The organism is Pantoea sp. OVA07A, from assembly GCF_019969975.1.
GTDB lineage: Bacteria > Pseudomonadota > Gammaproteobacteria > Enterobacterales > Enterobacteriaceae > Pantoea > Pantoea agglomerans.
The window spans coordinates 1-57265 of the sequence record NZ_JAHXYM010000003.1 but is presented as its reverse complement, the minus strand read 5'-3'; the positions used below and the strand labels follow the sequence as shown (position 1 = coordinate 57265).

Here is a 57265-nt window from a genome sequence, read left to right as displayed (position 1 = left end):
CTAATTACCTCATGACGGGACTGGCTGTCGTCCTGCATCGCTTCAATGGGCAAAATTTGTTTGAAGAGCAATCTATTCCATCAGGTACTCACCCTAAACCTTTTGTAAGACTGGAACTTATGATTCCTGTCATTTTCGAGATGTTATCGGAGCCTGATAGCGATGATAGGAAAAAACTCGTTATTGCAAGTGGTCGCGCCGCAAATACAGTGTCGCTTTATTGGATTCGTGCCCATACTGAGTTTGGAGGAATCCCAGATAACTACTTTATTCAGGGCATGCTATCTCGGCCCGGCGTGATTCCTTACATGAAGCACATTGTCAGAAAATGGGACGAGATAATGCCCCAAATTATCTCACTAAAAAGATTCGGAGAAAGTTGGCAAGAACTAAAATTCAGTCAAAATTTTAGGGAAACATTAAAAAATAGTTAACGCATTATTGTCTATTAAACCCACTTAAAGTAGCATGAACACTTTCACAGACTCCTAAAAAAATAAACCGGCGTAACAGCCGGTTTTTTTAAATCCCACATCAAAAGTGAAGGGTTATTTAATTACTAATTCAGGGGTATCATCTTTTCAATTTAAAATAAATTAAATAGCAAAGCCCTTCCCCTGAACTAATCGTGTTGGATCTGAGACGACCTAGATAGAGTATGAAAATTTCAATAGGCTGTATTGGCTTTAACCTTCACCATCCAAATTCTTTAACGTGCTTATATTACACTAAAGGGAGACCGAGATTGAATCATCAAGAAATGACCACAACCCGAAATTCTAGCAAGTTGCGCACCACGATTCTTAATGTAGTCAAGGTAAATAAAAATTGCATTATTCTGCCAATAATGAACATCTTTGCAGTAGGGAGCTTGAGGGATTTCGCCATCAGATCGCCATGTACGGAATCATCCTACATATTTGAAATTGTGCCATATAGCACCAGCACGGACATTGTAGGTAAGGATTACAGAGTTGAATGCTCAACTATTGGCTAGACCGGTAATTGGCCTACACCTTATTGGTTAATAATGAATTGTGTTGGTAATGTCCGCTTCTCGCTCAAAGCAGCCAGTTGATGCGCTAACATCACGTTTTCAATCAGTCACCGTTTACTGCGCTGGCGAACGTGTGCGGAACTTCCGCGATGTCTGTTCCTCTGGGCTTCCTTTCCTCCCATAGACTGCCGATTGGCATGCAGTTCTGTGCAGGATTTAATCAGGAGAATTTATTGCTGGCACTGGCGGGTCAGCTTGAAAGCGCTTATCCGTGGCAGACAAGAAAACCAGCGGTGTGGGCTGGTCGCTAAAGACCCTTTCAGAAGCATCGCCTGATGATTTTTCCAGAACGTGTAAGCGACGACTTCCTCTCTGCTATTTTTTGTCTCGAAAATAGTGGGGAGAGGAGACCGGTTCATAAAGTCACCTGGAAAACTTTAGCTCACTGCTCACGGTTGACATGACTCTCCGTAACAGGCATACCACTTTGTCAGTTTTGCCGTTAGTGAACAGGTGAACAACCGGGAACTTCCGCTATCGAACGATCTGATATTGTGAGTATCTGCGCTCGTCGTCAGAAGCGGAATAATATCGATATCGGTGGTTTAGACTGTTGAAGTAACAACTCAGGGCTGAAAGAGCAGGAGATTAATATGCAATCAGTTCACCTCATGGGTGACGGATACGAACCTCATGTGACACAGGAGGAAGGTAAACTGACCTACTCATTGCCTGTCGATTCTGGTTTTATCAGCTATGAATTTGCCTTTGAGATTAGCCGGCACGATCTGGATATTCTGCTTTCCGATGATTACAGACGTGCCGTGCTCGAAATTACTGCGCATACCTTGCTCCAGCGTTCGACGCTAAAAGGGTATGACCGCTTTATCCAGAAAGACTTCGATAAACTGGTCACAAATACCCTTCACTCCACACCCGATTTCCTGCAAACATTCATTTCTCAGATAAGCCATGAACATCACATTGTTATAGAGCATTACGTGAAAGAAATCATGGACCGGCGTTCTGCCTCACAATGAATACAATGAGTACTAAAGAACACATTTAAACTTTATGAAGTGAAAGCGACTGTCCCTTCAGGTGGGATATAAAGTGCAAAACAGTGTCCTGCGATAGCTCTACACCTGAACATTCAGATAAAAGGGAGGTTTTACAGAGTGAGTTGTGAGTTCTGTCAGGATCTATGTGTTAAATACGTTATACGGGAACCTCGTCAGTTGAGCCTGGCAATACGTATTGCACATAACGCAGTTAAAGAAGAGATCATTTCCGAAGTTTCAACCATCAATAACTGGAATCAGTACACCTTTTCTGAATGTGCTGAACAGATGATTTGGGGCGATATCGTTGATTACCATTTTGCATGTAATCATTGCGGAACCTCGTTCGTGCTGGGAGCTGAAACCTATCATGGCAGTGGGGGTTACTGGTCTCCCGAAAGTGAAAAACCAACAGAAATAATAAACTGAGGCAATGAATTGCCTTAAGCGGAGTTCCGCGAAGTCACTCAGGCCAGTTCATCACAGACGTTTGAGGGAATTCAGTAGCCTGTCTCGCACATAGATGTTGGTCATCAGCAACAGACTTCTTTTTGAGCCTGAAACAGAAAATCTTTCTGCTGTGGCGCGCGGTTTCAGAATATTAGGCGGGTTAATCAGGCGTTCAGGAAATGTATCCTTGCGGGAACAGGCGGCAAAGCGTTAAACGTAAGATCCATTACCTTCAAATCCGGAAGGTTATACCAGCAATCATATGCATCGACTAAGGCTCTTCTGACTCAAAAAACTGATACGACCCATCACGTCGGGCTTTGGCCTGGTACATCGCTTTATCCGCGTTTTCGAATAATATTTTGGCCGATGCCGTCCCAAAGCGGGCAAGGCTGATACCGATAGCCGCGCCAATGCGCACGTCCATATTATCAATGGCGAATGGCGCGTGCAGACTTTCAATAATACGCAGGGCAATGGCAGCGGCTGTATCGCGATTTCTGCACTTTGCCGCCACAACAAATTCATCTCCGCCCAGTCGCGCCAGTGAGTCGCCCGGACGCATACAGCGTTGCAGCCGTTCACTGACCTGCTGCAGCAAGGCATCCCCTGTCGCGTGGCCCATCAAATCGTTCACCGCCTTAAAGCCATTCAGATCGATAAACATCACCGTCGTATAGGCCTCATCATCCACCTTCGCCAGCATGCGCCCGACCTGGTCGTTGATCCAGGTACGATTATGCAGCCCGGTCAGCGTATCCAGCGTTGCCAGCTTCTCCAGATTGCGCATCCTCTCTTTGTCTCGCGTAATGTCGCGCGACACCAGAACTGCACCGATATTTTTGCCGGTAGAGGGATTGATGACGCCACAGGCTTTGGTGCCCAGAATGATGTAGTGGCCGTCACGATGCAGCTTGCGCACCTCAACGACGTCCGGCAGCACTCCCCCGTTGAAGATGCAGGCCAGAGCTTCAGAGGCGGGGCCGCGGTCATCGGGATGCAGGAAATCCACCACCAGCTGACCGACAACTTCTTCGGCTGTCCAGCCAATCATTTCGCTATAAGAGGGCGAGATTGAAACGTACCGGCCATCCGCGTCGCAATGGGCAATCAGATCGGTGCTGTTTTCAATTAACAGACGATACTCTGCCGCCGTGCGCAGCGCATCTTCCAGCGCTTTACGCTGTCCGGTCACATCAAGAATGAAGCCGTTATACTGCAGACGGGACGTGCCAGGCTGGCGATCCGGCAGGCCAGATACAATAACCCGACGCGTCTTGCCATCCAGACAGTTGATCGGCACTTCAATATGAAAAGGCGTCAGGAAATCAAGCGCGGCGGTAAGTTGCAGCGCGATCTTTGCATCGTCGTCGGCCTGTGCCAGTCTCAGCCATGAACTCAGCGTCACACCCTTCAGTTCAGGCATCAGACCAGCAGGGCTTTCCTGACTGGCGACGCAGATACCCTGGGCGTCTGTAGACCAGACAGCGGTAAAAGAGGGTTTGATCATTGTGTTCATGGCGGCCGACTCCGACGTAGCTGACGATATTAAACAGGCTCAATACTCGTCGCTACAGACCTGATTATAACCGTTAATGTCCGCCTGTAGCTGAAGGAGGATCCGGAGACAGGTTCACCATTGCGAGAATACCCGCCATTGACGGCGGCTGACGCTGCGCTTGTCCGTCTGCAGCTGCTGAGGTGCCGCCCTGCCCGCACAAAAGTGAGCGAACCCGGGATTCAGTGTCAGAAGTATGAGCCAGTGTTTATCGGCCGATCGGCCCAGAATCTTTAATGATGCCACCTCTGCCAAAAGCGCTGGGGTATGATTATGTTGATTAATAGCAACCGGATAATCAGGCGTAAAATCACCTTACTGTTTTAGTCGTCTCAATACCTTTTTGCAGCCCGCAGCAAACGCAGGCTGCAATGATCAACTGACCAGACCTGGATCAGTCTGCCGTATGTGTGTGATAGATCTTGCTGACCACGGTCCAGCGATCGTTCACTTTCAGCAGGTTAAAAAAATCAGTGAAACGGAAACCAGAAATGTCGTCAGTGTCGATGCGGGCACTGGCGGCAGTCCCAACAATATCTACGCGCACGATAGCCGCTTTTGCTTCGGGTGAAGGACGGAATGCGGTGTCGATGGTGTCAAACAATCCCTGAATTGGACCGCCGCTGAGGTTGCCGTCACTGTCGAGACCAAAAATGGTCGCCCTGTCGCTGAAAGCGGGCTTCATGAGCTCACTTTTCGCCTGCTTTCCTCCCTCGTTATACTGATTCAGCACTGCCACGATGGCGTTATAGTCCTGCACATAGGTCGTGTTATTCATCTGTTTTCTCTCCGTTCTGATTAACAAGGTATCCCTTCAGACACCCCGCTTTTGGGTGATATTTTCTGACACAGACACGTACCGACTCAGCGCGACATCAGCCTGCCGGGGAAGAGCAGGCGGGATAAAAGGCGAGCCACTGTGTCGATTTAATTCTGTAGTGAGCACTACGTAATAGTATTATTGTATAGTGATCACTATGTAATGTGTCAAGAGAATGATTGAGGCCGTCTATGAAAATACCTGACCAGCCTGCTGCCACTGAAAAGCCGAAAGGCCGGCCACGAAGCTTTGACCGTGATAAAGCGTTGCTGAAGGCGCTGGATCTGTTCTGGCGCAAAGGTTTTGAGCCAGCATCGGTTGCCGAACTTTGCGCCGCCATGGAAATCAACCCACCCAGCCTCTATTCCGCCTTTGGCAATAAAGCAAAACTTTTTCTGGAGGCCGTGAACTACTACGAAACGAAGTACTGGCAAGCCACCTGGTTGCGGCTTGAGGAGAGGCAGGATATTGGTGAAGCGATTGACGGTTTCTTTAGCGAAGCAGCCGATATTCTGCTCTCCCCTTCAGCGCCCTGCGGCTGCATGGTGGTGCTGGCAGCCATCAATGTTTCAGCAGAATCGACGGATGTTGTCAGGGCGGTTAGCGTTCTCAGACAGGAAGGGAAAGATCTGTTTAAAAAAAGGCTGGTCAGAGCGGTTCAGGAGAAGCAACTGCCCGCAGATACCAACACCGTCGCGCTGGCTACCGTTCTGAATACGCTGCTGGAAGGCATGTCGATAGAGGCGAAAGACGGTACGACGCTTCAGAGCCTGAAATTGATCGGCCAGCACGCCACCCGACTGCTTCACCCGCTCACAATCAGAAACTGAAAGCATGAAAAAGGTTAAAAGTTACTAGACGACCGGTCAGTTTTTCACTAGAGTGTGCACATTATGAAAAGAAACGTGACAGATATGCGGCAGCACATCATTGATGTGGCCAGGGCGATCATTACTCATAAGGGCTACAGCGCCGTCGGGATTTCCGAGATTGTAAAAGCGGCGGATATCCCAAAAGGCTCGTTCTATTACTACTTTCCGTCGAAGGAAGCGTTTGCAGAGGCGCTGCTGGAGCACTACTTCAGCCACTATTTGCTGGAAGTAGAGCATCAGCTAGGCGGAACAGGAACGGCGAGAGAGCGACTGCTGCGCTATTTTACCTTCTGGAAAACGACCCAGGGCGCAGACCTGCCTGAAAGTAAATGTCTCGTGGTCAAGCTGGGGGCGGAAGTCTGCGACCAGTACGATAACATGCGGCATGTGCTGGCAACGGGCACCCATGAAATTGTGCTCAAAATTGCTGCCTGCCTCCGGCTCGGTCAGGAAGATGGCTCCCTGCCCGCCGTAACGGATGCCACTGAACTGGCAGAAGAACTCTATCAGCTCTGGCTGGGGGCTTCCCTGATGGCGAAAATCCACGATCCTGACAAAGCGTTCAGTCAGGCAATGAACGCAACAACACGGCTACTTGGGTAGCCGGTTTTTTTTATCCATTTACTAGACGACCGGTCAACTATTAAGAGGTTTATATGACTGACAACAGTACCCGTACCGATTTATTCTCACCTGTTTCGATGGGCAGCCTTCAGCTGTCAAACCGCATTGTCATGGCACCGGTCACGCGTAGCCGTTACGGTGAAGAGGGTGTGCCTGATGAACTCCATGCTACCTACTATGCACAGCGTGCCGGGGCTGGCCTGATTATTTCTGAAGCCACCAACATCTCTCCGCAGGGACGCGGCTATGCCGCTACGCCGGGGATATGGAGCGAAGAGCAGGTGGCTGGATGGAAAAAAGTCACTGATGCGGTTCACGCTAAAGGCGGCAAAATCGTCTGCCAGTTATGGCACGTGGGCCGTTTTTCAAGCGTGGAACTGCAGCCTGAGGGCCAGCGTCCGGTTGCACCTTCTGCTATTAAAGCTGATGGACAGACTTACACCGTAAACGGTTTTGTGCCGGTATCGACGCCGCGGGCGCTGGAAACAGAAGAAATCCCCGGCATTATTGAGCAATATAAACGTGCAGCTGAAAATGCCCTGCGTGCCGGTTTTGACGGCGTTGAGGTGCACTCCGCCAACAGTTACCTGCTCGATCAGTTCCTGCGTGATTCCACCAATCACCGTACTGACGCCTACGGTGGCTCTATTGAAAACCGCGCCCGCCTGACGCTGGAAGTGACAGAAGCCATCATCAACATCTGGGGCAATGACAAAGTCGGTATCCGCCTCTCTCCGGTCACACCTGATGCCGGTAACACGCCGCCAGACAGCAATGTTATGGCGATGTACGGCTACCTCATTCAGCAACTTAACAGGTTCAACCTGGCTTATCTGCACTTCGTTGAAGGCGCGACGGCCACCTCTCGTGATGTGCCTGCCGATGTGGACATGGACGCGCTGAGCGCCCAGTTCAACGGTCCGTTTATTGGCAATAACAACTATGACCTTGAGATGGCCATCAGCCGCCGCAACGCCGGAATTATTGATGCGGTTGCCTTTGGACGCCTGTTCATCTCCAACCCGGATCTGGTTAAGCGTCTGCGTTACGGTGCCGCGCTGACCATCGCGCCGAAAGAAGCCTATTACGGCGGTGGTGCAGAGGGTTATACCGACTGGCCGGAAGCCAGCTGCTGATAACGGTTTATGGCGGGTGACTACCCGCCCCTTTCACCAGAAGGAGAATTAAAAATGAATTACCTGCAACAGAAAACAGCCATTATTACGGGTGCATCCTCCGGGATTGGTGCGGCTACCGCGCGGGAACTTGCGCGTCATGGCGTGAATATTGTGGCGGCAGCACTGGACCAGGATGGCCTCGATACGCTGGTACGTCAGATTGAAGCTGAAGGGGGACGCGCTGTCGGCCTGGTAACCGATGTTACGCGTCTGGAAGAAACCCAGGCGCTGGTGAAGTTCGCCAGTGACACCTTCGGCTCCATAGACATACTGATTAACAATGCGGGCCTGATGCTTTTCTCAAGCTGGAGTGACGTTGCATGGGAAGAGTGGAACAAAATGGTCGACGTCAATATCAAAGGCTATCTGAACGCCATTGCCTCTGTGTTACCCGTTATGCTGAAGAAAAATGAGGGACAGATCCTGAATATGGCATCGGTTGCAGGTCATCAGGTGGATGCGGGTGCAGGGGTTTACAGTGCAACAAAATTCTTCGTCCATGCCATGACAGAATCGATGCGCAAAGACTTAGGAGTTAATAACGGGATACGCGTCAATACCATCAGCCCTGGCGTAATCAATACCGGCTGGGCCGATAAAGTCGGCGATCCTCAGGGCCGTAAAGTGGCTCAGGAACTCAATAAATTAGCCATCAGCCCACAGGATGTGGCTAATGCGGTGGTGTATGCACTTAATCAGCCGCAGAACGTTACCGTCAACGACCTGATCGTTTCTCCCACCAGACAAAACTGGTGATATCCGGATAACAGCGTCGGGGTTGCCATGCCATCCACCCTGTCCTGATGCTGATTATCAGGGCAATACTGCCCCGGCATGGCTCGCACGCCCTGATGCTACTTTCCTTCAATTTTCGCCTGATTAAGCCGCCGGGCTATCACTCTTTGCATCGTCTGAAAATTAAGAAGAAAACAAAGTAACTCAGAATTAATTCTTATAGGTTAACAGGAAAAAAAGCCCAAACACTGCACTCCGACAGAGCAAATATTACATTAAATCAAAGGGTAAATGCCGGCTTAGTGAGTGACAAGCTGTGATCAAAATTCCTGTCATAGTTTTCTTTAGCTTAACCTTTTCTTAAGATTAATCTTATAACATCGTCTCTGTATTAGCCCATGTTGGGCTGTTCCGGAGTATCACCCTATGCAAAATAACAACACAGCTTCTCACGCTCTCAGTAAAGTTCCGGCCGTTACCGCGGCTTTCTGGTTAACCAAAATCGCTGCGACTACCCTGGGTGAAACCGGCGGCGATGCGGTGACCATGTCGATGAATTTCGGTTACCTGACCGGGACATTGATTTTCGCCATCATCTTTCTGGTCGCGGTGGTGGTGCAGATAAATCGCCACAGTTTCAACAAATGGATTTACTGGTTCACCGTGGTGGCCACAACCACCGTTGGCACGACGATGGCAGACTTTGCCGATCGCTCACTGGGCATAGGATATTTAGGGGGCACCGTGCTGCTGAGCACCCTGCTTATCCTCTCGCTTTTCCTGTGGAAAATCACCTGTGGTACGGTTGCGGTCAGTTCAGTGAGCAACGGCGTCACAGAGAGTTTTTACTGGGTCACTATTATGTTTTCACAAACCCTGGGCACGGCCTTAGGTGACTGGACGGCAGACACTGAAGGGCTGGGCTACGATGGCGGGATCCTGCTGTTTGTTGGCGCGCTGGCAATCATCTGGGCGGCCAGTCGCTTCACATCACTTTCGCGTACGGGGCTCTTCTGGGCGGCCTTTATCCTGACCCGACCACTGGGTGCCGTGGTCGGCGACTTTCTGGACAAACCCCTTGCCTCAGGCGGACTCGCGCTAAGCCGCTACGGTGCCTCACTGACGCTGGCGCTAATCATCATCGCTCTTCTGGTGATACTGCCCCAGCGTCCGGCAATGAAGACCGCCACGGCGAGTTAAAAACATCACTGGCAGATTTACAGATAACGCATCGACTTAAACGTAATCAAGGCCGCCAGCGATGGCGGCTTTTTTTTATTATCTGATGCGTAACAGGCTACATCAGACAGAGCGCTCAAAGGAGACGATTTGACCATCGGGTGCAGCAGCGAGTACCGGCAGACTCTCTGCAGGCTCCTGCATTTTCACCCGAAACGCCGTGTTGCTGGTATCAAGGAAAACGGTTCTCAGATGACGGTTACAGATGAACCATATTTCATCGCGGTCATTTGAAAGAATGTAGTAAGCATCTGATGTTTCAGAGGGGTTAAAACAGCCCAGCGCGCGATAAGCCGTCTGCGGGGTAAAACCGCTGGAAAGCGGCAGTGGCCTGGGGCCATGCGCTAACTCTTCAATCCTGAGGTAAAGCCCCTGTTCAAGCCACAACATAATGTCACTCCCTGAAGGTAGAGAAACCGGGCTGAACGTGTCGGCTGCATTACCGCGAAGCAGAATGCCCGTTCACTGACCGATTTAGTGATCGGATAATTTTTCCGACGTGCAGAATCGTTATCCTGATCTGAGCATAGCAGCGGCGCGTTCTTATGCTTTTTTTATCTGCTTACGGGGTTCTGCTACTCAAGGCGACTGGCGAGCAGCCGCAGCTGCTCAGCAATCTGCTTCAAATCACGTTGCTGCTGACCGGCGATACCCGTCGAGCTGCGTACCACCAGTTTTGCCGGAAGGATTGAAGAGGAACGCTGCTCATCCTGCTCACTAGCTAACAGCAGACGCGCGACCGCCTCTTTGCCCTGTAAATCAAGATCGAGCGACACCGTGGTCAGCGCCGGATGGAAGAAGGCACTTTCATAGGTGTCATCGTAGCCAATCACCGAAATCTGCCCCGGCACCGCTACCCCGCGCTGATGCAGCGCGCTCAGCACACCCAGTGCCATCTGATCATTTCCCACCAGCAGCGCGCTGAACTCCGGCGCTTCACGCAGCAGTTGCAGCACGCCGTTGTAACCACTTTGCGCATCCCAGTTACCGTGGCTGACGCTGACCGGCTTCAGACGATAGCTCTCCAGCGTATCCAGCCAGCTCTTTAACCGCAGATTGGCAGAAACGGACTCCTCTGGCCCGGCCAGCAGAGCAAATTCCCGATGCCCCTGCTCATAGAGATATTTGACACTGGCACGGGTGCCGTCAGCCGGGTTAAACGAAACGTTAAACACCGCGCTGTAGGGATCAACATCAAGAAACAGGCACAGGATATCGTCGTTCTCCTGCACGATCTGCTCCGCATCACTGCTCTCCAGCGGAACGTTGATAATCACCTTATCCACGCGCTGCGACTTCAGCTCATTGATACAGTTCTGCAGACTTTGATTGACGTTCTCATCAATCATGGCGATCAGCACCTGATAGTCAGCGGCATTGGCATATCGTTTAACCGCAGCGGCCACCTGCGAAGGAGCATGCAACGCCAGCGATGTGGTCACCAGACCCAGCGTTGTGCTCTGCTTACCCACCAGCTGTTGCGCCAGTCTGTTTGGCACGTAGCGCAGGGTTTCAATAGAGTTCTCCACCTTGCGCCGCGTTGATTCTGAGACGTTTGCCGACTTATTCAAAACCCGCGAAACCGTCTGATAAGAGACGCCAGCATGGCGGGCGACATCCTCTAAGGTGGCATTTTTTGATTTCATAATTCGCATCCCTGATTACCGATGGCGGAATGGTATCACAGCAGCCGAATAAGCCAGGTTACCGCAGTCACATTGCGCAGATAAAAAGTAAAAGTCATACCTTCACATCACGAGATTTGGTGATCTGATTCACTAATCGTTACAAATACCGCCACTTTATTTGCACTGCATCACACATTATCGCGATTTTGTTTGTCACTCATCTGACAAAAAGCGTTAACTGCCGCTGTCATGTGAACGTATTACAAATAAAATTGAGGATAACATGGAAACAAGGTTACGTACTGCTGCTGTGGCGCTTGCTGCGGCCCTGACCTCCCCGACGCTCTATGCTGCTATCGACAACATTGATTTCCATGGCTATCTGCGTGGTGGCGTTGGCGTATCGCAGGATGGCGGTATTGAAGAGTATCAAAAGAACAAGATTGGCCGTCTCGGCAATGAAGCCGACACCTACGGCGAGGTTGAGCTGGGCAGCGAAGTCTACAAAAAGGATGACGTCAGTTTTTACGTCGACACCATGGTCAGCATGTTCTCCGACGGTTCTAACGATAACGAAACCACCTTCGGTGACGATGCGCAGTTTGGTTTGCGTCAGCTTAATCTGCAGATTAAAGGGCTGGTGCCGGGTGACAAGAATGCGGTGATCTGGGGCGGTAAACGTTACTACCAGCGTCACGATTTGCACATCATTGATACCAAATACTGGAATATCTCCGGCTCCGGTGCGGGTATCGAAAATTACACTCTGGGCCCGGGCGCGCTCTCCTTTGCCTGGATCCGTGGCGATGCCAATGACGTCGATTACAGGGTGGATGGCGATAACGACGTCAACATTAACTACCTCGATCTTCGGTATGCTGGCTGGAAACCGTGGAGCGGCGCCTGGACCGAGTTTGGTATTGATTACGCCATGCCGAACACGACTAAAAAGCAGGAAGAGTATGGTGGCCTGTATGATGCGGAAAACGGCGTTATGCTCACCAGTGAAATCAGTCAGGATATGTGGGGCGGCTATCAGAAACTGGTATTCCAGTATGCCAATAAAGGCCTGGCACAAAACATGATTTCACAGGGCGGCGGCTGGTATGACATGTGGAACGATACCCGCGATGCCACCGGCTACCGCGTAATCAATACCGGCCTGCTGCCAATCACCGACAAGTTCTCCCTGAATCAGGTCTTTACCTGGGGTTCAGCGGATGACGTCACCGCGCAGACCAGCAAAAGCACCCTGCTGTCGCTGGTGGGTCGTGGTCAGTATCAGTTCACACAGTATGTCCGCGGCATCGGCGAAGTGGGTAGTTTCTGGCAGAAAGATGAGAACAAAGTGGGCAGTGACTATAAACAGGCGGGTCAGAAATATACGCTGGCGCTGGGTCTCGCAGCCGGTCCCGAATTTATGTCACGCCCGGAACTGCGTCTGTTTGCCTCTTACCTGAATGACTCAGAAGACGGACACAGTTTCCAGGACAACACCAGTAACAACACCTGGAACTTCGGCGTACAGGTCGAAGCCTGGTGGTAACCAAGCAGTCTCCTCATTGTGATCATTGTTAAGCTCTTATGCAGGGGCTTATTTGGATAATCGGCGACGGTTATCCATTTTTTTTACTCCGGCTGAAGCGGCTTGAAGAATCGGGCTTCCAGCAACTGACGCAGCTGGTCGGATTGCGTACCAAAGATGGCATGAACTTCCTGCCCCAGAATCACCACGCCAATCGCCCCCGCCTTCTGTAATCCTGCCGTATCCACCGCCCTCAGCGATGTCACCTTCACCCGCAGCCGGGTTAAACAGGCGTCCACCTGCTGAATGTTTTCACGCCCGCCGAAGCACTCTACAAGACGCTCCAGCAGCGCACTGTCTATCTCAACCTCTTCCGCCGTCAGCGGCTGCCGACTGAAATATTGCTTAAACGATTTCAGACTCACCATGTTGTTCTCCTCCAGATAATAAAAAGGCGGGCTGCTGCCCGCCACTCACGACTGATAAACGAAAACGAGGGGGAATGGCTTCAGGGCACTCACAGAAAATACACTCTTCCTGCCCTCAAACCCTATTCCTCTGCCACAAAGTCCGCAATTAAAGCCACGGCAGAACTTCCCACACACAACTCTCATGCTCAAAGCTCAGCCTTCCAACAAATTTAACCAAACCGGCATTATCCACAGTTCCCGCACCCTCCTGCCACAGACAATGCCCAAACTCAAAGCGATGGGGGCATATGCCTGGAGCAAAGCATCACGGGCCAGGGATGGCCCGTGCTGAGCTGGCAGGGATGCCATCTTTTGCGTCTTTGCGGAAGGCATATGCCCCCTGAGCCAGTGCTCAGACTGCCAGCAAACTTAATCAAGCTGCTCCATATCAACAGTTCCGGCACCCTCCTGCCACAAACAACGCCCAGACTCTAAGCGATGTGGGCATTTGCACCCTGAGCTAACCCTCACCCTGCCATCGAGCGGCATTCAACTAACTTTAAAGGCTTGTGCCTTCAGTTAGCGGCACACTCAGAACGCGACATCCCCACGGCGCCAGCAGCAGCGATCCCCCCACAACCGAGCCATCGATCAAATCGCTGAGCCCAGCAGGCAACGACAGCTGCTGCACCTGACAGGTAAAATTCTGCACAAAAAGAAACGCCTGTTCGCCATCAGTGCGCCGCTGAACAACCACGCCCGGTGGCAGATCAATCGCCAGCGCGCGTGGCAACGCCAGCTGCTTAATCAACGCACCATAAAAATCCCGCTGGAAAGACAGATCATTACGCGATGCGATATACCAGGCTTTGCCCTGACCTACGCGATTCACCGTCACCGCCGGGGTACCGGCATAAAAATCGCTCTCATAGCTGGCCAGCGCCGTTGCGCCTTCCAGATGAATATGCTCGCAAAGCTCTCGCGCCTGATAAGGCCCGCTCAGACCCAGCTCATTGCCGCGCACCCCGCGTACGCCATTGAATTCCTCATCAGTCAGACTATCGATCTCTTCTGACCAGATGCCAAGCAACGGCCGCAACGGCCCCGGGAAGCCACCGGGATAACACAGATCGCTCTCATTCACGATGCCGCTCCAGTAGCTGGCAACGAAATGCCCGCCCCGCTCAAGATGCTGCTCCACCCGCGCCGCAAAACCCTCCCGCACCATATACAGCATCGGCGCAATCACCAGATCGTAACCACTGAGATCGCAGTCGCCGTTAATCACATCCACCGCCACGCCCTGCTCCCAGAAAGCACGATAGTGCTCGTTCACTGTGCGCTCATAATGCAGTCCGAGATTGCGCGGCCCCTGCGCATTATCCATCGCCCAGCGACTCTCCCAGTCGAAAATAATCGCCACCCGCGCCTCAACCCGGCTGCCCATCACCGGCGTCATCGCGGCCAGCATCCGGCCCAGCTCACTCACTTCACGACCGGTGCGCGTATCAAGATGACCCACATGATCGACTACTGCGCCATGAAACTTCTCGACCGAACCCCGGCTCTTGCGCCACTGAAAATATTGCACCGCGTCCGCACCATGGGCCACCGCCTGCAGTGACGACAGAATATGCATCCCAGGCTTCTTCAGCTTGCTGGTCGGCTGCCAGTTGGTGGCGCTCGGCGTCGACTCCATTAACACGAAAGGCTTGCCCTGCTTCAGAGTGCGCATCAAATCGTGGTACATCGCGGTATAACAGGCGAGCGTGGTCTCATCCTTCTCGTTATGCCACATCGGGTAGCTATCCCAGGAGATAAAATCGAGCACCGGTGCCAGCTTCCAGTAATCGTAGTCGTAGAAATATTCCATAAAATTGGTGGTCGCAGGCAGATCGGGGTTGGCCTGCTTCAGCGGTTTAATCTCCTCACGACAGAAGTCAGTAACCTGATCGGTCATAAACCGCCGCCAGTCCAGATTCAGACCGTGAATCGACATCTCACCCTGTGGCGCTGGCGACACAATCTGTGACCAGTCGCTGTAGGTATGACTCCAGAAATCACTCCACCAGGCGAGATTCAGGTTCTCCAGCGTCTCATATCGGCGCTGCAACCAGCTGCGAAACGCCTGCTGACAGCGATCACAATGACATTCTCCGCCATACTCATTGGAAATATGCCAGCCGAGCACCGCCGGATGATGCGCATAACGCGCCGCCAGCCGGCTGTTCATCGCCTGCACTTTCTGGCGATACACCGGCGAGGTCATGCAGTGGTTATGACGACCACCATGCAGAGCCGGCACGCGATCGCGCCCCACACGCAGCACCTCCGGATACGCCTGCGACATCCAGGCTGGCCTGGCCCCGCTTGGTGTAGCAAGAAACACAGAAATCCCCTGCAGCCAGAGCGTATCAATCACCTCATCCAGCCAGCCAAATTCATAGCGCCCCTCTTCCGGCTCCAGCTTCGCCCAGCTGAAAATACCTACCGACATAACGTTGCAGTTCGCCTGCTTCATCATCATTACATCTTCATCAATAATGCCCGGCTGGTGCGCCCACTGTTCCGGATTGTAGTCAGCACCATGAAGCAGCCGGTTAACCCGGGCGCTGAGCGGGGGAAATTTATTCATACCTGTTCCTCAGAGGTAGACATCAGCATTTGCGCTAATGGTTAATGAAAAACCTGCAGCGAAGGCAGCGCCTTGCCGTGACAGTCAAACAGCGCCTGGTTTTCGCGGGCGTTACCCTGTTTCCATTCGTCGTGGATATATTTCATGCCAGCGGGCGTCGCCCAGGTATTGCCGGGCGCAGGGATCCACGCCGGTTCCCAGTAGACGACACCCTTGCCGCGATGGTCCGGCACCGCCAGCACCGCTTTAATCAGGTCATGCAGATAGGCCGCCTGGCCTGCTACGCTGCCGGGATAGCCGCCCGCCTGCTCCTCTTTGGCCTGGAAACTATTCTCCGCACTATCGCAGTTTTCCAGCGTGTAGCCGTAGGCCGCTTCCACCACCATCACGTCTTTGTCATAGCGCCGGGAGATATCATCCATGTTGGCTTTCAGAGCGCTGATGGGGCCGTTCCAGTAGGTGTACATCGACAGGCCAATCACATCGAATGGCACATCACGCTTAACGATCTCGTCGAACCACCAGCGGAACATGTCGTTCTTTGTGCCCTCAGCCAGGTGCAGCATGATCTTCACCTGATGCGGGTCGCTGAGGTTCTCACGCACCCCGCTGATCCCGGCTTTCAGCAGACCGGCCAGCCGATCGAACTCACCGCCGTTCTGGCCCCAGCTTTTGCCTTCCGGCCAGAGCATGCCACCGTTGAGTTCATTGCCAATCTGCACGATATCCGGCATCACACCTTCCGCTTTGAAACGGGCGATGGTGTCGCGGGTGTAGTCATGAACCTGGGTTTCCAGCTGCGGAAAAGGCAGCGACTGCCAGGCTTTGGGCTTGAACTGCTTGCCTGGGTCTGTCCAGAAGTCGCTGTAGTGGATATCCAGCAGTAGCTTCAGGCCCGCCGCTTTAACGCGCTTCGCCAGCGCCAGCGTGGTCGTCAGATCGTTGCCGCCACCACCGTAGGTCTGACCGCTGCCGTCGCGTGGATCCACCCACAGCCGCAGCCGGATGGTGTTGATGCCGCTGGCTTTCAGGATGGCGATAGCATCCTGCTGCTGGTTATCTGCGTTGTAGAATTTCGCACCCTGCTTCTCCAGTTCAGCCAGCGATGAGATATCCGCACCTTTGATAAAATCGGCTGGCCACGGCCCGGCAGAGCCGATGACAGGCTGATCGGCGGCGAGCAGCGGTGTCGCCCAGGCCAGCGCCAGGGCGAGAATCAATGTTTTTGGCGTCATGATTTATCCTTTAGTACTGCCTGAGGCCAGGCCAGAAACGAAGTATTTCTGCAGGGCCAGATAGAACACCGCCACCGGCACGGCGATCAGCACGGCACCGGCGGCATAGGTGGTGTAACTGGCGCCCATTTTTTGCGACACCAGGTTATAGAGGCCAATCGGCAGCGTGAACTGCTCTGGCGTTCGCAGAATGGTGCTGGAGAGGATGAAATCACCCAGCGGGCCGGTGAAGGAGAACAACGCCACTACCGCCAGGATCGGCTTCGACAGCGGCATAATGATCTCAACAAAGATGCGGAAGTTGCCCGCACCGTCCATGCGCGCTGACTCATCCAGATCTTTGGGAATCGAGTCGAGATACCCCTTCATCAGCCAGGTGTTCATCGGGATCATCCCGCCAACGTAGATCAGCACCAGCGCCAGATGGCTGTTGATCAACCCCAGCAGCTGCGACAGCACGAAAATCGCGATCAGCGCCGAAAACTGCGGGATCATCTGTAACAACAGAAACAGCATTAGTCCGTTCTGCCGCCCCTTGAACCGAAAACGGGAAAAAGCGTAGGCGGTACAGCTGACGCTGATCAACGTCAGCACCATGGTCAGGAAACTGATTTTCATCGAATTCCAGTACCACGTCAGGTAAGGCACCGTGCCATTGAACAGGTCGCGGTAGTGCTGCAGCGACGCATTCTCCGGAATGATCGAACTGCTGAGCAGGCTGTTACCTGCATTCAGTGATGCTCCTACTGTCCAGACCAGCGGATAGATAATGATGGTCGAGACGGCCAGCACCACCAGCCAGGTCAGCGACAGGCGTATCCACCTTTCGCGTTTAATACTGCCGGACTTCGCCATAACTGCTTCCTTACGCCATCTCATCTTGTTTAAACGACCGGGTCGCGCGGAACTGCCACAGCGCCAGACCTACCACGAAAATCGACAGCAAAATGGTGATAGTGGCGGCGATAGCATATTGCGACGACGACATGGTGAGCTTGTAGATCCACGACACCAGGATATCGGTTCCTCCGGCATTGGACCCCGCCACCGCCGGACCGCCGTTGTTAAACAGATAGATGATGTTGAAATTATTAAAGTTGAAGGTGTATTGCGTGATGATGATCGGCGCAATGGCGTAGAGCACCAGCGGCAGCGTGATGGTTTTCAGCCGCGTCCAGGCGCTGGCACCGTCCATGATCGCCGCCTCATAGAGATCGTCAGGGATTGCCTGCAGGACGCCGGTAGTCATCGCAAACACAAACGGGAAACCGAGCCAGGTCTGCATCATAATCAGCGCGGTTTTGGTCCAGAACGGATCGGTCATCCACGCTTTAGGTGCAATGCCAAAGAAGTCGAGAATAGCGTTGTTGATCACCCCAAAGCTGTCGTTGAACATTCCGGCGAAGACCAGAATGGTGACGAAGCCCGGCACCGCCCACGGCAGGATAAAGATGGTGCGGATCAGCGGCTTAAAGCGCAGGTCCTTCTGATTGACCAGAATCGCCAGCATGACGCCCACGGTGCACTGCAGCGTGGTAGCGAGCAGTGTCCAGACCACCGTCCATTGCAGCACATCAAAGAAGGTGGAGCGCCAGATCGACAGAGTAAAAATGTTGATGAAGTTTTTGAACCCCACCCAGTCCACCAGCTTCGCCGGAGGCGTGTGATAGAGGTTGTAGTTGGTGAAGGCGATGGCGAAACCGAACAGAATCGGAAACACCACTACAAACACCAGCAGAATAAAGCCTGGCGAAATCATCAGATAGGGGAAGCCATCGCGCAGCAGTAACTGATACTGCTGGCGCACGCTGTTCAGCTTCTGGCCCTTGTCGCGCCTGACGCCATTGACCCAGGCGTCGCGCATTGACACTCCCCAGACCGCCACGCCGAAGGCGGCAATCAGTACGCTGATAATGCCCTCTGCCAGCAGAAAAATGGAGTTATCACGCGGCACCGATTCGCCCAGCGTATAGAGCCCCCAGAATCCCTCACGCAGAAAATCGTGGAAGACGCCGGTAAAACTGCTGAGCAAAATCAGAAAACAGAGCCCTTTAGCCCACTGGCGGTGGTAAAACTGGCCGAAGCCAGGCAGCAGTGCCAACAGCGCACCGGTGGTCGCATGACGACGCGGACGCTTAGCCGTCACCAGATTTTCATCGGAAGATATAGCCACACCCTGATCCTTATCCTGTACGGTTATCCCGTGAACCTGCATTACTGGTTGCTGGCCTGCATCGCTTCAATCTGCATGGTGATCTGTTTCACTGCATTTTCCAGTGCCGCTTTTGGCTCCTGCTTGCCGGATACGCTCAGCTCAAGGGCAGCATTGGCTGGCCCCCATACTTCCTGCATTTCCGGCACGCCTGGCATCGCTGACGCACGCGCCGCCTGCACCGCGACCGCGTTGGCCTTCTCATCATCTTTGATAATCGGATCGTTCATCAGCGCGGTGACCGGTGGGATCTCCTGGGTTTTCTGATAACGCTCTTTCACGTACTGCGGCTGGTTGATGAAGGTGAGGAACTTCTGCGCAAGCGCCTGATCTTTACTCCAGGTAGAGACCACATAGCCTTTGACGCCCAGGAAGGAGCTCATCGGCTTGCCATTAGGCAGCAGCGGCAGCGGTGCCACGCCATAGTTGATTCCGGCAGCCTGATAGGGCTGGAATGCCCACGGCCCATTGATCACCGCCGCCGCTTTTTTCTCGGTAAACAGCGAGTCGATGGCGTTGAGGCCGTTGTCGCCCATGATGCCGCCTGGCAGCAATCCTTCACTGAAGAAGCGCTTGAGATATGTCACCGCTTCAACGCTGCCCGGGGTGTTCAGACCGATATCCTGAGTGTTAATGGCGCCTTTGGCGTCTTTGCCAAAGATGTAAGAGCCCATCGGAGCCATCACACCCCAGCTGTAATAAATCTGGTCAAACTTAGCGAGCAGGCCATACTGCTTCGCCTCACGCTGCTTCTGAGAGAAGGCACGGTATTCCTCCAGCGTTTTCAGTGGCGACGGCAGCAGATCTTTGTTGTAGATCAGCACCAGCGTTTCCACTGCTTTGGGTACGCCGTAGACCACACTGTTCTGTGTGAAAGCCGCCATTGCTGAGGTGGTGTAAGCGCTCTGCTCTGCTGCATCTATTTTCAGCGGTGCCAGTAATCCCTGTACGACCGCGCTGCCGAGCTGGTCATTAGGGATCACCAGGACATCCGGGCCAATACCCGCCGGGCCATCAAGACGCAGCTTCTCAATCTGCTGTGCAAACGGCATCTCCTGAACTTTTACTTCAACGCCGAACTGTTTCTGAAAATCGGCGATCGCCGTTTTGATGCCGTCTGATTTTTTAATGTCTTCCCAGACGGTAAGTTGCTGAGCGGCCCAGGCGGATTGATTAAGCATCAATGCGGAAAGAAGTAGCGTAACGCTGATTTTGATTTTCATTACTGGCCTCGTGTGAAGGTATGACATTTTAAGCTGTCATTTGCTGATGTTCTTTTTTCAGGCACATGCTGAACAAGGAATTATTGAGCATATGAAGTGTGAATGACGTATCGCATTTGAGCCATACGCTACGCGGAATACGTACCGCGCTCCAGCCCGTTCGCATCAATGTGTGATCGCTATTACAGAAATCAAAATCAACGGTAGGGCGCACTCTGGCGGAACGATATAGTCAGCGCAGGCACCATCAGGGCTGATGTGTAAAAAGACAAACTGTTATACGTCATACATTTCAGCCGCCAAATCCCTTGCCATGAGGATCAGCATGTCCAGCATCAGATTGAGAAACGTCACCAAACGCTTTGGTAAAACAGAAACGCTGAAAAATATCGCGCTTGATATTGAGGCCGGTGAGTTTGCGGTCTTCGTCGGTCCGTCAGGCTGCGGTAAATCCACACTGCTGCGGCTGATCGCCGGGCTGGAAGAGATCAGTGACGGTGATATTTTGATTGGTGATGAGGTCATGAATGATGTCGCACCCTCGCACCGCGGAGTGGCAATGGTGTTTCAGTCTTATGCGCTTTACCCGCATATGACGGTGGCGGAAAATATCGGTTACGGACTGAAGGTGAACGGCGTGCCGAAAGCGCAGATTCAGCATCAGGTAGAGATGGTGGCGAAGACGCTACAGCTTGCGCATCTGCTGGATCGTAAACCAAAGCAGCTTTCCGGCGGTCAGCGTCAGCGTGTCGCCATTGGTCGCGCAATCGTGCGTAATCCCCGGGTGTTTATGTTTGATGAGCCCTTATCGAACCTGGATGCGGAACTGCGTGTCGATATGCGTCTGCACATCGCGAAGCTGCACCAGGAGCTGAAAACCACTATGGTCTATGTGACGCACGATCAGACGGAAGCAATGACGCTGGCCGATAAGATTGTGGTCATGAACTACGGCAAGGTTGAACAGGTGGGTTCACCGATGGCGCTCTATTACAACCCGATTAACCGCTTTGTCGCCGGTTTTATCGGCTCACCTAAGATGAACTTCCTGCCTGCGCGCGTGGAGCAGTGCGGCCCTGCTGGCCTTGTCGCCCTGATCAATGACGGCGAACATCGGCTGCAGCTCCCCTCGCCCATCGGCCAGTTGCAGCCTGGTGATGAGATCACGCTGGGTATCCGGCCGGAGCAGTTGCAGATCAACGGCGATGCGCCACTGAATATCAATTTCCACTGCGAAGTGGTTGAGCGACTTGGCAACAACACCTATCTGTTTGGTCAGAGCCACGGCCACGACGGCTTCAAGATGCTGCTGCCCGGCGATGTGCATTTCCGTCCTTATCAGACGCTGCGCCCCACCTTCCATCCGCACCACTGCATGGTGTTTAATGCTGAAGGTGCGCGTATCAGCGCGGATATAGCGATGCCGCAGGTTCGCGCAGCCTGAAGTAGATGTTTGCATAAAGTTAACGAGAGGCCGGAGACGGCCTTTTCTGTTTTCAGGCCTGGCATAACGCCTGAAGAAAGAGGTCAGGAAAGGGGTTTGCGGGCAAGCCGTGATGACGCGCAGACGCGTCAGCCTGAGCATTGTTCAGACAAGGCATTGCAGGTGAGTTCTGAGTAAACTCATGAACCCCACCGGCAACCCCTTATCCGGGTCGATCAGCTAACCGGGCTTATCGACTGAGGCCTTACTTACCGAGGATATTGTTTACTGCTTTCAGGTGGCCAGCCTTGTCTTTGTGGTTTGAAATCACCTGAATAACGGTGAATTTCTTGTTGGCGACCGCCAGCAGCGTCGCCTGTTGCACATCGTTGCCACCCATTTTGTCGGTGGCTTCAATATGATAGACCGGCAAACCGTTGGTATTTTCAGTTTTCTCACTGATCACCGTATAAGAAGGTGAAGCCTGCTTCTGCTTGTCTTTGATAGACTTCCCGCCTTCAAGAAAATCAGCGTCACTGCCACCGCGCGCAATCAATGGAATCTCTTCTTCGCCAATAATCAATACGCGTTTTTCCTGCTTGTTCACATACATGGTGCCTGGTCCGCCGCCCGGCACAGGCTGCTTTTCATAGCCCTGCAGTTTGAACGTCTGTTTGCCATCCAGCAAAGAGATCGTCTGAGTCTGCGTGTTTGCAGCTGGTGCTGTCTCAGCTGCTGATGCCATCAGAGAAGTACCGCCGATGGCAGTTGCCAGGCAGATCGCACCCATAATGTTTAATGATTTTCTTAATTTCACCATGAACTCCTTCGTATTGATGATATTTCCATTTCGCTGATACAGCATCAGTATGGCCTGTATCAGTGATGTGAGGTGTTATCGGGTCAGGTCGTAAATACAGATCCCTGAGCCGAGCAGAAACAGAATAATCGGCCAGTAGAGAACGGGAATAAAAAAGAAGTTGTGGGTTTTTTCAGGGGCCATCATTGGCTGGCTTTTCGTTGCTTGTGCAAGGGAGTCCAGCCATTTTTCCTGCCGAAGCACCCAGACAAAGGCCGCACAAAAAAGGGCAGAAACGATCAGCGTAGCCCCTGTCGCCCATAGATGGGAGACAAAGAAACCGTCGTAGTAATAAATATCTAACAGCCATTTACACAAGAGGTAGGCGGCAGAAATTAATACTGCGACGAAAAAACCCACTCCGCTCCATGCGATCATCTTTATATCCTTCTAAGGTGTGAGGAACGAGGAATATTTTTTTTGAAAATTAACATATTTTTATCATTGTGGCGATATTTTCTTTGGTGCTAATATCAATTACATCCAGCCCAGGAGATGTCCGGCCTGTGCAATTTTCACATTACTGATTCTGATGGATTTATTTTCAAATATTGTTGTTTAACCTGAATTCGGCACCCGTGCAGCTAATAGCGCACCCAGGGTGTAGCATGGCTATTTGTACCGTACCGATATTATTTTCGTGCAAATTAACACGGCTACCCTGTTTTTAAAATTCGTATGCGCTGTTCTGGCGGTCGATGAGCACCATTCATGCGGCTGTCATCCGTCTGAAACAGTGTCGGTCTCTGTAGTTTTCTGCGCAGGATATTGAGGCAACCATGAATCAACCTATTGAAAATCTTAATAAAGTAAACGCAACTAAAGAGTACAGTGCGAAATGGCAGACCCGCTTTGATTTTTTCGACCTTCATGGTGCTCCCAGTACACCAGGCTTCAGACAGGCATTGAAACAACTGCCTTTCAGGCAAAAATTAAAAGTGAACATGAATTTAATTGCCTTCCTTTTCGGCCCGATTTATCTGTTCGTACTCGGCCTGTGGAAGAAGAACATCATGCTGATTTTAATTATGATAGTTGTTTATACTATTTTGATCATCGCTTTAGCGATAGCGGGCATGGAATTTCCACGGTATCTTCAGATTGGCCTGGGCTATGGTTTTAATGCCCTGTACGGCATGAGCACCAATTACAGTTATTACCTGAAAGAGAAAAAAGGCGATAACGGCTGGAATCCCTTCAAAGGGATGCGCTGGTAATTTTTTCGCACCGCTCTGATGGTAAAATATAGGATTATGGTGTATCGGATGCAGACAGATGGCGGGGATTAGCCCTCGGTCAGGAGATCGGACAGAATAAGTGATGAGCACTAACTCAAATTAGTGCTGTCGTGGCAGAACCACCGGAAGCCGCCAGAAAAATAACCTGACGGAAAAGGAAAAAATCGCCGAAAATATCCGTCTATACCTTTTCAAAACGGGTTCAGGCTGGCTTATAATCGCTCTGCAATAATTATAATATCGTGAAGCTCGCATAAATATTTCCGCACCGTTTAACCGGGGCCAGGATATTCTTTTCGGAATTTCCTGATAGCAGCAGCTTCTCCCTTTCATAGACATGCAGGAAGTTATTATTTTGAATACATTAACGGAATTGAAAAAGGGTTATCTAAAGGTATTTTTCTGGCTGCTGTTCACACTGTTTCTCGTCCCTGTCATTACCCTGTTTTTTGCTGAATATGGCAACAAACAACTTGATCAGCAATACACGCAGTTCTTCATGGACGATGCGCGGGAACAACATCAGGATACGGACAAACTACAGGCGTTTCTGCAGCAGAACCCGCCTTCCAGTGTCTGCGGCCCGGTAGATGAAAATCTGCAGGATTACAAAAACGCCGTCTGCGAACCGCAATCCGAACTGTGGCAGTTCTACATGATGGATAAAGTGGCATTCTGGACACTGATCGGCAGCGGCGCTGTCCTGCTGATGGTACTGTTGTTCAGTGCGCTGGCCTTTAAAAGCCGCCAGGGACAGGTTATCAGTCTGGCGCTGGCCCGCAAGTTCCTGATGCTGGCCTGTTCGCTGGAAGTCATGGTACAGGGCGGCATGCTGGTATGGCTCTCATTCTGGGGCACCGCCTTCTTCACACAAACCTACTATCCAAAACTGGTGATGGCAGTAGGACTGCTGGTGCTGGCCGGCATGTATTACATGATTAAAGGCATCTTCAAAAAACTCCCACCGGAAGAGAGTATTGAAGGCGAAGTCGTGACCCGCGAAGCGGCACCGGCACTCTGGTCACAGATTGATATGCTGGCCGCCAGAGTGGGCACCACGCCACCCGATCATATTGTTGCGGGTATCGACACCAACTTCTACGTGACCGAAGCTCCGCTGAACGTGAATGGGAATCCGCTCACCGGCCGTAAGCTCTATGTCAGTATTCCGCTCCTGCGTCAGCTCACCGTTGCGCAGGCTGATGGCGTGATGGTCCATGAGCTGACCCACCTGCATGAAGGCGACACCGCCTCCGGCGCATTACTGGGACCGAAACTGCATCGGTTTGATCTCTATATGCAGCTGATGGGTCAGAATGTGGCCACGCTGATCGTCTTCTATCCGCTCTATCTTTATCGCATGCTTTTTGAACTGGCGTGGCAGCGTAACAGCCGTGAACGTGAGTTTGTCGCGGATCGCAATGCATCAACGCTGGTCTCCCCGGCCGCGATTATTGAATCACTGATCAAAGTATCTGCGTATGCCAGCTACCGGAATGAAGTTGAACGAAACTTCTTTAATAATCAGACGCTGCACGAAAATGAACTGGGGATCAGTAAAGCTATTGCTGCCGGTCTGCCTGAACATGTCGCCTCTCCGGACTTTATCAGCGTCATCCGTGAGCAGAATGTGCCGCACCCGTTTGATTCACACCCGCCGCTGGCGGAAAGGATGCGCAACGTAGGATATGAGATTAACGAAGCTGACTATGCAGCGATCGCCGCCGATTACCCGGCCCAGAGCTGGGTCGATCTGATGCCGGTTGCCAACGAGATTGAACAGCAGTTATGGCAGAAATATGAGCGCGACTTCTCTTCTGTGCATGAAGAGAGCCTGGCCTGGCGCTATCAGCCTGACGGTGAAATGGAAACCGCGCTGGTGCTGAAGCATTTCCCCAATGTTCCTTATACCCTGAAAGATGGCTCGCAGATCGTCATCACCTGGCAGGGCATCGTGTCGCCGAAAACCGGCGAAGTGCTGGAGTGGGATAACGTTAAAAACATCAACGTCATTCGTAGCTTCGGCCGGGATAAGCTCTACGTGCAACATGTGCAGCCAAATTCGCAGGGGAAAAAACGCAGTGAGATCCCTCTGCCGGGCCTGAAAAAGGAGATTGAAGCCTTTAAAAACACCCTCGGCTATTACTGGCATCGTCATCAGACAGTCAGGGCGTTGCTGAAAGAAGAAACGGCGGCAGCGACGCAAAGCGCATAACCCGTTTGTCATCGGCTCCCTCCTCGCAGCTGAAAAGGGAGCCAATGCGAACATTTATTTTCAATCTCTATTTCTGACCACATAAATAAAGGAACGATTGTGTTTAAAAGAGCAAGCAGGGCCATGATACCCGGGATGCTGGTGACTGCCCTTGTGCTGCCGCTGGCAGCATGTGACAACAGTGACAAAGCGGATGCAAAACCCGCCCCTCAGAGTCAACCCCAGGCTGTTGCGGAGGATAGCGCTGCGCAACTCACCACAAAATTAAACGCCTATGTGGGTTGCTTTAACACTACGGATGGATCGGTTCGCGATAGTGCCCTGCGCTATGTGAGCTGGATGGCAAATGCTGAAAAGGGGCCAACCGGCAAAGAGCGCAGCGTCAACGTACTGGGCGAGGTCACGCCTTATGAACTGGAGAGCTGCACTAAAGCCATCAACCAGGCATCGAAGGCTAAACCGACGTTACCGGCGCTGGATGCTGCAGCAACACAGTATCTGGCGGATTTAACGACATTGCAGCCACTGGTTTCGCAGGCTCATCTTTACTACAGTCAGGAAGATTACAAGGATGATGGCTTCGCGAAAGCCAAACAAATGCATCCGCCGCTCATGAAGGCGTTTAACAGCTTTATGAAATCCAGCGACCAGTTCGGTGCTGAAGTTGAAAAAGAGAACAATGAGGTCGTTGCTGCGCAACTCGTTGAAATTGAAAAGTCTGAGGGCCGTCATAGTCGCTACTACCGCCTGGCATTAGTCACACAGGCCAAACCGCTGGCGACCCTGTTTACCTCTTCCGCTCCCGACGTGACAGAGATGACAAAAGCGATTGATGCTTACAGTACGCTGCTGAGTGAGGCAGAAAAGGCAACGGCCAGCGAAGCAGGCAAGCCATTAACCTGGTCCATCTTCCAGGATAATGCCGGAACCTTCCTGAAAGACTGCAAGGATCGCATGCGTCGGATTCGCGATAAAACACCTTACAGCACGGGTGAGCAGAGTCTGCTGAAAGGAAGCGGTAATTCAGGCTGGATGGTATCGGGTTCACCGATGCGTGTTTTAAAATCCTATAACGAACTGGTTGAGGCCGGTAACCGCCTGTAAGCTGAATACCTGCCCCGCATGCCTCCGGGCAGGCTTCGTCAGTCGGGCTGCTGCGTGCAACCCGACTGACGCTGTCACCTGCCGCGAAAAAAAATAAAAATGTTCACGCGCCAGCATTTCGTTAAAACGTTATGCCAGGCTAGTGTGCTGGATGGATCTGAGATCCGCGGTAAAGCGCACTCCTGAGCAGGATGCGCGCTGTATCAGATTTTTTGACTGTAAAATTTTTGACTGAGAGGAGCGAGAGTGCAAGCAAAGGTCGGCGATATCTACAGCGTGTTTTCCCCGCAGTTGCAGCAGTACGTCGCCTGTCAGGTGACACACCTCCAGCAGCCTGCAAATGCCAGAGGCAAAGTCCTTGCAGCCATACTCCAGCTCGACTGGGCAGGTGATCATTTGCCTGACAGGGCGGAAGCCAGCCGTATGCAGCCTTTGCGCTGTAGCTACTATTTTGTCAAAGACAGCTTCGATCACGGTTATGTCTCCGCCAATGTCCCACCGGGACATGTATTAATTGCCAACCTGCCGCCGCTGGCAGATCAGGAAGTAAACGCCTACAAGTTCGGCTGGGACGTGGGAGAGAGTCTTGTCCGTCAGCGAAACTGGGAGAAGATCGACCCGGCCAGCCGTGCGCGGTTCAAGGCTGCTTCAGGCGCGCCCAACGTGGTTGTCGGCGGCCAGACACTTCGCCAGGACACCACCCGTATCAATGACCACCTCCTGCAAACCCTGACCGATCTCTCTGAACTGGATCGCCTGCCCTGCCTGATGACCATCGAAACCCGCCATGGCACCCCGGAACTGATGGCCTATATACAGCAGCATGACTTCATTAATGAGCTGCACTGGCAATCCGCTGTCGTCAGCGAAATCGATGTCGGGGAGACCCGTCTGTCGCGTTTTATTCTGCACCCTGAAGGCGTCAGCTGCGTGCGTCTGAATCCTGATCTCTCCCTGCTGTCACTCACCGCAACGCCTTCTTCAGGCTTTCAGGTAGAGGCGGATCAGGAAGGGCGCAACCTGTGCCTGCAATGCTCTCAGGCTTTGCCTGTGCTGCAGGGTATTGACCGGCTCAGGGCATTGTCACTGACAGGCGTTAAAGAGATTGACCTGGCGTCAGTCGTTGAGCGCTTTACCTGCTTAACTGAGCTGCGCATCTGGGGAAATCCCGGCGTAGCCAGCAATATGCATCGTATTGCCGCACTGCCACAGTTGCAGATGCTGACCTTCTTCAACCTGTTTGGCTTCAGCGCGGCTGACTTTCCCTCACCAGAAGCGTTGCCCAATCTCTCATGCCTGTGGATGACCAGCGTCCCGCTTGACTTGGTCAGCTCTGTCAGAGCCGCTTATAAAAAGGCGACAACTCAGGGGTTGGATCTCTCGCTGAGTAAAGCACGCAAGCCGGAATGGCTGGCTGAGAATCTGCACAATCCGTTCCGGGACTGGGATGGACGCGAACATATTTCGGCCACTTATGCCAAAAAAGCATCGCTGGCTTACAAAAACCTGCGGGCTGCCACGAACAACATCGATAGCAGCATGGATGTGGCGAGCCTGTTAACCGCCGCCGTAACCGCCTATACCGAAGCCTTTAATCTCATCGACCGGCGTTCAAAAGCGATTGAGACGGTCGAGCGTGAGGAGATCTACAGTGTGCTGTGCGATGTTCTGAACCCGCTGGAGCAGAAACTGGGCGAGCAAGGCGCCACGCTTGTGGATCAGCCGCGGTTGTATCAGCTGTTCGACCAGTTACGCGAATTCTGAGCCATCCCGATGATTCAGGCGTGTTCCGCCACGTCAGAAAACCGTTATTCGTCCCGATCACCTTATGCGGCAAAGCGTTAAGACGTGAGTTGAGAAAGGATCGCGGGCGGGAGAGTCTGCAGACCTCTCTTTCCCGGCCAGCCATTCTGCTGTTTCTGATCGGGTAACGGCAAATAACGTCAGCTGTGCAGTGGGATTATCCGGAGATATTACCCTGCCCTTTACGCAGTCCGTTCAGGAGTGCCTGCGTCGCGCCAGAAGCTTTTCCGGAAGGCGAACAGACCAGCCCGAATTCACGGTGCAGAGGCGGGATGACAGGCATCACTGACAGGCCGCGCCGTACCGCTGGCAGGGCTGATTCCGGCACCAGCGCGACTCCCATGCCTTCACGCACCAGCATGCAGGCGCTGATCCAGTCGCGGACTTTTACCCGCACGTCAGAGAGGTGGCATCCTGACTGTTCCATCAGGCTTTTGCCATTAACGACGCATCCGCCTGTTGCAAGCACAAAGGGCTGGTCTGCCAGTTCCTGCAGGGTTATACCGTTCGCGCCTGACTGACCGATGTGCGGAGCGCTGGCTGGCATGACGGCGACCCATGCGTCTTTTCCCAGTATCACCTCAGCACGTCCGGGTGTGGGGTTCATTACCACCCCCAGTTCAACGGTGTCTGCTGCAAGCCACTCCTCAACTTCTTCATCCGTCCCTTCCAGCACCACCACCTCCATGCCCGGATGCAGACGCCTGAAGTTACGCAACAGCCCAGGCAGGAGTGTGGACGTCACAGAGGGAAAGCTGGCAAGCCGAATGCGTCCGCCCTTTAAACCCCGGCTCTCATCAGCCAGCACGCGGATCGCGCTGAGCTGCGACAGCATAATTCTGGCATGTTCAATGACCTGCTCTCCCAGCGCGGTAACACCGATGTGCCGGCGCTCACGCACGAATACCGGGAACCCGAGTGATGACTCTAACTGGGCGATAGCCTGGCTGGCACCGGACTGTGTCATACCTGTCGTTTCAGCAGCACGCGAAATATTGCTGGCATCGGCCACCGCCACCAGCAAGCGCCAGTGCAGAAGACTCATCATGGTTATCAGTAGCTCAGCTAATAGTTAATTTTTGAAGCATTAATTTTACAGAATTCTCTGCGTTAAGCACAGTCTGTTCCGTAACGACAAAGAGAATCTCACATCGCTTTCAATGTTAACGGAGAAGACATGAAACTTTATTACGCCCCGGATACCTGTTCGCTGTCACCCCATATCGTGCTGCGTGAACTCGCACTGGGGTTTGAGTTGGTTAAAGTGGATAACAGGAGCAAGCTCACCTCTGACGGACGCGACTTTCGCCTTATCAACCCCAAGGGCTATGTTGCTGCACTGGAACTGGACGACGGGCAGATACTGACTGAAGGGCCGGCGATTGTGCAGTACCTCGCCGACCTGAGGCCGGAAACCGGGCTGGCACCGCCAGCAGGCAGCTGGGCGCGTGTTCGACTGCAGGAGTGGCTGAACTTCATTACCAGTGAAATCCACGCGGGTTCCGCTCTGTTATTTAACCAGGCACTGCCCGACGCTGTCCTGTCACTGTTTCGTGAAAAGCTCTTCCGGCGGTTCGACTTTCTGCAGGATACGCTCGCCGAAAAAGCGTTTCTGATGGGGCCGTCATTCAGCATTGCTGACGCCTACCTTTTCACCGTACTGGGCTGGTGTAAGTTCTTCAGCATTGAACTGGATCGCTGGCCTGCGCTGGTGGCATACAGAGCAAATATCAGTGTGCGCCCTGCTGTGCAGGCGGCATTATGGGCAGAGGCGACGCAGTAAGCGCGGACAGATTGGTGGCCTGACGCCAGAGTATGAATAACCGATCCTTGATCTGCTGCTGGCGCCTTGCGTAACGGTAGTCTGGAGCCAGAAGCGGACTGAAATTTATCGTTTCACCGGGAACGGGTTAGTATCTCCAGACTGACCTTTTAGCGGGGAGTCGGCTTTATGATTAACAATACCAGGGCGGAAACCTCTGTCATCAGGCATGCCGACAGGAATTTTGACGTCACGTTATTGAAGGTGAATGAGGCCAGCCAGTGTATCCTTTTTGCAGCAGGTGCTGGCGGAAGTCCATTGCGTCATCTTGAGCTTCTGCAGACCTTTAGCCGCAATGGTATTTCAGTTGTAGCGCCCCATTTCGAACGGTTAACCTCTTCCACGCCCTCAAAGGCTGACTTACTGGAACGCAGCCAAAGGCTGGCCCTCGCCCGCGATGCGTTTTGTCAACATTATGCCTCGATTACCGGCGTCGGGCACTCACTCGGCACCGTGATTCTGTTGATGCACGCCGGGGCGACGGCGTGGACTCGCACCAGAGAGAAGGTGACATATGCAGGCAGACAGGATTTGAATCAACTGGTGCTGTTAGCGCCACCTGCAGATTTTTTCAGAGCACCCTCGGCCCTCGCCTCCGTGAAAGTGCCGGTCAGGATCTGGACTGGCGAGCAGGACACCCTGACACCGCCATCGCAAGCGCTGTTCATCAAAGAAGAATTAGATATTCGAACTGAGACAAAACTTTGCGTGGTTAAAGATGCCGGGCATTTCACCTTCATGAACATCCTGCCGCCGCATATCACTGACACCCACCCATCACGCGACGCCTTTCTTATCAATCTGGGAGAAGAGATTGCCCGTTTTGTCACTGGCTTGTTGGCTCAGCCAGATAATGAATCACAACTTAATTAAACCGATCCCTCTTTTTCAATCACCAGCACGCGGGCGACGCCCTGTGGACGCGCAATATGTTCTGTCCCTTCACTGGCATAAAAAATATCACCGGTTTTGAGTACCCGGCTTTTAACTTCGCCCTGCTCTTTATATTGCATTTCAACACACCCATCCATGACAGCAAAAACCTCCTGACCATCGTTGATGTGCCACTTATAAGGCTGATCGGTCCAGTGAAGTTTCACGCTGACATTATCGAAGCTGGCAATATGCTGTGAGTCCCAGGCCTTCGAGCCGGTAAATTCCTTACTGCAATAAAAATTCATTTTAGCTCTCTCAACAGAAGTGATTTAACGCCATCGACATCATCAATATCAGAGAGAGTTGATCGATTCTATACGTCAGGCATCTGTTGTCCTGATCTGTCCTCTGGTTGTCCGTTTAGGGGCAGAGCGGGGGTTGTGACAATCAGTATGACCTGCCCTCTTTTACTGACTTAGCCAGACAGGCGCGACATGCTGATAAAGCGTAACGCGGCCGATGCGCTGGCGATCTCAATTGCATGAGTTTCGCTTTGGGTCGGTTTTCGCTGTCATGCGAATGGCCTCTGTATAAGTGTGAGAGCCACGATCATTTGAAATAAATCCTGATAGTTCATCCTCTAACGTGTTATCCGAAGCAACATATTTTCAACTGTAACGACGGTTTACACCTGTAAATAATGGGGTATTATCGGCGATATTATGTACAGGGAGAAGATAAATGGATGTAGCATTGATCGAAATGATGCGCTCAGGCAGAAGTAAAAACTGGGCTGAAACAATGATTAACCTTGAGGCCAGAAAGCTGATTAATACAGCTAATCATGTGTCCTCAGTCCATCTTTCGAATGGCATGACTCAGGTGAAGTTTGTTCAGGAGATCAGAGATCTGGTTGAGCAGCAGTTTGCGTCTGCCCGACGTGCAAAATCAGAAGAAGAATGCATAGCCTGTATTAAAAATCTGAGGGAAGAAACGGAAAACCTTCAGAAGCAGGACAGAATGCTGCGCATGAAAACGGCGAAACTCTATGCCAAAGTGGAGTTCGTCAGGGAAAATAATAAAATTGTCGGGTATGTCATTTCGGCTGTAAATGTAGTTTTGTCGGGGGCTGAAATAGCTGCTGGCCTGACCCTTATAGGAACTATGACACCATTGGGCGTTCTGGCCGGTGCAGTTTTAGTTACTGATGGTGCGAACGGCATAAGCAAAGAAATTGCGCACTATGTAATGGATAACAAACAGTCTGAAGGATTGGTTGCTGATGCCGCTATGTCCACTGCTGCATTCATGGGGTTCAGCCCTGATAGCGGGCTGGGAATCTATAAATCAATCTCGCTTGTTGCAAATGCCTATAGCGTATTCGGTCTGTTCAGACGCCCTGGAACCTGGCGTCTGTTCAGATATTTGCCCGCGGATTATTTCAGGAAAGTCAGCACTATGAGCCGTCCAAAACTCACAATGAATATAGTCGGTTATGGTGTTAAAGCTAAGGTCATATTTGACCTTATGTATGTCACTGATGCTGCTCTGAATGAGCCGTGATTCTGCGATAGCGCCATGACTTGTATGCAAGCTTTGCTGGGGCTAAATACCATATAAAAGGCAATACAATCGCAAGTGTGGCCGCCAGCGTGATGCTGGTATCTACGGATGCCAGCATCAGCGTAAGAGCAAGTATGATAAAGGCAATAATAGTAATCCACTTCGAGGCGTTAAAGCGGTTAGCAAGATCATGGATCATGGAATCCAGTGAGCCACCATAATTAGCCATATTGTTTTTCAGTTTTAGTAGATCTGCATGACTAAAGCCGGATTCCAGTAGTGCTTTTTCACTCACTTTCATAGATTTTCATCCTTAAAAATTACCTGAATAGCTTAAGCAAGTTTACCTGAAAACGGCACTAAAAAACCCGTGAAGCGCAGGCTTTCTGTCGCGTGATACGTGTAAACGTCCATTATCCACAGAGCGGGTGGTTAGCTGGGATCAGCATGATGTACCAGTGCGCTTTTCCTGATCTATCAGATAGTGCCCCTTGTGGATGTAATCCTGACCGCGAAACAGCTGCGGCTAATCGGGATTTCCAGATACTGTTGGCATTTACTGAGGGATTGCCAACTCATCAGCCAGCCCTGACCCGTCATCCTGACCATGAATAACCATGTAATACAATCGTTTAAATCTGGTCGCTAACTGGTCATCAGTGGCCACTGTACGGGTAGACTGCGTTCGCCATCTCCTGTGAACTGGACGAATCGACGCAACGCTATCCTTAAAGATGTGCGAGACGTTGAACATATGGTGATATGTTTGCGGTCAGCAAAGGGGATATGCCTGATAAGTTATGGGCAGTAATAACAACTCACTTCTCAAATCCTTATTATCCCTTAAAAATTAATCGAATAGCCTAAAATACCAGACAGAAATACTATTAATGACGAATCGCCTCTGTTCATACCAATGCCAAAGGTCTGTAATGAAATCGATAAATCTGGAAAGCTTGTATCGCTCTGCCAACGAGAACACCCTCTCCATCTGGTCGGAAAATGCAGGAATTGGGGCTGTTAAAGAGGGGAATTACTACGATCCTGTAAGGCTGGCTCTTGCAGCGGGCATTCAGCCGCCGGTGACCTTTGATGTCTCACGTCTTATTTGTGAATTACAGCAGCTCACAAAGGATGATCCCCTTGCCGATATTCTGCCCACACAGGGTTTCCATTTTACCTGCCTGCCCCTGACTCTGCCGCTCTATAACGAAAACGAGCCATTGCCCGAAAAAATCGATGAATTGACGAATATCTGGAGCGAATTTGATGCGATAAAAATTGTTATCAGAGATCTGCGGTTAGTTGCATTGCCCAGTCAGTTATTGCTTGCGGGGATCCCTGATAGTTCGGCAATAGCCATGCGCCACTCATTCTGCGAAAAAGTTCTGGATTCGCACTGGAAAAATGAGTTGCTGATGCGTCATACCGGCAGCCCATTACCGGCACCCTTCTGGCACAGCACGATTCTGCGCTACGGCGCTGATTTTTTACCTGCACCCGTGCGTGAGTTTATTTTTGAACGTCAGACCATTAATTTTGGGGATGTAGATGGAGAATTAAAACTGGCGAGGGTTAACTACAACTGGACAAAATGTTATTCGTTGGCGGATTAATTAAGACGAAGAAATTACATGATAAATAAGATACTGCCTGCCCTCGCGTAAACGTTTCAGAAGTGGGTAATACGCCCCTTTTTTCGCTCATAACAGTCATTAACCCGCACACATTCCGCTCTATACCTGACAACCCCCTCCGGCTGAAAAAACAGGGCCTGCGCGCAACACTTTCTGCCTATTACAACCCTGATGTCGTTAGCTCTAGGGTGTCTCATTCACATCATGTCACTTTTTACACGAGTAAAAACCTCAGGAAATTTAAAAAACCGCCGCGAGCTGCCGATAACCTCAGGTATCGAAACTCTGTACGCAGGAAACAACATCCATGTCACCATCCGACACCCATAGTAAGCATCAGGAAATTGGCGAAATTACGGCGCGTGCTGGCTTCATCCTGCGGCAGCTTCGCGACAGTCTGCAACAGCTGGGGCTTGATAAAACCATCGCCGATGTGGCGGGAAGCATCCCTAACGCCCGTGAAAGGCTGGGTTATGTCGTCACAATGACCCGCGAAGCAGCAGAGGGCGTAATCAACAGCGTGGAAATCACGCAGCCTCTGCAAACCGATCTGGGAGAAAAAGCGGATAAACTCTCGCAACGCTGGGATGCCACTTCCGGTACGCTGTCAGACAAAGAACAGACCCAGGCATTAGCGGCAGATACTGTTGCCTTGCTGAATGATGTCCCCCGCGTCACGGGTCTGACGCAACAGCAGTTACACGCGATTATGATGTCACAGGGCTTCCAGGACCTCACAGGACAGATTGTGCAGGCTATGATGGCCGTGCTGAATCAGGCTGAGCAGCAGCTGATACAGGTCATCCGCGATAATACCGGCTCACACAGCACCGCCGAGCGCACTGCGCCGTCTAAACCTTCCTCCGCACCAGAGACTCCTGCCAGTCAGGATGATGTGGACGACCTGCTGGCCAGTCTGGGAATGTAAACCGACGTAATAAAATCGCTCTGAGAAAGGACGATTAATGATTAAAGCGTTTTCGCCAGGCCACCCAATCGGTCTTGCTGACAGCAAAGATGTTATTTTGGCTAAACGTCCGCCTTATGCCATTGGCAGACGTTTATGAAAATGGCAGTGGATTACGCGCTGCGATGTTTCTCCAGTTTGATATCGGTATCGTTAATCTCTTTTTTATTACCCCAGCCGAACTGCATGTAAAATTTCGCCGCGCGACTATTTTTATCGGTTTCCAGCCACGCAACCTCATGATGTTTAAATAATTCCTGCTCGGCGAGAAAAATCAGCCTTCTACCTATACCTCTGCCTTCATATTCCGGGAGAACAAAGGCCGCAAAAAGACAGCCTTCATCCGGCAAAATCATTGAAAAGCCGACTATTTTGTCGCTTTCAGCCGCCACCCAGGCGCAAAGACTCTTTTCAATCATATCGGCCACGACGCTTTCGGTGATCCCCAACTGACGCATTTCTTCACGACTCAAATAATTCTCGCGTACTGAGGTCCTGACTTCGAAAATACTATCAACATCAGAAGCCCGGGCTGTTCTTGTATTTATATTCATTAGTCCTACTCCTTGTATGACAAAAATATTTTTTGATGATGATGCCTGACACTCCCCTTAAACGAACCATAAAATTTTGAGCGAAAAGGCTGTTAAACGGCAGGCCGTCAAAGGCGGCACTACCTCAAAGCCTGCGTAATGAATGAAGCCGTTATGATAAGAACGTTGTGCAATAAGAGCTCAGCCGACCTTAACTCCGCTCTGTTTCTTCATAGTGACGCCTCATTAACTAATTTGAGATAGCGGGAGCCCGATATGTTTCTACCGCTCACCACGCAGACAACTTTACGCCCGCTCAGTTCTTTTGCATAACGGATGGCTGCCGCAACTGCGGGTACGCCTGAAGGCTCTACAACATGGCTGTGCAGATTAAGCATTAACAGCATCGCTGCTTTGATTTCAGCTTCTGAAACCAGAAGAACACGATCGACGCGATCGCGTATAAGTGGCCAGGTCATCGCTTCAGGCTCTATATAGCCACTTATGCCTTCGGCGATTGACGACGATATTTCCACTGGGATCGCCTCACCAGTTTCTTTCCAGCGCGCAAACGTCGGACTTGCTTCACTCTGCACTGCCCACACTTCGGCTGCGGGGTTTATGCCCTTGATGGCTGTTGCGATACCGGAGGCCAGCCCGCCGCCGCCAATGTTCACGAGAATAACGTCAGCGTCTGGCCAGTCTTCCATGATTTCCAGACCGACGGTGCCGCCTCCGGCAATCATCTGCTGATTATTATAGGCTGAGACGAACGTAGCGCCGGACTGTTGCGCTGCAACAATGGCTTCCTGCCTTGCATCTTCAATGTTGTCAAAAAACGTAACCTGCGCACCATAACTCTTCATCGCAGAAACCTTAATCGGGTCTGCTGAAAACGGTAAGAATATGGATACGGGTATGCCTGCCGCATGTCCCGCACAGGCAAGCCCTAAACCATGATTCCCTGCCGTCGGGGCGATGACGCCGGCACGTCGCTGGTCTGCATTAAGACTGGCAAGAACGTTTGCAGCACCTCTCAGCTTAAAGCTACCCGTATGCTGAAGATTTTCCATCTTAAGCCTGACCTCCGTCCCGACAAGAGCAGACAGCGGGTGCGAAAGCTCCAGCGGAGTTTTGCATACTGTTGATTTAATTCGCCCGGAAGCTGCATAAATATCTTTCAGCGTGACACTGTCTGTTAGCCTTTGTCTGTGGTTTGTCATAGTATGCCCCTAAAGTTATATAAGAAAATGACTATATAGGCGTTTGGCTATATGCACAACTCAAAGACATTAATGGCCGATATTTTTCGTGCCCTTGGTAATGAGCATCGGCTCGTGATTGTTGAATGGCTGTCCGATCCAGAGTCACATTTTCCGGTGCAACAGGACGGCGATCTGGTTAAGGATGGTGTGTGTGTCGGATTTATCACCGAAAAAATTGGTCTGAGTCAGCCCACCGTGACAGGCCATCTGCAAATTCTTGCTAAGGCTGGGATTGTGACATCGAAACGTATCAAGAACTGGGTGTTCTATAAACTTGATCGACAACGGATGGATGAAGCTACGGCAATGTTGTCTGGATATGGGAAGCAGGCGACTGATTCACCTGAACAGCCATAATTGATCAGTATGTGTATTTACAGGGCAGTAAATCCAGTGTGTGTGTATCTCGCTCCTGGCGTGACCGCATTTCAGATAAATTTATTCGGTCATCGTTATCTGTTGTCATCTTTTGCAAAACTGCCGTTTAACTTCAGAAACTACCCCGGCTGATGACCAGCCTGTAGGTCTGGGTCCACTTTTCATTCAAAGCGGACCTTATGACCTAACTTTCTGTACGATCCGTGCCTGAGGCGGCCATTAATTACATTCAGATGCGCTAAGAAACATTGAGCCGCTTATTTTCCTTCAGGATGATTCGGACATATTTGAGAACCGACTGCGCACGACACGCCTGGCGTTCTGCCGCAACCCGTCAACCAACCTGCCCCATTCAGGCAGGTGGAATGCTTTTATTAGAAGAGATTCACCAGGGTGCGCGCTCTCCATCCAAAAAGAATCCTGCGGTGATTGTCTGGCATGCTTCAGCAGCGAACCAGACGATCCCTCTGGCCGCCTGGGATACAGTTCGATAACCGGTATGTCCGTTAAAATCGGTGGCCGTATATCCCGGGTCAACTGCGTTTACGCTGATGCCATACTCAGACAGTGAATTGGCAAATGCCACCGTAACGCCATTTAATGCCGTTTTTGAACTGGTATAGCCCAGTGCCGCTACCTGAGAGTAGGGATGCGCTTTGTCAGATACCCATTCCAGCGATCCCAGCCCGCTGCTGACCATGATAATCCGGGGTTCCTCACCCAGTTTGAGCAGCGGCAGAAAAGCCTGCGTTACTCTGATGACGCCGAAAACGTTGGTGTTATACACCGTCATAATATCGCTGATGCTCTGCGACTCAGGCGCGATGGGCCAGGTTCCGGGAATACCCGCATTGTTGATCAGCACATCTAGTTTTCCATCTTCTGACTTTATCTGCCCGACGGCCGCATCAACACTTTTCTGGTCTGTCACGTCAATGATAGCCAGCCGCGCTTTAATGCCTTCCGACAGCAACCGGCTGTCGCCGTCTTTGAACACTGGCTGCAGCCCTGCTTTACGACGGGTGAACTGCTGCCTGTGCTTCCGGAGTGGTGGCCCGAATTTGAAGGTCCCTGGCTCTACTTTCCCAGCCGCTTTATGTCAGCACCTCTGCGCGCTTTTGTAGATTTTCTGAAAGAGGTACAGTCAATGCCTGAACCGCTCGATTGACTGCAGTAGCAGGCCCGCCAGTCGATATTGAGCTCGGCTAACAAGCGCACCTCTGTTTTGACGGGTTGTGGCAGGTTAAAACGCACTGGAGGCATGGGGCCGCGTTTCAGACCGCTTTTTGCCCGGAGCAGACCTTGAGAAATTTCAGCTTCTCTGACTAAAGTGGAGTACTAATTTTTATTTAAAACCACTCATTACGGGAACTGGAAAGATGGAAACTGATTGGCATAGCTCCTCACTAACACGTTCTACCATCATTGATAAAAATTACAAAAACACACAAAACGTTCGCCGTTTTATGGTCAAAGAGTGTGGGGAGAATTTCCGATTCAATCGTGAATTTATGATCTGGATAAGTAATGCTACCCCTAAGAATTTGGGTGATGTCGTAGATGAGTGGAAACGGCGATATAAACGTTAAAATATGGATGTCAGCCTCTCACTTATAGCGAACCTTGTGCGTTCTGGCACAGGTTAACACCTCGAATTTTATCTCGGCGACAAAGCTGTTTCGTAAGAAAGCTTAGTTTCTGTGGTACTCAACCCAGTTAAAATCAGGTTTTTTATGGAAAAAATAATTCTTGTCCCGTCTGGTCTTGGTCTCAACCCTCTTTATGAAGGGCACATACCGGGCACATTCCGTGCGCCAGCAGTTCTCATGCACCACGGACTCGATAAAATGTTTCCCTCTTGTAACTTTGTTACTGTTCCCTGCCCTGAATACAGTCCTGAATGTGAGCCAGGTACTGATATCCTGAACGGTCACAAGCTCAGACAACTTAATCTACGATTGGCTGATGAAGTAGAGGCGGCGCATCATCGCAACTTAAAGCCCGTTGTTATCGGAGGCGACTGCGCCATCCTGCCCGGAGCCTTGCTGGGCAGCAGGCGTCAGTTAGGGCAACTTGCACTTGTGCATATTGACGGCCACAGCGATTTCCGTCATCCCGGCAACTGGAAGCGAGAACCAGGAGCACGACCAGGCGCTGCGGCCGGAATGGATTTGGCACTCGTTACCGGTCGGGGAGAGCCATTACTGACTGCATGGCCCGGTATCGAAGGATCCCTGGTTCAGGATGACGCAGTGATTCAGCTGGGAGAGCGTGAGTCGCTCCTTGAAGATTATGAATGGCCTGACATTGTTGGCACTGATATCCGGCGTATAACTATTTTTGACGCGCTTAAGTTGCCTGATCATCATCTCATCAATGTGATATTCGAGCGGCTCAACCTTTTTCCTGAAATGCCCTACTGGATTCATCTTGACATGGATGTTTTGGACAGTTCTGAAATGTCTGCAGTTGATTGTCCCGGCAATCCCGGTTTGTCTTCTGAAACACTTGTAAATCTCTGTCGCGAACTTTTCAGAAATATGCGCTGCTGTGGCATCACAGTGACCATTTATGATCCTGATTTAGATCATGAAGGGACAGCAGCAAAGCTCATTTTGGACATGCTCAGAAGCATAACTAACAATACCTGACCCACTTACAATCAATGCGGTTACTACGTGCGCTCTTCGCTCATAGCGGTCATCCGCCCTTTTCAGCAGGCAGTTTTGTACCAGAAGCGGAACTTGCTTACATTGCTATGTCAGTTTGCTGGGAGCATGTCAGATAGGTTTTTATGACCTTTTCAGACAGGGTCGTATCAGGATTAATTTCTGATACTGACAGGCGTGGTTTTTTACATCATTGAACGTCAGACTCCATCAACCAGGGAGGATGAATCCTCTCTTTTTTATTACGTCAGCTGCACCCAGTGGCACGCCACCTGATGGCCGGGGCGCATTTCGCGCAGTTCTGGAATTTCTGTGCGGCAGCGTACTGTTGCCTGCGGGCAGCGGGAAGAGAAGCGACAGCCAGAGGGCGGGCGCGAAGGATCCGGGATTTCCCCCTGCACCACCGGCACGGATAAGCTTCCAGGAGCGAGCGTCGGCACCGCCGCCAGCAGCGCCTGGGTGTAGGGGTGAAGCGGCTGGCTGAACAGCGCATCGCGGCTGGCAGTTTCCACCAGTTTCCCCAGATACATAACTGCCACGTCATCACACAAATGCTCCACGACACCGAGATCGTGAGAGATGAACAGGAAGGTGACGCCATGGTCATCACGCAAATCGGAAAACAGGTTAATGATTTGCGCCTGAATAGAGACATCCAGCGCCGAGATGGGTTCGTCGGCAATAATAAAATCCGGGTTGAGAATCAGCGCTCTGGCGATGCCGATACGCTGGCGCTGGCCGCCGGAAAACTCATGGGGAAAGCGATTGTAATGCTGCGGCGCCAGTCCACAGATTTTCATTACCTCCAGCACTTTGTCGCGCAGTTCTTCTTTGCTGCACAGCGTGTGTTCCAGCATTGCTTCCCCAATTGCATCACCTATTCGAATGCGTGGATTCAGCGAGCTGTAAGGATCCTGAAATACCAACTGGATTTTCGGGCGCAGCGCGCGCATCTGTTTCGGCGTCAGATCCTGCAACTCCTGACCACGATACTTCACGCTACCTGCCGTTTTGTCATAAAGCCCCAGCAGCGTGCGTCCTACGGTGGTTTTACCGCTACCGGATTCGCCCACCAGACCAAAAATAGTGCCAGGTCGAATGTTAAAACTGACGCCGTCCACAGCGCGTAGCTGTCCTGTTTCCTGACCAAAAAGCCCGTCGCGTAGCGAGAAATGCTTTTTCAACTCGTCCACTTCAATAACATATTGCTGGCTCATGCGATCGGCTCCGCTAACTCACTGTGAATACATGCGGCTTGCCGCGTATGCCCGATCAGCGGCGGAATGACGGCGTGGCACTGCGCGGTTCTGCGTTCGCAGCGATCATAGAACGCGCAGTACGGCGGCAGTTCGGCCAGGTCAGGCACCTGTCCGGGAATGGAGTAGAGGCGGCGTCGGCGCTCGCCCGGAACAGGGCGCGATGCGATAAGCCCTTTGGTATAAGGGTGCAGTGGGTTGTGTAGCACATCGGCAGTCGGGCCTTGCTCAACGATGCGCCCGGCGTACATCACCACGACATGTTCCGCCATCTGCGCGATAACCCCCAAATCGTGAGTGATCAGCATCAGCGCCATCTGCTGCGCCCGCGCCTGGTCGCGCAGTAAGCGCAGGATTTGCGCCTGCACGGTGACATCCAGCGCCGTGGTTGGCTCGTCGGCAATCAGCAGCTTCGGCTGGCAGCTTAACGCCATGGCTATCATGATGCGCTGCAACATGCCGCCGGAAAGCTGATGCGGATAGCAACCCATCAGACTCTTCGCACGCCCGAGTCCGACATCGGTGATCAGTTGCGTGGCGTGCGTCCAGGCCGCTTTTGGTGTTTCGCCGCGATGACGTATCAGCGGTTCACAAAGCTGCTCGCCAATGGTCAGCACCGGATTGAGCGCTGTCATCGGCTCCTGAAAGATCATCGCTAATTGATTACCACGCAGATCGGCCATTTTCGACGGCTTCAGGGCAAGCAGATCGGTGCCCTGAAAGCGGATTTCTCCGCCGTCGATACGCGCAACCTGCGGCGGTAACAGTCCCATCAGCGACATGGCGGTAACGCTTTTGCCGCAGCCAGATTCACCAACAACGCCAATGGTTTGCCCTGCCTGAATGGTAAAGGAGACATCCTGTACAGCGCGCACACGCCCCTGCTCGCTGGCGAAGGAGATGGATAAGTTATTAAAGGTAATTAGCGGCTCGCTCATTTCAGGCTCCGTTTCATCTTCGGATCCAGCGCATCGCGCAGGCCATCGCCCAGCACATTAATGGCGATGACGGTCAGAAAAATGGCAATGCCCGGCGGCATCCACAGCCATGGGCGACGCTGAAAGTCGATCAGGCTGTTGGCCGCGTCCATCATATTGCCCCATGAGGGCGTTGGCGGTACGACGCCAAGGCCGAGGTAGCTAAGCGCGGATTCCATCAGGATGGCGTTGGCCACCGCCATGGTCGCCATCACCACCAGAATGGGTATGGTGTTCGGCAACAGATGACCGAACAGGCGGCGGCGCGAAGAGAGGCCCAGGACCTGCGTCGCCAGCATAAAATCACGTTCGCGCAGTGACAGGATTTGCCCGCGCACCAGCCGCGCCAGCTTCGGCCACTCCAGCAAGCTAAGCATCACTACTACCATGTAGATGCGCGAATCAGACGAAAAATCTAGCTCAGACAACATCGCTCCGGCAACAATCAGCAGCGGCAGGCTGGGGATCGTCATCACCAGATCCGCCATGCGCATAATCAGTTTGTCCGTCCAGCCGCCGGCATAGCCGGATACCGCACCCAGCAGGTAGCCCAGAGCCACCGAAAGTAGCATGGTCATCAGGCCAATAATCAGCGAGATACGACCGGCAAGCAGCAGGCGGGTATAAATATCGCGGCCAAGAAAATCGGTGCCCAGCCAGTGTTCTGCGCCAGGCGGTTTGTTGATCATCAGCGCATCGGTGGCGTCATCTTTCCACGGCGACCACACCGGGCCCAGCACGCACCAGATGGTCATGATTACCAGCAGAACCAGGCACAGCATCGACAGATGATTGTGGCGCAGCGCTTTCCACGCCTGGTGCCACGGAGAAGGTGTGGCCTGCGCCATCGCCGGAATTACCGCCTTGCGTAAGCGGCGATTCGTAGAGAAAAGGGAACCGAACATCACGACCTCACGCGAATGCGCGGGTCGGCCCACGCGTACAATATATCGGCAATCAGGTTGCCCACAATGGTTAATACCGCAAGAAACAGGGTGAACCCCATCAGCACCGGATAATCGCGGGCGGCCAGAGAATCAATATGAATATGCCCTGCGCCCGGCCAGTTAAACACCTTTTCGGTGATGATCGCGCCGGAAAACAACCCCGGCAGCTCAAAACCTAACAGGGTGATGATTGGCAGCAACGCATTGCGCAGCGCGTGTTTAAGGATCACTGTACGTTCGCGCAACCCTTTAGCACGCGCGGTGCGGATAAAATCCATCTTGACTACGTCAAGCATGCTGGCACGGAAATAGCGCGTCAGGCTGCCCGCCTGCAACATCACCAGCGCCATGACCGGTAACACCAGATGCGCCGCAACCTGCATCACCCACACCCAGCCGTTATCGTCGCTGCCGGTGTTGGTCATGCCGCCCACTGGCAACCAGTGCAGATCGACTGCGAACCACTTAATAAGCAACAGGCAGAGAAAGAAGGTTGGGAAAGACATGGCAGCAAACACCGACACGCTCACCAGATGATCGAACAGCGAATTGGGTTTCAGCGCCGAGGCAATGCCCACCGCAAGCCCGATGCTCCAGTAAAACACCAGCGCAACGCTTGCCAGCAGGAACGAGTTCCAGATGTACTGGTTAAGTAGCTGACTCACCGGAATTTGGTATTGCAGCGAGAACCCCAAATCGCCGCGCAGCAACTGGCCGAGCCAATGCAGATAGCGTGTAAGGATCGGTTGATCGAGTCCATAAATAGCTTTCAGTTCGGCGGCGCGGGCAGCGGTGAGGGTAATGTTACCGTCGATAAAGTCGCCTGGCGTTTTCGCGAAAAGCATAAAAATAATCAGTGATGCGAGCAGCAGCATTGGCAGGGTTTGCAGCAGTCGCCTGAGGATAAAATTTCGCATAGCTTTCTCATGACAACTGCCGGGAGACCCGGCAGTTGTTACTGTTATTTAATGATTTTCACATCCGGCAGGCTACCGGTCAGCCCGTTGTAGATATCTGGTTTAAAGCCGGTGACGCGGGCACTACTGGCCGATAAAATCTCGCGGTTACCCAGCAGAATCACCGGCGGATCGTCCGCCAGCACTTTATACAGCTGGTGATAAATCGGTTTGCGTTTTTCCACATCCAGCACCGCATTACCTTCGTTGATCAGCTTATCAACCTGCGGATTGTTATAGCCGGACTCTTTCGCCTCCGTGCTGTAGTAATCCCACACGCCATCATGTGGATCGTTGAGTGTGCTGGTGCTGAAAGAGGCCAGGTCATAGTTACCGGCTTTACGCTGTGCCATGAGGGCGTTGAAATCCACCACCTGCGGCTTCAACAGCACGCCAATCTGCTGCCAGTTCTCTTTGGCGATGGGGATCAGCGCATCATTCAGCACTTTCTTGCTCACCAGCAGCGTCAACTCCAGACGTTTACCGTCCTTCACGCGGATGCCATCAGGCCCCGGTTTCCAGCCCGCTTCATCAAGAAGTTTCTTCGCCTGTGCCGGGTCAAATTTGTATGGATTCACGCCATCTGTGTTATACGCCCATGAAATCGGGGCAATAGGTTCAATTGCCACTTTTCCATAGCCCTGATAAACCACATCAATCAACTTCTGGCGGTCGAGACCATAAATCAGCGCCTGTCGCACTTTCACGTCCTGCAACGCCGGGCGACGTACGTTGAATTCCACTTTGCTGTAGTCACTGGAGCCAAACAGGTTGATATTGGCGAAGCCCAGCATTTTCAGTTGTTCGATATCATCAGGGCGAGAAGTAAACGAGTCGTAATCGGTTTCGCCGGTCTGGAACAACTGGAAGTTAGTGGACGGGTTGGTTACGCGGTAGATAAAGCGCGGCGTCGGTGGTGTGCCACGGTAAAAATGGGTATTGGCGTGGAAACGAATCTCCTGGCCCGGAATATATTTGTCATAGACATACGGTCCGTTGCCTAGCGGTTTACCGTGCAACATGCGCAGATAGTCGAGATTGCCGCGCTGATACCCTTTCCCATAATACGCTTTCGACAACACCGGGCCGCCAATTTTCGCCAGCGTTGTCGCGCCAGGCTGCCCGGTGGTGACCTGTAATGTCAGCGGGTCGATCACTTTCAGGCCACTGACGCTATCAGCTTTTCCGGCTTTATACTCCGCGCCACCCACAATGTTGGCGAGGGTGATGTCAGTATCGCCATCATATTTCGGGTCATGCAGCACGGTCAGGGTAAACGCCACATCTTCGGCGGTGAGGGGCGAGCCGTCGCTGAAAGTCAGGTGTGGGCGCAGCTTAATGGTATAGACATTGTTATCCTGACTAACGCTCCAGCTTTCGGCCAGGCCTGGCACCAGCTTACCGTGGCTATCCCAGTCAATCAGACGTGAGAAAATCACGTTGGTGACGTTTTCGTCCCAGCCGTTAACAAAGAAATAAGGGTTAAAAATACCCTGCGGTTCAGAGATACCAGCCACCACAGTGTCTTTACGCAGCTTAGCCACTGCCGGAATCTGGCTGGCATCGGTGGCTGGTGTAATGCCCTCTTTTAAGGGTACATCGGCGAAAGAGGCTGAAGAGAAAGCCACCATACTGCTGAGTAACGCGATTTTAAGCGCCAGAGTAAAACGCGTGGGTTTTGTTTTTATGCTTTTCAGTAGGATGGACAAAATGGCTCCCTCATCAAATGTTTGTATGGAATTTACAAATCATGACGAAAGATAAAAGCCGCACCGCACCCTGTCTAACAACGAAACAATCTGGCTTATAGCAAATTATCATTAGTAGATTTATGAGAAAGCAATGCTTAATTTCATCTAAAGAAGATGAGACATTACGCGGGGCAGTCGAAGAGTTCTGATATCGTAAAGGGTTTGACAATCAATAATGTGAAAAACCACGGCACAGCGCGCCATTGTTTGTCGAACAGGCGCTTGCGCTTGTCAGGCGCGATATCAAATCCCGTGTATCCGACGCGGATCTTCGTCAGCATGGAATCAGCCCGGAGCGAGTGCGGCGATGGTTCCTGCAACATCACGGCATCACTTTTCAGGCCTTCCAGCGAATGCAGCGGGTCAATATTGCCCTTCAGGAGCTGAAAAGCGGACGTGCAGCAACTGACGTCGCGCTGGACAATGGCTACGAATCCCTGAGCGGCTTTGGTTACATCTACAAGCGGCTAACTGGCGCAGCTCCGACTCGAACCACTCAGGTAATAGTCATTCACCGGTTTACTACTGCGCTGGGACCTATGTTTGTATGTGCCACAGAGCAGGGAGTCTGCCTGCTGGAGTTTACCGATCGCCGGATGTTAGAAACTGAATTTCGCGACATTCAGCGTTTACTTAACGCCAGGATTGTCACAGGAGAAAACAGTCATACCCGGCAGACAGTAAAAGAAATCAGCGAATATTTTGCCGGAACACGTCGTCACTTTGATCTCTTACTGGACGCCCCGGGCAGTAATTTTCAAAAGTCCGTCTGGGATGCACTACGTACTGTTCCTTATGGGGAGACCTCACACTATCAGGATATTTCGCTGCGACTGAATAAAACTGACGCTGTACGAGCAGTTGCCGCTGCGAATGGTGCCAACCGGATTGCGATTGTGATTCCGTGCCACAGAATTATCGATAAAAATAGCCAAATGACCGGATATGGTGGAGTCATATCGCGTAAAGAGTGGCTTATCGAACATGAAAGAAATCAGAGTTAAGTGAGTCAATACAGAATGCTTGCTGTATGAAACAGTCTTTTTCCGATCCTGTTACTTTTTACATGCAGTTTTAAGGTATTTGAAATCCCCACGTCCGCTTTTCGCTCACAGCGGCCGCTCATTTTTGTGACCAGTGATGATGCCGACACCAGTCGGCTTCATGGGCTGATCTAACCGCTACTACCTCACCCCGTGGCCCTTGCGCTTCCGGACTATCAGCCGGCTCTTCCTGTTGGCCAGCAGCCCGAATGGCAACCAGTCGACAGTAATTGCAAAAATGCAACTCACCTGAAAACCCGTTTGAATCGAACCTCTCCACTCATTTGCATTTTTCAACCCTCCGGCGTCATTGTCCCCCTCCTTCAGCTATGCCTCCGCTGAAATATCGTATCAAGCATGAAGGTCACCAAAAAATTAACCTAACAAGTGTTAGACAGGTGTTGACGTGTGTTGATTTGCCCGCTAATGTTTGCCTACCTAACGTTAGTTAGATACCTCAATCATCAACCTGTAGGATCGACCATGACTGCTAAACTTCAGCTTTTTACATCACCTTCGGCCTTTCCTAATCCACAGCGCCTGCGGCTTTTCATGCACGAAAAGGGCATCGCTGACCAGTTTGCCGAGACCATCTATGACATGTCTCCTGGAGGAGAGCAGCGTGGCTGGCGACATCTGAATATGAATCCGTGGGGCGAAACGCCTACCCTTGAACTGGCTGACGGGAGTTATATTTCTGAAACGGCTGCCATCGTTCGCTATCTTGATCAGGAGTATCCGGGCCGCAAGATTATGGGAGAAACAGCACTGGAACAGGGGCTGGATAATATGTGGGATAACCGGGTGTGGGTGCATATCCTGTACCGCATCGTTACAGCGTTCCACGTGTTGCACACCGGCCTCGGCTTCAGGCTGGAATTGACCAAAAATGAGGCCTGGGGAGAACACTGCCGTAAAGAAGCTTTGGCTCACGCCGCGCTGGTTAATCGCCATCTGTCAGACGGCCGCGAATGGCTGCTCGGCGGCGATGCCCCGACCTTCTCGGATATTACTCTGGCAACCGCGATCGCCTTCTCGAAATTCCCGGTCAATGCCACTCCACTGGACGAGCGTTTTGAGTTCTTAGATGCGTACTGGCAGCGCTGGACAAAACGTCCTGCCTTCCAGGCGGCCTACGCCGATCGCAACAGCGGCATTCCTGAGCTGGATTCGCCAGCCCGGTAATAGCGCCACTCGATGTAAACTCCGGTACGCCGGGTTCGTTATCTACTGACTTTCCCGGTGACCAGAGTGCTTATGATAGCGTCGGCTGTCGATGTTACTTGCTAAACCATGATGCAATGACGTCTGCCTGAGCACCCTGGATGCATTGAACTTACTGTTTTCCATGGCAATCACCCTGTCACCCGGTAAGCGTTTGCTGTAAATTAGCGTTCTCTATTTAAGAGATCATCCCAATACCAAAGGCATCAAGATGAGCGTCAACACCAGGGAAGCCATTTTGCAGGCGGCCAGGAAAATTGCCCAATCTCAGGGCTATAACGGTTTGAATTTCCGCGACCTCGCGCAGGATGTGGGTATCAAAGCGGCGAGTATTTACTACTATTTTCCAGGCAAAGCCGAGTTGGGTATTGCCGTTGCCAGACGATACTGGGAGGACGGTGCGCTCGCACTCGAGATGATCGAATCAGAAAGCCCATCACCCATTGACGCGCTGCGTCGCTTTCCTGAAATCTTCCGAAGATCACTTGAGGCCGAAAATCGTCTCTGCCTGGGCAGTTTCATGGGCGCTGAAAAAGATACCTTACCTCCTGAAATGAATGCAGAAATACAGAAGTTTGCTGATGTGAACATTGCATGGCTGAACAGACTGCTGGTGGCTGCGAAGGTGTGCGATTCAGGTGAGAGTGAATCCAGAGCACGTGCAATTTTCACGGCCATTGCCGGTGCCCAGCTTATCGCCAGAAGTCGCTCAGATATCTCGCTTTTTGATTCACTGGTGGATTCATACAGCGCCTTCGGACCTCTGCCAGAATAGCAACTGCCCGCAATCCGATTCAGCGAATGGGCGATTTTCTGCACGCGCGCCCAATGCGGCGCGGCGTCCGGTAGCGTATGCGCTTTTCCACTCAGGAACTCACCCCTTTGAATCAATGCGCGACGGGCCAGGGTAAAAGTATTACGCCGTGTCTCATCATCACCTGCAATAAAGGAGTGAAACCTTGGTTCAGGAAAGCGTTTATTTCAGCGGTTCAGGTAGCTAAAAATCCACAATTTGCTGTCCGACTGCGGTTTCTTTAGCGGCTTCTGGCCAATAGTCGTGGCAATAAGCTTATCATCAACCGTAAGCTTCCCCTGCTCAGTCACCTGATAATCATTACGCTTCTTACCTTTCAGCAATGCGGGTGATGCGGTAACCCTGAGAGTACAGCAGTAAAGCCTGCCTGCGGGGATCGCGTTCGTCGGGGGCGGATGTCATGTTCACGCAGCCCAAATACGGCCTTGATACTATTTGATCATAAGAATGCGGCAGATTGCGCAGAGTTCCCCCCTCGCCTTTGATTTACGCTGTTATATCCAGGAAAAGATGTTTACATTTGTTCAGCAAAATTATCGGCCGCTCAGCAGAGCGTCACTGACCGACACGCGGATTGATCGCAGGGAAGAACAGCCGTTAACTTCATCATCAAAGTCATACCGCAAACAGAGGCAGGGAAAGAATGAGGGAGCTTGCACCCGATGGCATCACCGGGATGCCGTCACGGACGGCAGAGTATCTTTGTCGCCAGATCGCACGCCTGCTGAAAGGAGGAAGCCTGACCCCGGAGACCTGCCAGCGTATCTTTGCTTTCTGTGGAATCAGACCGTCAGATGCTCAGTGGCGTCAGTTTCTTATCCCGGTTCTTTCCTGTCTGGGATTACTGTCTCTGGTTGCCGGAGCGGTGTTCTTTATTGCCTGGAACTGGGCCTGGCTGCCGAAAATGGCGAAATTTGCCCTGGCCGAGCTGTTAATCGTCGCGCTAGCGGTGATTGTCTGGTGGCGCTGGTACAGCACGCTGGCACGCAACGCATTACTGGCGACAGGGCTAAGCTTCGGTGCCCTTTTTGCGCTGTATGGACAGATTTATCAGACCGGTGCTGACAGCTGGGAGCTATTCCGGGCCTGGTTATACGTTCTTCTGCCGCTGGCGCTGATTGCCCGGCAAAACAGCCTGTGGTTTTGCAGCTGGCTGGTCGCTAACCTGGCGTTCCAGCTCTATTACAACACCCTGCCGTCGTCACTGCTGGATCTCGCCGCGTCTGACAGTTTAGCCAGGCTCCCGACCACTGTGCTCTACGCATATCTGGCGTTGCTGGCAGCCTGCCTGATTGTCAGGGAAGCGCTGGCGTGGCGCGCGATAACGCATCAGCCCGAGAGCTGGCTGGCAAGCCGCTGGTTCTCGCGAATCATGGTGGGATTTTTACTGCTTCAGCTGACCGCCATTGTGGCCGGGAACCTCTCTGACTGGGCCGGCGGTGACCACCTTCCTTATATCACGGGCGGTTGGGTGATCACCCTGCTGGCAGGTTATTACCTGTACCGTTACCGCTATCCGGATCTCTGCATGCTGACGCTGGGCATCGCCAGCCTGACCATTGTTGGCTGTGCGCTAATTATGCAGTTATTTCTTTTAGCCTACGATACGGGTGATCTGTTTTTAACCGGCATCCTGATGGCATTCTGGGTGGCGGTAAATGGTTCAATTCTGCTGAAATGGCAACGCAAACTGGTTGAAAAGGGGCCAATCGATCTGGCTCCGGCCAGGCTGACCTTACTGACAGACACTTTGCGTCAGCAGGGTTTGCTGAGCGCCTCGCAGGTTGAGGAAATTAAGCAGCGCGGTCACGCATCCGACCTGCCCTGGTATCTGAGGCTGGCGCTAAGCGTCGGAGGCTGGGTGGCAGCGATCATCATTCTGTTACTGATGATACTGATGCTCTATGCCACTGATCTGCTGGAAGACCCGAATGCTGCCACCCTTATTATTCCTTCGCTGCTGCTTGCCGCCATTGCACGTGGCCTGTTAAGCAGTCAGCGTGACGGTAAACATCACCTCGGGCTGGCATGGGCGATTGCGGCAACGTGCGGGCTGATAACCGGTGTTCTGCTGCAAATTCAGAGCAATGACGTCAGCTTTATTATGCTGAGTTCACTGACTGCCTTGCCGATCCTGGCCGCAATGGCGATGGCGATGCCCGACCGCACTTATCGGTTTATGGCCATCACTGCCCTGACCTTTTTCCTGGTGCTAGCGGGCTACTCTCTGGCCCGGATCTGCCTGTCTCCGATGGCTGCGCGACTTGCTGTGTCCGTACTGGTGGCGGCGGTTATATTTTTGTGGATGTGGACTGTCAGTCATCAGTTGAGGTTACAGGCAGGGCCGTATGCTGACGCGGTACATTCTCTGCTGTATGGCATCCCGTGTGGTCTGATGTTGCTGAGTTTCCTTGGGATAAACGCGGCTTATCTCACGGATTTCCTCTGGTCAGCATCGCAATTTTCCACGCTTCAGTCTGGGACCGGCACAGGGATCGCGGCTGGCTTAGTGCTGAGTGCGCTCAGTCAGAAAAGGCACAGAAGACAGCCGCTGTTTTCGATTATCACGCTGCCCGCTGCACTTATCTGCGGGGCTGCCGCCCTCTATGCACCGGGTATAGGGCTGGGATTGTGGTTAATTCTGATGGCACGTTATCAGGGAAGTCTGGGGTTGCTGGTGATGAGTGGCGGTTTCATGGTGCTGTATGTCATTGGCTGGTATTACTTCCTGGAGGTAATTCTGCTGCAGAAATCCCTGCTGCTGCTGGTCAGCGGTCTGGTTTTACTGGGGCTGGCATGGGGAGTCAAAAAAGTATTACCTGCACAAATCGGAGGTGCCAGTGAAAATGCATAAACAGAGCCGATGGCTGGCTGGCGCTGTGATAGCGCTGGCGCTGATAGCCGTCAATGTCAGTATCTGGCAAAAAGAGCAGTTGCTGAAGCAAGGCGCGGTCATGATTTTACCTCTTGCCCCGGTTGACCCGCGATCCCTGATGCAGGGTGATTACATGGCGCTGAATTATGCCCTCACCCGCCCACTGGAACTGACGTTGTATCAACAGGCTGAGTCCTGTGGCGCGACCCTGTCAGCGTCATGCCTGCCCACCAGCGGAACCCTGATTGTTGATCTCGATGCGCAGCGTCATGCGACTCAGGCCCGTTTTGATCAGGGTGAACCTCTGCAGCCGAATCAGCTACGGGTAAAATACCATCAACATTATGGCTCGCTGACCGTCGGTACTAACGCTTATTTCTTTCAGGAAGGTCATGCCGACAGATTCGCCCAGGCGCGTTACGGGGCATTTCGGGTGGGAAGCGATGGAACGGCTCTCCTGACGGATCTGCTTGATGAGCAGGGTAAAGCGATTCAGCCTTAAGGATGCGAGACGCTCACTGGCCTGGCGCTAAATACCCTGACAGGCGGCCTTAATGTCCTTATTGCCGGATGCCCGTCACAGGTCAGCAAAAGGATGCTGTGCCGGAAGCCTGTTTTGCGATCAAGCCCGTGCCGAAAATTTAAGCGAGTAAGCTGCATCAATATAGCTGCTCAGACATAGAGAAAATTATGCCGAACATTATTGACGACAACTGGATTAGGATATCTGTGATATCAGCAATATTTAGTAGTGTCGTGGGTTCATTACTGGTTTTAACCTATCTTTCCTTGGGAAAAAGCAGTACACCCGTAATGGGTTTAATTTTTACTTATTTTTTCATCGTTATGGTGAGTATTATTGGCACCACGATGGGCTCAATGATAATCGGCATGCCATTAGCGATGATTTCAAAGCGATTTTATCCTGACGCTGCCCTGAAGGGGAGCTTTTTTATCGTGTGCTCTGCGCTCTTCATGTGGCTGGTTGTACTGGCATGGCCTGTTATCAGGATATGTGAAACGCCTTATTCGGATATTTTGCTTTTAAGCCCCTATGCCTTCTGTTCAGCTGCCGCACTTGCTTATCTGGTTTACTGGGATTGATGCGTATCATATCAATCAGGATCGGGGCAGCAGGACCGTTAATGAAAAGAACTAATGGTATCATTTTTCAGCCAGACATATAGAAACAGGTTAGTCCAGGGTGTCGGAATTCGGATGTTTTCCACCCCCCCTGAGAGCAGTTTCAATTACAGACTCACCTGGATGTTAATTAGATAATGTTTACGTGACAGCACGTGATCACATTTTGCCTGCCAGATAATCATGGATTCTGCTCGAAATACTGTTTATCCATCTCGACAAGTTTCTTTTGTAATCCTGTCTCACCTTCAACCACTTCGTAAAATTTACTGTAAGTATACAGATAAATACGCTCGGATGACGCAAACATAAACATGTCTGGTGAAGCCATATTTGAGAAGCGACTGATCACTTCAGGCTGTAAAAAGATGACATCATTCCCAACCTGAGGAGTATTTTGCCACTGAATAAAGATAGCGCTTTTCTATTTACCCCATTTACATCGGCTTTTCCGTTAAAAAACCCCAGAAGATAATAGTATAAATTAAACCTATAGTATCTTCCGTGCCACAGATGCAAAGAGCGTACTCATAATTACTTTTACTCGTCCAGTAAATTACCACCCTATCAACTTGCATTGACTGAATTCAGTCCTTGGTACAATGAGCGCCATATGGTTTTCTGCCATGCACTGTTTAAAAACCTGCTCTTTGTAACGGCCCGCCTGCAAACCCAGCATGGTGCTGGACCGTTCCGCTGCGTTATTTTCAATGTAAGAGCCACAATTTTCTTTGAACTCCTGAGGATTATCGCTATAAGACATCGACCATTTCAGCTGAGCTTTAACTGAATCATCTGATTGATTCTGGGGGACGGCTTTTGCTGGTTTCAAGCCAGAATAGAGTGGATTGCCCAGTAATCTCTGTGCAAAGCGTTGATTTTCTGCAGTTAAACGTCCGGATTTACACATCTGCAGATAGATCTGCGAAAGGCGTTGCTCCTCAGCATCGGCAGCATGGGTGCATTCCTCCAGGACTTGTTCATTAGTCTTAGCCGGATTTTTTTCAGTAGATCTCCAGTAACTATTTTTCAAGTCCGGAATCGTGCCTTCAGTGGTGCCAAAAGGGCAAAGTGCACTGGCGCAACCCAGTAAAAACATGGGCACACACGTCAACGTCAGAACACGTAACAGGGAAAACGCTTTAAGACTGCTTTTGTTCATTTTATTTTCACTTTAGTAAGCTGCGGACATGGGGTCTGAGCAATGTCATTATTTTTAATGTTCCGCTTTTCGCTCATAGCGGACCTACCGAAACGCAGGTCAGGTTTGTGCCTGAAGCAGGCGTTGCAAATACTCAGTTAAGTTAACACCTGGCGCGCAGTCCTTACCTTAAGACAAGCCATAGCGGTGTTCATAATTCGTCAGCAGGATGAAGGAAGGTCAGAACGATCTCCTCGCGTCGTTGGGTGCGAAATTACAATAAATTCTACAGGAAACTCAGTGTCGTTTCTGGCTTGATGCTTTGACCCCGGTGGAATTTCTAGCCCCTGCAGGGCTTTAATATTATGCATCTTACCCTCCAGTTCCATTGAAAGAACACCATCGAGAACAAAGAAAAATTGTCTGGAAACGGAGTGAAAGTGTCGCTTTTCAGAAGTGCCGGCAGGCATTTTCTCATGAATAACCAGCATATCCTGACGGTTTACCAGATACCAACCATCGCAATTTTCGCCCCAGAAATAATGCTCTGCATTTTCCTTTGAAATCATCATCCTTCTCCTGTTTACACGCGCCCATCTATCAACATATTAAGAAAGTGATACCGAGATATAGTATCGATTCTCAACAGGTTATGCTTTTGATTATTTACCTAAAGATCTGAACTGCATCATTCAACATATCTGGTAGTTATCAATGTATTGGGTTAGCAGAATTTTATCTGGCCATAATGTCCGCTTTTCGCTCATAGCGGAAATTAGCCTGACGTCAGTCTTCCCTATACCGGCAGCGTAGGTTCGCACGCCATTAGAGAATAGCTACGCTGGGCACTCGTATGCGCTTCACTGGCAATCTTAATTGCGGAAAATGGCCAGGGAAGAAAATCCGCCCCGGCCATCTGATTTAAGCCAGTTGTAAGTGAAGATTATGTTGCATCAGGATATCAGCCAGCGAACCTTCATGGCTGGCAGAGGCATTGTGATACAGGTCGTACTGCTGACCGTTACTAATACGCTGCCCATCCTCGCTCCAGACGCCGCCTTCAATGTTACTTAGCGTAACCACATTGCCGTCCGCGTCTTTTATCATCGGCGCCTCACTCGCATTGTCGTTCATTGGCAACGGCTCTTTTTGCCCCAGATTGACGCTATTACTGCTGAAAGCGCCCAGATTAATGACCTCAGCGTTGCCTGATCTCAGCCCAAGCGTGGCAAAATCAAACGCCTCATGCGCACCATTCAGCTGAAACGAATCGTCATCGGCAGCACCGTTCAGGCTGGTGTGCAGATTTGAATATAAAAGCGAGAGCGTTTCAATGTTTACTGTTTCAGAGAGATGGAGATTGTCAGCCATATCAGGATGAAGAGACGCGTGCTCCAGTGTGATAGCACTATGGCTTTCCGAATTGCTGCCATCTTCTGTGTTGCTGCTGATCACAGTTGAGGCATTGATCAGGTTGTCCTGCGCTGCGGTTGCAATACTCAGCTTCGGTTGCGGCTCGGCCATATAAAGCTCGACGTTTTGCGAAACGTGGTTAACGTTTCCGGCAGCATCACGAATAGTTGCGGTTATCCTGTGCTCGCCCGGTTCAGGCGTGAGTGCGTCCAGCGTTTCAAGCTGCACGGCCCACGTGCCTTTGCTGGTCACACTGGTTTGCCACTGGTGGTCGCCAGGCCTGACAGTAACAATATCACCGGCTTCACCCGTACCTGATACATGCTGATCATGGCTGGAGGCAAGGTTGATTTGCTGCCCCTCTGTGAGGTGAGTAAAAGCGATTTTGGGTGCGCAGACATCCACCTGATAGCTGGTCGTTATCGTAGCCGTATGGCCAGCCGCGTCGCTAGCAGTCACGACAATGTCATGCTGCCCCTTGCCGAAACCTGTTTTCATCGTCCCCGGCGCCAGTGGCAGGCTCCAGTGACCATCGTCGCTTACTGCCGCATTGTGATGTTTACCACCAATAATCACCGATACCGTCTGACCGCTGCCGGTGACGCCCGTTGTGCCGGTCAGCATCGAGCCCTCTTTTTTCTCCGCACGGTTCAGCCAGCCGTCACCAAATGGCGTATCAATTTCAGGTGCAGGCTGACCTGGAATATCGACCACTGGCGTAGTATTGCTTCCATCGGTGGGATTATCGGGGGTGACCGGTGGCAACGGATCGCCGCTGTTATCACTGACCGGAGAAGTCAGATCCGCTGTGACGTAACCACTCTGTTCAAACCAGTTTCCGGCGCCATCCAGCACGCCAAACGACAGGAAGTTGCCGCCCTGGGAAAGCTCCGACGCGCTGATTTCCGCGCGCCAGCTGCCATCTGCCTCTACCACGGCATAATTCCAGTGGAAGGTATCAGAAACCTGCA

54 protein-coding genes and 2 pseudogenes (1 of these 56 cut by a window edge) are annotated in these 57265 nt (G+C 51.8%); 29 read left to right on the top strand and 27 right to left on the bottom strand.

The features are described 5' to 3' along the window. From LC417_RS11410 to LC417_RS11395, 4 genes are all read left to right on the top strand, one after another. Positions 1–434: the 3' end of a hypothetical protein gene (locus LC417_RS11410; RefSeq protein WP_223565854.1), read on the top strand. Its footprint begins 610 nt before the window's first position; 434 of the gene's 1044 nt are visible here — the last part of the coding sequence; the start codon falls outside the window, past its left edge; the stop codon is at positions 432–434. Positions 435–1146: 712 nt separating this feature from the next. Beyond that, complete coding sequence (locus LC417_RS11405; protein ID WP_244636134.1) at positions 1147–1308, top strand: hypothetical protein; 162 nt, start codon at positions 1147–1149, stop codon at positions 1306–1308. 342 nt (positions 1309–1650) lie between these two features. Beyond that, entirely contained in the window at positions 1651–2037 is a 387-nt protein-coding gene (locus tag LC417_RS11400) for a hypothetical protein (RefSeq protein WP_052271244.1), read from the top strand. Positions 2038–2235: 198 nt separating this feature from the next. Further along, complete coding sequence (locus LC417_RS11395) at positions 2236–2487, top strand: hypothetical protein (protein ID WP_010670662.1); 252 nt, start codon at positions 2236–2238, stop codon at positions 2485–2487. A gap of 292 nt (positions 2488–2779) precedes the next feature. Here the strand turns inward: LC417_RS11395 and LC417_RS11390 are convergent, their stop codons facing one another. Then, complete coding sequence (locus tag LC417_RS11390; RefSeq protein WP_033780070.1) at positions 2780–4027, bottom strand: sensor domain-containing diguanylate cyclase; 1248 nt, start codon at positions 4025–4027, stop codon at positions 2780–2782. Between the two features lie 433 nt (positions 4028–4460). Next, positions 4461–4844 (bottom strand): nuclear transport factor 2 family protein, encoded by a 384-nt coding sequence (locus tag LC417_RS11385; RefSeq protein WP_033786812.1) that lies wholly within the window; start codon positions 4842–4844, stop codon positions 4461–4463. Positions 4845–5077: 233 nt separating this feature from the next. On the opposite strand from LC417_RS11385, the gene LC417_RS11380 reads away from it, so the two are divergent. The 5 genes from LC417_RS11380 (at position 5078) to LC417_RS11360 (ending at position 9495) form a co-directional block, all read left to right on the top strand. Continuing rightward, the gene (locus LC417_RS11380) at positions 5078–5716 is read left to right on the top strand and encodes a TetR/AcrR family transcriptional regulator (RefSeq protein WP_223565853.1); all 639 of its coding nucleotides are present in this window, start codon (positions 5078–5080) and stop codon (positions 5714–5716) included. 63 nt (positions 5717–5779) lie between these two features. Continuing rightward, positions 5780–6361, top strand: a complete 582-nt coding sequence (locus LC417_RS11375; RefSeq protein ID WP_029519282.1) for a TetR/AcrR family transcriptional regulator — start codon at positions 5780–5782, stop codon at positions 6359–6361. Between the two features lie 53 nt (positions 6362–6414). Beyond that, the gene (locus LC417_RS11370; RefSeq protein WP_010259137.1) at positions 6415–7518 is read left to right on the top strand and encodes an alkene reductase; all 1104 of its coding nucleotides are present in this window, start codon (positions 6415–6417) and stop codon (positions 7516–7518) included. A gap of 54 nt (positions 7519–7572) precedes the next feature. Then, a complete protein-coding gene (locus tag LC417_RS11365; RefSeq protein WP_033761021.1) occupies positions 7573–8316 on the top strand; it encodes an SDR family oxidoreductase in 744 nt (247 codons plus the stop codon). A 405-nt stretch (positions 8317–8721) separates the two neighbouring features. After that, positions 8722–9495 (top strand): hypothetical protein, encoded by a 774-nt coding sequence (locus tag LC417_RS11360; RefSeq protein ID WP_061703360.1) that lies wholly within the window; start codon positions 8722–8724, stop codon positions 9493–9495. A 102-nt stretch (positions 9496–9597) separates the two neighbouring features. Here LC417_RS11360 and LC417_RS11355 read toward each other — a convergent pair whose 3' ends face one another. Both LC417_RS11355 and LC417_RS11350 read right to left on the bottom strand, forming a co-directional pair. Then, the gene (locus LC417_RS11355) at positions 9598–9924 is read right to left on the bottom strand and encodes a hypothetical protein (protein WP_223565852.1); all 327 of its coding nucleotides are present in this window, start codon (positions 9922–9924) and stop codon (positions 9598–9600) included. Positions 9925–10109: 185 nt separating this feature from the next. Further along, complete coding sequence (locus LC417_RS11350) at positions 10110–11180, bottom strand: LacI family DNA-binding transcriptional regulator (RefSeq protein WP_010670655.1); 1071 nt, start codon at positions 11178–11180, stop codon at positions 10110–10112. Positions 11181–11445: 265 nt separating this feature from the next. Between LC417_RS11350 and LC417_RS11345 the strand changes: the two genes are divergently transcribed. Next, positions 11446–12708, top strand: coding sequence for a maltoporin (locus LC417_RS11345; RefSeq protein ID WP_223565851.1), 1263 nt, complete (start codon positions 11446–11448; stop codon positions 12706–12708). Positions 12709–12791: 83 nt separating this feature from the next. Here the strand turns inward: LC417_RS11345 and LC417_RS11340 are convergent, their stop codons facing one another. The 6 genes from LC417_RS11340 to LC417_RS11315 form a co-directional block, all read right to left on the bottom strand. Continuing rightward, on the bottom strand, positions 12792–13115 hold the full coding sequence (locus LC417_RS11340) for a glucose PTS transporter subunit EIIB (protein WP_010259145.1): 324 nt from the start codon (positions 13113–13115) through the stop codon (positions 12792–12794). Positions 13116–13656: 541 nt separating this feature from the next. Next, positions 13657–15732 carry a beta-galactosidase gene (locus LC417_RS11335; RefSeq protein WP_223565850.1) on the bottom strand — a complete coding sequence of 692 codons (2076 nt, stop codon included), beginning with the start codon at positions 15730–15732 and terminating at the stop codon, positions 13657–13659. 41 nt (positions 15733–15773) lie between these two features. After that, positions 15774–16967, bottom strand: a complete 1194-nt coding sequence (locus tag LC417_RS11330; protein ID WP_033786805.1) for a glycosyl hydrolase 53 family protein — start codon at positions 16965–16967, stop codon at positions 15774–15776. A gap of 3 nt (positions 16968–16970) precedes the next feature. Then, complete coding sequence (locus tag LC417_RS11325; RefSeq protein ID WP_033761003.1) at positions 16971–17822, bottom strand: sugar ABC transporter permease; 852 nt, start codon at positions 17820–17822, stop codon at positions 16971–16973. Between the two features lie 10 nt (positions 17823–17832). Then, the gene (locus LC417_RS11320; protein WP_029519279.1) at positions 17833–19140 is read right to left on the bottom strand and encodes a carbohydrate ABC transporter permease; all 1308 of its coding nucleotides are present in this window, start codon (positions 19138–19140) and stop codon (positions 17833–17835) included. A 41-nt stretch (positions 19141–19181) separates the two neighbouring features. Beyond that, a complete protein-coding gene (locus tag LC417_RS11315) occupies positions 19182–20402 on the bottom strand; it encodes an extracellular solute-binding protein (protein WP_223565849.1) in 1221 nt (406 codons plus the stop codon). Positions 20403–20658: 256 nt separating this feature from the next. Here LC417_RS11315 and LC417_RS11310 point away from each other — a divergent pair, with 256 nt between their 5' ends. Beyond that, the gene (locus tag LC417_RS11310; RefSeq protein WP_374197797.1) at positions 20659–21846 is read left to right on the top strand and encodes an ABC transporter ATP-binding protein; all 1188 of its coding nucleotides are present in this window, start codon (positions 20659–20661) and stop codon (positions 21844–21846) included. A 244-nt stretch (positions 21847–22090) separates the two neighbouring features. Here LC417_RS11310 and LC417_RS11305 read toward each other — a convergent pair whose 3' ends face one another. Together LC417_RS11305 and LC417_RS11300 are read right to left on the bottom strand one after the other, a co-directional pair. Next, positions 22091–22690, bottom strand: a complete 600-nt coding sequence (locus tag LC417_RS11305; protein WP_033760995.1) for a hypothetical protein — start codon at positions 22688–22690, stop codon at positions 22091–22093. A gap of 30 nt (positions 22691–22720) precedes the next feature. Continuing rightward, the gene (locus LC417_RS11300) at positions 22721–23062 is read right to left on the bottom strand and encodes a hypothetical protein (RefSeq protein ID WP_010670649.1); all 342 of its coding nucleotides are present in this window, start codon (positions 23060–23062) and stop codon (positions 22721–22723) included. Between the two features lie 401 nt (positions 23063–23463). Between LC417_RS11300 and LC417_RS11295 the strand changes: the two genes are divergently transcribed. From LC417_RS11295 to LC417_RS11280, 4 genes are all read left to right on the top strand, one after another. Further along, positions 23464–23901: a DUF2628 domain-containing protein gene (locus LC417_RS11295; RefSeq protein ID WP_223565848.1), complete on the top strand. Its 438-nt coding sequence runs from the start codon at positions 23464–23466 to the stop codon at positions 23899–23901. A 358-nt stretch (positions 23902–24259) separates the two neighbouring features. Next, positions 24260–26137 carry a M48 family metallopeptidase gene (locus tag LC417_RS11290; protein ID WP_187500406.1) on the top strand — a complete coding sequence of 626 codons (1878 nt, stop codon included), beginning with the start codon at positions 24260–24262 and terminating at the stop codon, positions 26135–26137. Positions 26138–26272: 135 nt separating this feature from the next. Continuing rightward, a complete protein-coding gene (locus LC417_RS11285; RefSeq protein WP_010259787.1) occupies positions 26273–27241 on the top strand; it encodes a YiiG family protein in 969 nt (322 codons plus the stop codon). Positions 27242–27487: 246 nt separating this feature from the next. Beyond that, positions 27488–29005, top strand: a complete 1518-nt coding sequence (locus LC417_RS11280) for a hypothetical protein (protein WP_033760983.1) — start codon at positions 27488–27490, stop codon at positions 29003–29005. A 196-nt stretch (positions 29006–29201) separates the two neighbouring features. Here the strand turns inward: LC417_RS11280 and LC417_RS11275 are convergent, their stop codons facing one another. Next, complete coding sequence (locus tag LC417_RS11275; protein ID WP_223565847.1) at positions 29202–30092, bottom strand: LysR family transcriptional regulator; 891 nt, start codon at positions 30090–30092, stop codon at positions 29202–29204. A 129-nt stretch (positions 30093–30221) separates the two neighbouring features. Here LC417_RS11275 and gstA point away from each other — a divergent pair, with 129 nt between their 5' ends. Both gstA and LC417_RS11265 read left to right on the top strand, forming a co-directional pair. Next, positions 30222–30827 (top strand): glutathione transferase GstA, encoded by a 606-nt coding sequence (gene gstA / locus LC417_RS11270; protein ID WP_223565846.1) that lies wholly within the window; start codon positions 30222–30224, stop codon positions 30825–30827. 168 nt (positions 30828–30995) lie between these two features. Next, positions 30996–31739 carry an alpha/beta fold hydrolase gene (locus LC417_RS11265; RefSeq protein WP_223565845.1) on the top strand — a complete coding sequence of 248 codons (744 nt, stop codon included), beginning with the start codon at positions 30996–30998 and terminating at the stop codon, positions 31737–31739. On the opposite strand, the gene LC417_RS11260 is transcribed toward LC417_RS11265, so the two are convergent. Then, complete coding sequence (locus tag LC417_RS11260; protein ID WP_031594071.1) at positions 31736–32047, bottom strand: cupin; 312 nt, start codon at positions 32045–32047, stop codon at positions 31736–31738. The genes LC417_RS11265 and LC417_RS11260 overlap by 4 nt on opposite strands. Positions 32048–32483: 436 nt before the next feature. Between LC417_RS11260 and LC417_RS11255 the strand changes: the two genes are divergently transcribed. Continuing rightward, positions 32484–33305, top strand: coding sequence for a DUF4225 domain-containing protein (locus LC417_RS11255; RefSeq protein ID WP_045139932.1), 822 nt, complete (start codon positions 32484–32486; stop codon positions 33303–33305). On the opposite strand, the gene LC417_RS11250 is transcribed toward LC417_RS11255, so the two are convergent. Continuing rightward, positions 33277–33606, bottom strand: coding sequence for a hypothetical protein (locus LC417_RS11250; protein WP_022624631.1), 330 nt, complete (start codon positions 33604–33606; stop codon positions 33277–33279). The genes LC417_RS11255 and LC417_RS11250 overlap by 29 nt on opposite strands. Positions 33607–34237: 631 nt before the next feature. Here LC417_RS11250 and LC417_RS11245 point away from each other — a divergent pair. Beyond that, positions 34238–34921, top strand: a complete 684-nt coding sequence (locus LC417_RS11245; protein ID WP_223565844.1) for a hypothetical protein — start codon at positions 34238–34240, stop codon at positions 34919–34921. 328 nt (positions 34922–35249) lie between these two features. Then, entirely contained in the window at positions 35250–35870 is a 621-nt protein-coding gene (locus LC417_RS11240; protein ID WP_143789671.1) for a protein phosphatase CheZ, read from the top strand. Between the two features lie 152 nt (positions 35871–36022). Here the strand turns inward: LC417_RS11240 and LC417_RS11235 are convergent, their stop codons facing one another. Together LC417_RS11235 and LC417_RS11230 are read right to left on the bottom strand one after the other, a co-directional pair. Then, on the bottom strand, positions 36023–36463 hold the full coding sequence (locus LC417_RS11235; RefSeq protein ID WP_223565843.1) for a GNAT family N-acetyltransferase: 441 nt from the start codon (positions 36461–36463) through the stop codon (positions 36023–36025). Positions 36464–36672: 209 nt separating this feature from the next. Beyond that, positions 36673–37665 (bottom strand): threonine/serine dehydratase, encoded by a 993-nt coding sequence (locus LC417_RS11230; protein ID WP_223565842.1) that lies wholly within the window; start codon positions 37663–37665, stop codon positions 36673–36675. 51 nt (positions 37666–37716) lie between these two features. Here LC417_RS11230 and LC417_RS11225 point away from each other — a divergent pair, with 51 nt between their 5' ends. After that, positions 37717–38064, top strand: coding sequence for a helix-turn-helix transcriptional regulator (locus LC417_RS11225; protein ID WP_022624627.1), 348 nt, complete (start codon positions 37717–37719; stop codon positions 38062–38064). A gap of 406 nt (positions 38065–38470) precedes the next feature. Here the strand turns inward: LC417_RS11225 and LC417_RS11220 are convergent, their stop codons facing one another. After that, positions 38471–39082: an SDR family NAD(P)-dependent oxidoreductase gene (locus LC417_RS11220; protein ID WP_223565841.1), complete on the bottom strand. Its 612-nt coding sequence runs from the start codon at positions 39080–39082 to the stop codon at positions 38471–38473. Positions 39083–39464: 382 nt separating this feature from the next. On the opposite strand from LC417_RS11220, the gene LC417_RS11215 reads away from it, so the two are divergent. After that, entirely contained in the window at positions 39465–39674 is a 210-nt protein-coding gene (locus LC417_RS11215) for a DUF6434 domain-containing protein (RefSeq protein ID WP_072014623.1), read from the top strand. Between the two features lie 144 nt (positions 39675–39818). Continuing rightward, positions 39819–40736 carry an arginase family protein gene (locus tag LC417_RS11210; protein WP_033760953.1) on the top strand — a complete coding sequence of 306 codons (918 nt, stop codon included), beginning with the start codon at positions 39819–39821 and terminating at the stop codon, positions 40734–40736. 260 nt (positions 40737–40996) lie between these two features. On the opposite strand, the gene LC417_RS11205 is transcribed toward LC417_RS11210, so the two are convergent. From LC417_RS11205 to LC417_RS11185, 5 genes are read right to left on the bottom strand one after another with little or no spacing between them, the layout of a single operon-like run. Further along, entirely contained in the window at positions 40997–41971 is a 975-nt protein-coding gene (locus tag LC417_RS11205; RefSeq protein ID WP_033773706.1) for an ABC transporter ATP-binding protein, read from the bottom strand. Further along, positions 41968–42948: an ABC transporter ATP-binding protein gene (locus LC417_RS11200; protein ID WP_033786790.1), complete on the bottom strand. Its 981-nt coding sequence runs from the start codon at positions 42946–42948 to the stop codon at positions 41968–41970. The genes LC417_RS11205 and LC417_RS11200 overlap by 4 nt, the downstream gene beginning before the upstream one ends. Next, positions 42945–43892, bottom strand: a complete 948-nt coding sequence (gene opp4C / locus LC417_RS11195; protein ID WP_033780026.1) for an oligopeptide ABC transporter permease — start codon at positions 43890–43892, stop codon at positions 42945–42947. The genes LC417_RS11200 and opp4C overlap by 4 nt, the downstream gene beginning before the upstream one ends. After that, on the bottom strand, positions 43892–44851 hold the full coding sequence (locus LC417_RS11190) for an ABC transporter permease (protein WP_033760938.1): 960 nt from the start codon (positions 44849–44851) through the stop codon (positions 43892–43894). Before LC417_RS11190 ends, opp4C begins: the two co-directional genes overlap by 1 nt. Before the next feature lie 44 nt (positions 44852–44895). Further along, a complete protein-coding gene (locus LC417_RS11185; RefSeq protein WP_371315799.1) occupies positions 44896–46521 on the bottom strand; it encodes an ABC transporter substrate-binding protein in 1626 nt (541 codons plus the stop codon). Positions 46522–46832: 311 nt separating this feature from the next. Between LC417_RS11185 and LC417_RS11180 the strand changes: the two are divergent. The 3 genes and pseudogenes from LC417_RS11180 to LC417_RS11170 all read left to right on the top strand — a co-directional run. After that, positions 46833–47645: pseudogene (locus LC417_RS11180) on the top strand (bifunctional transcriptional activator/DNA repair enzyme AdaA); the annotation flags it as partial. 522 nt (positions 47646–48167) lie between these two features. After that, positions 48168–48869 carry a glutathione S-transferase family protein gene (locus LC417_RS11175; RefSeq protein ID WP_031292479.1) on the top strand — a complete coding sequence of 234 codons (702 nt, stop codon included), beginning with the start codon at positions 48168–48170 and terminating at the stop codon, positions 48867–48869. Between the two features lie 250 nt (positions 48870–49119). Continuing rightward, a complete protein-coding gene (locus LC417_RS11170; RefSeq protein WP_045139943.1) occupies positions 49120–49683 on the top strand; it encodes a TetR/AcrR family transcriptional regulator in 564 nt (187 codons plus the stop codon). Between the two features lie 348 nt (positions 49684–50031). Here the strand turns inward: LC417_RS11170 and LC417_RS11165 are convergent, their stop codons facing one another. Beyond that, positions 50032–50124, bottom strand: a complete 93-nt coding sequence (locus LC417_RS11165; protein ID WP_072044066.1) for a hypothetical protein — start codon at positions 50122–50124, stop codon at positions 50032–50034. 241 nt (positions 50125–50365) lie between these two features. Between LC417_RS11165 and LC417_RS11160 the strand changes: the two genes are divergently transcribed. From LC417_RS11160 to LC417_RS11150, 3 genes are all read left to right on the top strand, one after another. Further along, complete coding sequence (locus LC417_RS11160) at positions 50366–52576, top strand: DUF4401 domain-containing protein (RefSeq protein WP_223565840.1); 2211 nt, start codon at positions 50366–50368, stop codon at positions 52574–52576. Then, entirely contained in the window at positions 52569–53099 is a 531-nt protein-coding gene (locus LC417_RS11155) for a GDYXXLXY domain-containing protein (RefSeq protein ID WP_033768695.1), read from the top strand. Before LC417_RS11160 ends, LC417_RS11155 begins: the two co-directional genes overlap by 8 nt. 188 nt (positions 53100–53287) lie before the next feature. Continuing rightward, entirely contained in the window at positions 53288–53701 is a 414-nt protein-coding gene (locus tag LC417_RS11150) for a hypothetical protein (RefSeq protein WP_060678909.1), read from the top strand. A gap of 595 nt (positions 53702–54296) precedes the next feature. Here LC417_RS11150 and LC417_RS11145 read toward each other — a convergent pair. The 3 genes and pseudogenes from LC417_RS11145 to LC417_RS11135 form a co-directional block, all read right to left on the bottom strand. Beyond that, positions 54297–54902: a hypothetical protein gene (locus LC417_RS11145; RefSeq protein ID WP_223565839.1), complete on the bottom strand. Its 606-nt coding sequence runs from the start codon at positions 54900–54902 to the stop codon at positions 54297–54299. Positions 54903–55102: 200 nt separating this feature from the next. Next, on the bottom strand, positions 55103–55450 hold the full coding sequence (locus LC417_RS11140; RefSeq protein WP_223566034.1) for a cupin domain-containing protein: 348 nt from the start codon (positions 55448–55450) through the stop codon (positions 55103–55105). 352 nt (positions 55451–55802) lie between these two features. Next, positions 55803–57265, bottom strand: a pseudogene (locus LC417_RS11135) (hypothetical protein); the annotation flags it as partial.

What these genes read in the sequence shown, in the direction of transcription:
- LC417_RS11160 (WP_223565840.1), top strand. Translation starts at nt 50,366, where the DNA reads ATGAGGGAGCTTGCACCCGATGGCATCACCGGGATGCCGTCACGGACG.
- LC417_RS11150 (WP_060678909.1), top strand. Translation starts at nt 53,288, where the DNA reads ATGCCGAACATTATTGACGACAACTGGATTAGGATATCTGTGATATCA.
- LC417_RS11380 (WP_223565853.1), top strand. Translation starts at nt 5,078, where the DNA reads ATGAAAATACCTGACCAGCCTGCTGCCACTGAAAAGCCGAAAGGCCGG.
- LC417_RS11385 (WP_033786812.1), bottom strand. Translation starts at nt 4,844, where the DNA reads ATGAATAACACGACCTATGTGCAGGACTATAACGCCATCGTGGCAGTG.
- gstA (WP_223565846.1), top strand. Translation starts at nt 30,222, where the DNA reads ATGAAACTTTATTACGCCCCGGATACCTGTTCGCTGTCACCCCATATC.
- LC417_RS11265 (WP_223565845.1), top strand. Translation starts at nt 30,996, where the DNA reads ATGATTAACAATACCAGGGCGGAAACCTCTGTCATCAGGCATGCCGAC.
- LC417_RS11360 (WP_061703360.1), top strand. Translation starts at nt 8,722, where the DNA reads ATGCAAAATAACAACACAGCTTCTCACGCTCTCAGTAAAGTTCCGGCC.
- LC417_RS11400 (WP_052271244.1), top strand. Translation starts at nt 1,651, where the DNA reads ATGCAATCAGTTCACCTCATGGGTGACGGATACGAACCTCATGTGACA.
- LC417_RS11405 (WP_244636134.1), top strand. Translation starts at nt 1,147, where the DNA reads ATGTCTGTTCCTCTGGGCTTCCTTTCCTCCCATAGACTGCCGATTGGC.
- LC417_RS11140 (WP_223566034.1), bottom strand. Translation starts at nt 55,450, where the DNA reads ATGATTTCAAAGGAAAATGCAGAGCATTATTTCTGGGGCGAAAATTGC.
- LC417_RS11165 (WP_072044066.1), bottom strand. Translation starts at nt 50,124, where the DNA reads ATGACATCCGCCCCCGACGAACGCGATCCCCGCAGGCAGGCTTTACTG.
- LC417_RS11200 (WP_033786790.1), bottom strand. Translation starts at nt 42,948, where the DNA reads ATGAGCGAGCCGCTAATTACCTTTAATAACTTATCCATCTCCTTCGCC.
- LC417_RS11260 (WP_031594071.1), bottom strand. Translation starts at nt 32,047, where the DNA reads ATGAATTTTTATTGCAGTAAGGAATTTACCGGCTCGAAGGCCTGGGAC.
- LC417_RS11325 (WP_033761003.1), bottom strand. Translation starts at nt 17,822, where the DNA reads ATGGCGAAGTCCGGCAGTATTAAACGCGAAAGGTGGATACGCCTGTCG.
- LC417_RS11335 (WP_223565850.1), bottom strand. Translation starts at nt 15,732, where the DNA reads ATGAATAAATTTCCCCCGCTCAGCGCCCGGGTTAACCGGCTGCTTCAT.
- LC417_RS11375 (WP_029519282.1), top strand. Translation starts at nt 5,780, where the DNA reads ATGAAAAGAAACGTGACAGATATGCGGCAGCACATCATTGATGTGGCC.
- LC417_RS11205 (WP_033773706.1), bottom strand. Translation starts at nt 41,971, where the DNA reads ATGAGCCAGCAATATGTTATTGAAGTGGACGAGTTGAAAAAGCATTTC.
- LC417_RS11235 (WP_223565843.1), bottom strand. Translation starts at nt 36,463, where the DNA reads ATGAATATAAATACAAGAACAGCCCGGGCTTCTGATGTTGATAGTATT.
- LC417_RS11290 (WP_187500406.1), top strand. Translation starts at nt 24,260, where the DNA reads ATGCAGGAAGTTATTATTTTGAATACATTAACGGAATTGAAAAAGGGT.
- LC417_RS11345 (WP_223565851.1), top strand. Translation starts at nt 11,446, where the DNA reads ATGGAAACAAGGTTACGTACTGCTGCTGTGGCGCTTGCTGCGGCCCTG.
- LC417_RS11240 (WP_143789671.1), top strand. Translation starts at nt 35,250, where the DNA reads ATGTCACCATCCGACACCCATAGTAAGCATCAGGAAATTGGCGAAATT.
- LC417_RS11155 (WP_033768695.1), top strand. Translation starts at nt 52,569, where the DNA reads ATGCATAAACAGAGCCGATGGCTGGCTGGCGCTGTGATAGCGCTGGCG.
- LC417_RS11250 (WP_022624631.1), bottom strand. Translation starts at nt 33,606, where the DNA reads ATGAAAGTGAGTGAAAAAGCACTACTGGAATCCGGCTTTAGTCATGCA.
- LC417_RS11185 (WP_371315799.1), bottom strand. Translation starts at nt 46,521, where the DNA reads ATGGTGGCTTTCTCTTCAGCCTCTTTCGCCGATGTACCCTTAAAAGAG.
- LC417_RS11310 (WP_374197797.1), top strand. Translation starts at nt 20,659, where the DNA reads ATGTGTAAAAAGACAAACTGTTATACGTCATACATTTCAGCCGCCAAA.
- LC417_RS11285 (WP_010259787.1), top strand. Translation starts at nt 26,273, where the DNA reads ATGCTGGTGACTGCCCTTGTGCTGCCGCTGGCAGCATGTGACAACAGT.
- LC417_RS11295 (WP_223565848.1), top strand. Translation starts at nt 23,464, where the DNA reads ATGAATCAACCTATTGAAAATCTTAATAAAGTAAACGCAACTAAAGAG.
- LC417_RS11305 (WP_033760995.1), bottom strand. Translation starts at nt 22,690, where the DNA reads ATGCTGTATCAGCGAAATGGAAATATCATCAATACGAAGGAGTTCATG.
- LC417_RS11340 (WP_010259145.1), bottom strand. Translation starts at nt 13,115, where the DNA reads ATGGTGAGTCTGAAATCGTTTAAGCAATATTTCAGTCGGCAGCCGCTG.
- LC417_RS11390 (WP_033780070.1), bottom strand. Translation starts at nt 4,027, where the DNA reads ATGAACACAATGATCAAACCCTCTTTTACCGCTGTCTGGTCTACAGAC.
- LC417_RS11370 (WP_010259137.1), top strand. Translation starts at nt 6,415, where the DNA reads ATGACTGACAACAGTACCCGTACCGATTTATTCTCACCTGTTTCGATG.
- LC417_RS11300 (WP_010670649.1), bottom strand. Translation starts at nt 23,062, where the DNA reads ATGATCGCATGGAGCGGAGTGGGTTTTTTCGTCGCAGTATTAATTTCT.
- LC417_RS11175 (WP_031292479.1), top strand. Translation starts at nt 48,168, where the DNA reads ATGACTGCTAAACTTCAGCTTTTTACATCACCTTCGGCCTTTCCTAAT.
- LC417_RS11230 (WP_223565842.1), bottom strand. Translation starts at nt 37,665, where the DNA reads ATGACAAACCACAGACAAAGGCTAACAGACAGTGTCACGCTGAAAGAT.
- LC417_RS11190 (WP_033760938.1), bottom strand. Translation starts at nt 44,851, where the DNA reads ATGCGAAATTTTATCCTCAGGCGACTGCTGCAAACCCTGCCAATGCTG.
- LC417_RS11145 (WP_223565839.1), bottom strand. Translation starts at nt 54,902, where the DNA reads ATGAACAAAAGCAGTCTTAAAGCGTTTTCCCTGTTACGTGTTCTGACG.
- LC417_RS11215 (WP_072014623.1), top strand. Translation starts at nt 39,465, where the DNA reads ATGGAAACTGATTGGCATAGCTCCTCACTAACACGTTCTACCATCATT.
- LC417_RS11225 (WP_022624627.1), top strand. Translation starts at nt 37,717, where the DNA reads ATGCACAACTCAAAGACATTAATGGCCGATATTTTTCGTGCCCTTGGT.
- LC417_RS11355 (WP_223565852.1), bottom strand. Translation starts at nt 9,924, where the DNA reads ATGTTGTGGCTTGAACAGGGGCTTTACCTCAGGATTGAAGAGTTAGCG.
- LC417_RS11350 (WP_010670655.1), bottom strand. Translation starts at nt 11,180, where the DNA reads ATGAAATCAAAAAATGCCACCTTAGAGGATGTCGCCCGCCATGCTGGC.
- LC417_RS11210 (WP_033760953.1), top strand. Translation starts at nt 39,819, where the DNA reads ATGGAAAAAATAATTCTTGTCCCGTCTGGTCTTGGTCTCAACCCTCTT.
- LC417_RS11245 (WP_223565844.1), top strand. Translation starts at nt 34,238, where the DNA reads ATGAAATCGATAAATCTGGAAAGCTTGTATCGCTCTGCCAACGAGAAC.
- opp4C (WP_033780026.1), bottom strand. Translation starts at nt 43,892, where the DNA reads ATGTTCGGTTCCCTTTTCTCTACGAATCGCCGCTTACGCAAGGCGGTA.
- LC417_RS11365 (WP_033761021.1), top strand. Translation starts at nt 7,573, where the DNA reads ATGAATTACCTGCAACAGAAAACAGCCATTATTACGGGTGCATCCTCC.
- LC417_RS11315 (WP_223565849.1), bottom strand. Translation starts at nt 20,402, where the DNA reads ATGAAAATCAAAATCAGCGTTACGCTACTTCTTTCCGCATTGATGCTT.
- LC417_RS11275 (WP_223565847.1), bottom strand. Translation starts at nt 30,092, where the DNA reads ATGATGAGTCTTCTGCACTGGCGCTTGCTGGTGGCGGTGGCCGATGCC.
- LC417_RS11170 (WP_045139943.1), top strand. Translation starts at nt 49,120, where the DNA reads ATGAGCGTCAACACCAGGGAAGCCATTTTGCAGGCGGCCAGGAAAATT.
- LC417_RS11330 (WP_033786805.1), bottom strand. Translation starts at nt 16,967, where the DNA reads ATGACGCCAAAAACATTGATTCTCGCCCTGGCGCTGGCCTGGGCGACA.
- LC417_RS11255 (WP_045139932.1), top strand. Translation starts at nt 32,484, where the DNA reads ATGGATGTAGCATTGATCGAAATGATGCGCTCAGGCAGAAGTAAAAAC.